44 protein-coding genes and 5 tRNA genes (1 of these 49 running past the window's edge) are annotated in these 57,671 nt (G+C 54.8%); 16 read left to right on the forward strand and 33 right to left on the reverse strand.

Annotated elements, in window-relative coordinates:
• Positions 1-129 precede the first annotated feature (129 nt).
• From G497_RS0113185 to rpmE, 21 genes are all read right to left on the reverse strand, one after another.
• Positions 130-1,131: a metal ABC transporter solute-binding protein, Zn/Mn family gene (locus G497_RS0113185; RefSeq protein WP_027188497.1), complete on the reverse strand. Its 1,002-nt coding sequence runs from the start codon at positions 1,129-1,131 to the stop codon at positions 130-132.
• 631 nt (positions 1,132-1,762) lie between these two features.
• Complete coding sequence (gene rpoC / locus G497_RS0113195) at positions 1,763-5,917, reverse strand: DNA-directed RNA polymerase subunit beta' (RefSeq protein ID WP_027188498.1); 4,155 nt, start codon at positions 5,915-5,917, stop codon at positions 1,763-1,765.
• Positions 5,918-6,083: 166 nt separating this feature from the next.
• Positions 6,084-10,253: a DNA-directed RNA polymerase subunit beta gene (gene rpoB, locus G497_RS18265; protein WP_051258128.1), complete on the reverse strand. Its 4,170-nt coding sequence runs from the start codon at positions 10,251-10,253 to the stop codon at positions 6,084-6,086.
• A gap of 659 nt (positions 10,254-10,912) precedes the next feature.
• Positions 10,913-11,290, reverse strand: coding sequence for a 50S ribosomal protein L7/L12 (gene rplL, locus G497_RS0113210; RefSeq protein ID WP_027188500.1), 378 nt, complete (start codon positions 11,288-11,290; stop codon positions 10,913-10,915).
• Positions 11,291-11,323: 33 nt separating this feature from the next.
• Positions 11,324-11,842: a 50S ribosomal protein L10 gene (gene rplJ, locus G497_RS0113215; RefSeq protein ID WP_027188501.1), complete on the reverse strand. Its 519-nt coding sequence runs from the start codon at positions 11,840-11,842 to the stop codon at positions 11,324-11,326.
• 197 nt (positions 11,843-12,039) lie between these two features.
• Positions 12,040-12,747, reverse strand: a complete 708-nt coding sequence (rplA, locus tag G497_RS0113220; RefSeq protein ID WP_027188502.1) for a 50S ribosomal protein L1 — start codon at positions 12,745-12,747, stop codon at positions 12,040-12,042.
• Positions 12,748-12,825: 78 nt separating this feature from the next.
• Positions 12,826-13,248: a 50S ribosomal protein L11 gene (rplK, locus tag G497_RS0113225; protein WP_027188503.1), complete on the reverse strand. Its 423-nt coding sequence runs from the start codon at positions 13,246-13,248 to the stop codon at positions 12,826-12,828.
• A gap of 61 nt (positions 13,249-13,309) precedes the next feature.
• Positions 13,310-13,864: a transcription termination/antitermination protein NusG gene (gene nusG, locus G497_RS0113230; RefSeq protein ID WP_027188504.1), complete on the reverse strand. Its 555-nt coding sequence runs from the start codon at positions 13,862-13,864 to the stop codon at positions 13,310-13,312.
• 1 nt (position 13,865) lies between these two features.
• The gene (gene secE / locus G497_RS0113235; protein WP_027188505.1) at positions 13,866-14,156 is read right to left on the reverse strand and encodes a preprotein translocase subunit SecE; all 291 of its coding nucleotides are present in this window, start codon (positions 14,154-14,156) and stop codon (positions 13,866-13,868) included.
• Between the two features lie 186 nt (positions 14,157-14,342).
• A tRNA-Trp gene (locus tag G497_RS0113240) sits at positions 14,343-14,419 on the reverse strand.
• Between the two features lie 13 nt (positions 14,420-14,432).
• Positions 14,433-14,582: a 50S ribosomal protein L33 gene (gene rpmG, locus G497_RS0113245; RefSeq protein WP_027188506.1), complete on the reverse strand. Its 150-nt coding sequence runs from the start codon at positions 14,580-14,582 to the stop codon at positions 14,433-14,435.
• 3 nt (positions 14,583-14,585) lie between these two features.
• Positions 14,586-15,782, reverse strand: a complete 1,197-nt coding sequence (gene tuf / locus G497_RS0113250) for an elongation factor Tu (protein WP_027188507.1) — start codon at positions 15,780-15,782, stop codon at positions 14,586-14,588.
• Between the two features lie 52 nt (positions 15,783-15,834).
• Positions 15,835-15,910, reverse strand: a tRNA-Thr gene (locus G497_RS0113255).
• A 43-nt stretch (positions 15,911-15,953) separates the two neighbouring features.
• A tRNA-Gly gene (locus G497_RS0113260) sits at positions 15,954-16,029 on the reverse strand.
• A 63-nt stretch (positions 16,030-16,092) separates the two neighbouring features.
• Positions 16,093-16,178 (reverse strand) — tRNA-Tyr (locus G497_RS0113265).
• A 3-nt stretch (positions 16,179-16,181) separates the two neighbouring features.
• A tRNA-Thr gene (locus G497_RS0113270) sits at positions 16,182-16,257 on the reverse strand.
• 282 nt (positions 16,258-16,539) lie between these two features.
• On the reverse strand, positions 16,540-17,466 hold the full coding sequence (gene lpxC / locus G497_RS18270; protein WP_051258129.1) for a UDP-3-O-acyl-N-acetylglucosamine deacetylase: 927 nt from the start codon (positions 17,464-17,466) through the stop codon (positions 16,540-16,542).
• Between the two features lie 218 nt (positions 17,467-17,684).
• Positions 17,685-18,596, reverse strand: a complete 912-nt coding sequence (gene prmC, locus G497_RS0113280; RefSeq protein WP_027188508.1) for a peptide chain release factor N(5)-glutamine methyltransferase — start codon at positions 18,594-18,596, stop codon at positions 17,685-17,687.
• 289 nt (positions 18,597-18,885) lie between these two features.
• Entirely contained in the window at positions 18,886-19,956 is a 1,071-nt protein-coding gene (gene prfA, locus G497_RS0113285) for a peptide chain release factor 1 (protein WP_027188509.1), read from the reverse strand.
• Positions 19,956-20,984, reverse strand: a complete 1,029-nt coding sequence (locus G497_RS0113290) for a DUF1385 domain-containing protein (protein ID WP_439328863.1) — start codon at positions 20,982-20,984, stop codon at positions 19,956-19,958. Before G497_RS0113290 ends, prfA begins: the two co-directional genes overlap by 1 nt.
• A 7-nt stretch (positions 20,985-20,991) precedes the next feature.
• A complete protein-coding gene (gene rpmE, locus G497_RS0113295) occupies positions 20,992-21,198 on the reverse strand; it encodes a 50S ribosomal protein L31 (protein WP_027188511.1) in 207 nt (68 codons plus the stop codon).
• Positions 21,199-21,370: 172 nt separating this feature from the next.
• Between rpmE and G497_RS0113300 the strand changes: the two genes are divergently transcribed.
• Complete coding sequence (locus G497_RS0113300; protein ID WP_027188512.1) at positions 21,371-22,123, forward strand: TlyA family RNA methyltransferase; 753 nt, start codon at positions 21,371-21,373, stop codon at positions 22,121-22,123.
• 31 nt (positions 22,124-22,154) lie between these two features.
• Here the strand turns inward: G497_RS0113300 and G497_RS0113305 are convergent, their stop codons facing one another.
• Positions 22,155-22,649 (reverse strand): pyridoxamine 5'-phosphate oxidase family protein, encoded by a 495-nt coding sequence (locus tag G497_RS0113305; protein ID WP_027188513.1) that lies wholly within the window; start codon positions 22,647-22,649, stop codon positions 22,155-22,157.
• A 1-nt stretch (position 22,650) separates the two neighbouring features.
• Positions 22,651-23,688 (reverse strand): D-alanyl-D-alanine carboxypeptidase family protein, encoded by a 1,038-nt coding sequence (locus G497_RS18275; protein WP_051258130.1) that lies wholly within the window; start codon positions 23,686-23,688, stop codon positions 22,651-22,653.
• A gap of 416 nt (positions 23,689-24,104) precedes the next feature.
• Between G497_RS18275 and metA the strand changes: the two genes are divergently transcribed.
• The 5 genes from metA (at position 24,105) to G497_RS18285 (ending at position 30,230) form a co-directional block, all read left to right on the forward strand.
• Positions 24,105-25,058 carry a homoserine O-acetyltransferase MetA gene (gene metA / locus G497_RS18280; protein WP_051258131.1) on the forward strand — a complete coding sequence of 318 codons (954 nt, stop codon included), beginning with the start codon at positions 24,105-24,107 and terminating at the stop codon, positions 25,056-25,058.
• Positions 25,059-25,068: 10 nt separating this feature from the next.
• A complete protein-coding gene (locus G497_RS0113325) occupies positions 25,069-26,373 on the forward strand; it encodes an O-acetylhomoserine aminocarboxypropyltransferase/cysteine synthase family protein (RefSeq protein ID WP_027188514.1) in 1,305 nt (434 codons plus the stop codon).
• 141 nt (positions 26,374-26,514) lie between these two features.
• A complete protein-coding gene (locus tag G497_RS0113330; protein WP_027188515.1) occupies positions 26,515-27,213 on the forward strand; it encodes a hypothetical protein in 699 nt (232 codons plus the stop codon).
• 74 nt (positions 27,214-27,287) lie between these two features.
• On the forward strand, positions 27,288-28,442 hold the full coding sequence (locus G497_RS0113335; RefSeq protein ID WP_027188516.1) for an FIST N-terminal domain-containing protein: 1,155 nt from the start codon (positions 27,288-27,290) through the stop codon (positions 28,440-28,442).
• Between the two features lie 42 nt (positions 28,443-28,484).
• Positions 28,485-30,230: an ATP-binding protein gene (locus G497_RS18285; protein ID WP_156908124.1), complete on the forward strand. Its 1,746-nt coding sequence runs from the start codon at positions 28,485-28,487 to the stop codon at positions 30,228-30,230.
• 1,126 nt (positions 30,231-31,356) lie between these two features.
• On the opposite strand, the gene alaS is transcribed toward G497_RS18285, so the two are convergent.
• A complete protein-coding gene (gene alaS / locus G497_RS0113355; protein ID WP_027188518.1) occupies positions 31,357-34,005 on the reverse strand; it encodes an alanine--tRNA ligase in 2,649 nt (882 codons plus the stop codon).
• 24 nt (positions 34,006-34,029) lie between these two features.
• Complete coding sequence (gene recA / locus G497_RS0113360; protein ID WP_027188519.1) at positions 34,030-35,115, reverse strand: recombinase RecA; 1,086 nt, start codon at positions 35,113-35,115, stop codon at positions 34,030-34,032.
• Between the two features lie 124 nt (positions 35,116-35,239).
• Here recA and G497_RS0113365 point away from each other — a divergent pair, with 124 nt between their 5' ends.
• The 3 genes from G497_RS0113365 (at position 35,240) to G497_RS0113375 (ending at position 38,879) form a co-directional block, all read left to right on the forward strand.
• Positions 35,240-36,343 (forward strand): adenine nucleotide alpha hydrolase family protein, encoded by a 1,104-nt coding sequence (locus G497_RS0113365; protein ID WP_034637990.1) that lies wholly within the window; start codon positions 35,240-35,242, stop codon positions 36,341-36,343.
• Positions 36,344-36,942: 599 nt separating this feature from the next.
• Positions 36,943-37,875, forward strand: coding sequence for an SDR family oxidoreductase (locus G497_RS0113370; RefSeq protein WP_027188521.1), 933 nt, complete (start codon positions 36,943-36,945; stop codon positions 37,873-37,875).
• 164 nt (positions 37,876-38,039) lie between these two features.
• The gene (locus G497_RS0113375) at positions 38,040-38,879 is read left to right on the forward strand and encodes a DUF169 domain-containing protein (RefSeq protein ID WP_027188522.1); all 840 of its coding nucleotides are present in this window, start codon (positions 38,040-38,042) and stop codon (positions 38,877-38,879) included.
• Positions 38,880-39,085: 206 nt separating this feature from the next.
• On the opposite strand, the gene G497_RS18290 is transcribed toward G497_RS0113375, so the two are convergent.
• The 7 genes from G497_RS18290 to G497_RS18295 all read right to left on the reverse strand — a co-directional run bounded on the left by G497_RS18290 (position 39,086) and on the right by G497_RS18295 (position 48,124).
• Complete coding sequence (locus G497_RS18290) at positions 39,086-40,234, reverse strand: CehA/McbA family metallohydrolase (RefSeq protein WP_051258133.1); 1,149 nt, start codon at positions 40,232-40,234, stop codon at positions 39,086-39,088.
• A gap of 107 nt (positions 40,235-40,341) precedes the next feature.
• A complete protein-coding gene (locus G497_RS0113385) occupies positions 40,342-41,130 on the reverse strand; it encodes an NADH-quinone oxidoreductase subunit B family protein (protein ID WP_027188523.1) in 789 nt (262 codons plus the stop codon).
• Positions 41,131-41,334: 204 nt separating this feature from the next.
• Complete coding sequence (locus G497_RS0113390; protein ID WP_027188524.1) at positions 41,335-42,855, reverse strand: hydrogenase large subunit; 1,521 nt, start codon at positions 42,853-42,855, stop codon at positions 41,335-41,337.
• A 9-nt stretch (positions 42,856-42,864) separates the two neighbouring features.
• Positions 42,865-44,358 (reverse strand): proton-conducting transporter transmembrane domain-containing protein, encoded by a 1,494-nt coding sequence (locus G497_RS0113395; protein ID WP_027188525.1) that lies wholly within the window; start codon positions 44,356-44,358, stop codon positions 42,865-42,867.
• 2 nt (positions 44,359-44,360) lie between these two features.
• Positions 44,361-45,092, reverse strand: coding sequence for an NADH-quinone oxidoreductase subunit K (locus tag G497_RS0113400; RefSeq protein ID WP_051258134.1), 732 nt, complete (start codon positions 45,090-45,092; stop codon positions 44,361-44,363).
• Between the two features lie 9 nt (positions 45,093-45,101).
• On the reverse strand, positions 45,102-46,001 hold the full coding sequence (locus tag G497_RS0113405; RefSeq protein ID WP_034637993.1) for a respiratory chain complex I subunit 1 family protein: 900 nt from the start codon (positions 45,999-46,001) through the stop codon (positions 45,102-45,104).
• A gap of 2 nt (positions 46,002-46,003) precedes the next feature.
• Positions 46,004-48,124 carry a proton-conducting transporter transmembrane domain-containing protein gene (locus G497_RS18295; RefSeq protein ID WP_051258135.1) on the reverse strand — a complete coding sequence of 707 codons (2,121 nt, stop codon included), beginning with the start codon at positions 48,122-48,124 and terminating at the stop codon, positions 46,004-46,006.
• A gap of 250 nt (positions 48,125-48,374) precedes the next feature.
• Between G497_RS18295 and G497_RS0113415 the strand changes: the two genes are divergently transcribed.
• A complete protein-coding gene (locus G497_RS0113415) occupies positions 48,375-48,698 on the forward strand; it encodes a DUF190 domain-containing protein (RefSeq protein ID WP_027188528.1) in 324 nt (107 codons plus the stop codon).
• A gap of 109 nt (positions 48,699-48,807) precedes the next feature.
• Complete coding sequence (locus G497_RS0113420; RefSeq protein ID WP_245576395.1) at positions 48,808-49,425, forward strand: methylated-DNA--[protein]-cysteine S-methyltransferase; 618 nt, start codon at positions 48,808-48,810, stop codon at positions 49,423-49,425.
• A gap of 18 nt (positions 49,426-49,443) precedes the next feature.
• Here G497_RS0113420 and G497_RS18300 read toward each other — a convergent pair whose 3' ends face one another.
• Positions 49,444-50,046 (reverse strand): prephenate dehydratase domain-containing protein, encoded by a 603-nt coding sequence (locus G497_RS18300; RefSeq protein WP_169727009.1) that lies wholly within the window; start codon positions 50,044-50,046, stop codon positions 49,444-49,446.
• A 250-nt stretch (positions 50,047-50,296) separates the two neighbouring features.
• Between G497_RS18300 and aroA the strand changes: the two genes are divergently transcribed.
• From aroA to G497_RS18315, 5 genes are all read left to right on the forward strand, one after another.
• The gene (gene aroA / locus G497_RS0113430) at positions 50,297-51,592 is read left to right on the forward strand and encodes a 3-phosphoshikimate 1-carboxyvinyltransferase (protein ID WP_027188530.1); all 1,296 of its coding nucleotides are present in this window, start codon (positions 50,297-50,299) and stop codon (positions 51,590-51,592) included.
• On the forward strand, positions 51,589-52,113 hold the full coding sequence (locus tag G497_RS18305; RefSeq protein ID WP_051258137.1) for a shikimate kinase: 525 nt from the start codon (positions 51,589-51,591) through the stop codon (positions 52,111-52,113). Before aroA ends, G497_RS18305 begins: the two co-directional genes overlap by 4 nt.
• Positions 52,103-53,233 (forward strand): chorismate synthase, encoded by a 1,131-nt coding sequence (aroC, locus tag G497_RS18310; protein WP_051258138.1) that lies wholly within the window; start codon positions 52,103-52,105, stop codon positions 53,231-53,233. The genes G497_RS18305 and aroC overlap by 11 nt, the downstream gene beginning before the upstream one ends.
• Positions 53,234-53,460: 227 nt before the next feature.
• Positions 53,461-54,852, forward strand: a complete 1,392-nt coding sequence (locus tag G497_RS0113445; RefSeq protein ID WP_027188531.1) for a type I 3-dehydroquinate dehydratase — start codon at positions 53,461-53,463, stop codon at positions 54,850-54,852.
• Between the two features lie 312 nt (positions 54,853-55,164).
• On the forward strand, positions 55,165-57,671 hold the 5' portion of the coding sequence (locus G497_RS18315) for an HD domain-containing phosphohydrolase (RefSeq protein WP_169727010.1). It continues 271 nt past the right edge of the window; only the first 2,507 of its 2,778 coding nucleotides appear in the window; the start codon lies at positions 55,165-55,167; its stop codon lies off the right edge, out of view.

The raw sequence follows: 57,671 nt of genomic DNA on the forward strand, positions 1-57,671 counted from the left end.
CACTCGGGCTTCGTGGAGATGAACAGCCAGCAAAGCTGCCTGTTCCCTCCGCCCTCGCTCCACGGCTCGCTACGCTCGCGACTGCCGTCGGCTTTAGGGAAGCTGCAAACGGAATAAATCAGCGTTTCCTTATGGGCGAACATGGGGGAAAGAGGCCGCCAGTTCCTTGCTGAAGGACTGAAGCAGGGCCAGCCAGTCTTCTTGCAAGGGGTCCACCGTTACAATTCGCGCCCCAATGCTATCTGCCACCATAGCGGCAGCACTTTTGGGGAACTGCGGTTCAATAAAGACAGTGTTCAGGCCGTGGTGCAGGGCTGTATCAATTACCTTCTTCATGGCTTTGGGGCTTGGTTCTTTGCCGTCAATTTCAATGCTCAGTTCGGTGGTGCCGAATTCTTCAGCGAAATAATGCCAGGCCGGGTGAAAAGTCAGAAACAGGCGTTGCTTGGCCGGGAATGGCGCAAACTGAGCGTGGATGCTTTTTTGCAGGGTTTGTATGTCGTTACGCAGGGCAGTCGCTGCTTCGGTAACGGCGTTGGCCTTTTCAGGTAACAGGGCCACAACTTCTTTTTCCATGACGTCCAGCATGCGCAACATAAGGGCTGGGCTCAGCCAAATGTGGGGGTCTTTGCCTGTGTGCCCATGACCGTGGGCATCTGTAGCGTGGGCTTCGGCGTGGTCGTCGTGGTCATCGTCTTTATGTCCGGGCTCAGCATGTTTTTCCTCACCTTTGTGGGCAGGCTCGGCATGTTTTTCGTCTTCATGGTGGTCAGCATCTTCTTCTAATGCGGCATGTAAGGGCACAATACGCAGTTGCTTTGCCGCACCTTGAATGCGCGGGAGCCAGGCCGCTTCAAACGGGGCCCCAATGGTAAAGTATACCTGTGCCCCTGCCACGGCGCGCATTTGGGCCGGGGAGGGTTCAAAGGTGTGTGGGTCGCTGCCGCTGGAGGCCAGTACTGTTACTTCCAACGCAGTGCCAGCCAGGCGTTGCAGGAAATATTTTTGCGGGGCCAAGCTGACCACTACCTTTACGGGTGCTGCTGCGTGGGCAAGTGATGCGGTGACGAGGAATAACAGAATAGCGACAATATTGAGGCAGGTGATGCGGGAGGATGGACGCATATGCATGGAATTTCCTTGAGGATACCCAAGAGGGCGATATGGTTACAGGAGGCCTTTACACCGAAACCGGGAAAGGCCGTTTGGCCTTATCCATTGTAGACAATGTGCGGGTGGGGTCAAGGGGGAAAACAGGAGGTAACCTGTTTTGGCGGCTAAGTTACCGGCTTTTTGCCGTAAGCTTGTGTTTTGTTCCGCTGGTTACTGGTACGTATTGAGATAAAAAGATGATGAGGCCAGAGAATGTACTTGGCTTGTTTGAGTAACCCTAAAACTGGCATTAGAAAAAGTTGAGTTTTTTCGTTTGGCAAGGCGTGCTGCCAATTTGAAAGGGGGGCTGGACTCTTTGGTCCTGCCCCCCTGACAAATTGACGAACAACGCCGCCAAACGGAATAATCCACTTTTTCTTAACAATGCACTACTGAAATCGCCTTTGGAAAATGCTCAGTTTTGCATTTGGCAAGGCACGAGCTTTTTGGGAAGCAGGAGTACATTTATTTGTCCAGCCCTTACCCAAAGCCTTTGCTCTATCTGCCTTCCCTGCTGACGGCAGTCGCGAGCGTTAGCGAGCCATGGAGCGAGGGCGGAGGGTACAGACAGCTTGCTGCCTGTACATCTCCACGAAGCCCAAGCGGTAGTTTAGAAGTCCACAAGAAGGGGACTCGCTTCCAGCTCTTCCAGGAACTTGTCCGGACGTTCTTTCTGCTCTGGCACCACGATTTCTGCATGCACATATTCGCGGTAGCCAGTGCCAGCAGGAATGAGGCGGCCTACAATAACGTTTTCCTTCAAGCCGCGCAGGGTGTCGCTTTTCCCTTTCAGGGCCGCTTCTGTCAGTACCTTTGTGGTTTCCTGGAAGGAAGCCGCAGAGATGAAGGAAGAGGTGGTAAGGGAGGCCTGGGTAATACCCAGTACCAGCGGTTCTGCGTTGGCAGGGGTAAGCCCTTCAGCCACAGTGCGCAGGTTTTCAGTGCGGAACTCGGCTTTATCTACCTGTTCGCCCACCAGGAAGGTGGTTTGGCCTGGGTCAAGCACTTGCACCTTGCGCAGCATTTGCCGCACAATGACTTCAATGTGCTTGTCATCTATGGCCACGCCCTGGAAGCGGTACACGTCCTGAATTTCTTCTACAAGATATGCGGCAAGGAATTTTTCACCCTTGGTACGCAGAATGTCGTGCAGTTCAGGGCTGCCTTCGGTGAGCATTTCGCCAGATTCCACAAAGTCGCCATCGCTTACAATAATGTGGCGGCCTTTGGGTACCAGGTATTCTTTGGCTTCCCCGGCTTCAGGCGTCACAATAATCTTGCGCTTGCCTTTGGCTTCCCCGGCAAAGGCCACGGTTCCGTCAATTTCGGAAACAATAGCCATGTCTTTGGGTTTACGCACTTCAAAGAGTTCAGCAACGCGTGGCAAACCACCCACGATGTCTTTTGTTTTGGAAGATTCGCGAGGTTTACGGGCAATAATGTCGCCTGCCTCAATTTCCATGCCGTTTTTCACCATGAGCAGGGCGCCCACGGGCAAGGTGTAGGTGGCAGCCAGGGCAGAACCCGGACGGCTTTTCACTTCGCCATATTCGTCGCAAATGGAAACCGAAGGCCGCAGGTTGGTAGAGCGGTATTCGATAATTGTTTGCGAAGACATGTGGGTGGCTTCGTCCACTTTTTCCTGGTAGGTGCGGCCTTCCAGAATGTCGGTAAACTTTACCACACCGTTTACTTCGGAAACGAATGGTTCGTTGAAGGGGTCCCATTCAGCAATAAGGTCGCCCTTTTGCACATCCTGGTTTTCCTTCACCACCAGCTTGGAGCCGTTGGGCAGAATGTACTTTTCCCGTTCACGGCCTTGCTCGTCCACAATGCTTACCTGGCCGCTCTTGGAAAGAACCATGAACTGGCCTTCGCGGTTTTGTACGGCCTTTACGCGGGAAAGAATGATGCGGCCCGCGTGTTGGGCGGCAATATTGGAACGTTCAATTTCGCGCGATGCCGTACCACCGATGTGGAAGGTACGCATGGTAAGCTGCGTGCCCGGTTCCCCAATGGATTGGGCAGCAATAATCCCAACAGCTTCGCCAATGTTCACCAGGTGCCCGCGGGCCAAATCGCGCCCGTAGCACTGGGAACACACGCCGCGTTCTGCCTGGCAGGTAAGCGCGGAACGGATGGTGAGGGAGTTTATGCCTGCATCGTCCAGGGCCAGGGCCACTTCTTCGGAAATAAGCGTGTTTGCTGGGAACAGCAGTTCACGTGTTTCCGGGCTGTAGATGGGGTACAGGGTAACGCGGCCAAGGGCGCGTTCTGCAAGGCGCATTTTAATTTCGCCGCCCTTTACCAGGTGGCTCAGTTCAATGCCGTCCACTGTGCCGCAGTCTTTTGTGCTTACAATAACGTCTTGTACCACGTCTACCAAACGGCGGGTAAGGTAACCGGAGTTGGCTGTTTTCAGCGCGGTATCGGCCAGACCTTTCCGTGCCCCGTGGGTGGAGTTAAAGTACTGGGAAACGTCCAGCCCTTCCCGGAAGCAGGAAGTGATGGGGGTTTCAATGATTTCCCCGGAAGGTTTGGCCATCAGACCGCGCATCCCAGCAAGCTGGCGCATCTGGTCCTGGTTACCTCGGGCACCGGAGGTGGACATCATGAATATTGGGTTAAAGGAGGCGTTGGTTTTGGTCTCGCCCGTCTTTTTGTTCACTATTTCTTCGGTGGAAATAGATCTGACCATTTCTGTGGAAACGTCCTGGGTGGCTTTTGTCCACACGTCCACCACCTTGTTGTACTTTTCAGTACGGGTGATGATACCGTCGTGGTACTGGCGCTGAATGTTGTCCACTTCATCCTTGGCAGCCTCAATAATACCTTTTTTGGCATCAGGAATTTGCAAGTCTTTCACGCCAATGGTAATGCCAGCGCGCGTTGCGTATTCGTACCCCAGGTCTTTGAGCCTGTCGCACAGAATTACGGTGGCCTTGCTGCCAGCGTCGCGGTAAGCAGAACCCACCAGGCGGGCAATGTTCTTTTTGGTCAGCACGCAGTTGACGTTCTCAAAGGGAATACCTTTGGGCAGAATGTCGCGCACAAGAATACGGCCAGTGGTGGTTTGAATGAGTTCACCATCAATACGTACCTTGATGCGGGCGTGCAGGCCAAGCTGGCCACCATCGTACGCGGCGATAACTTCCCATGGGGCGCAGAAGATTTTATCTTCACCATCTTCAAAGTCGCGTTCCACTGTCATGTAATACAGGCCAAGCACAATGTCCTGGCTAGGTACAATAACGGGGCCGCCGTTGGCAGGGGAAAGAATGTTGTTGGTGCTCATCATGAGTACCCGGCATTCCACCTGTGCTTCAATGGAAAGGGGCAGGTGCACGGCCATCTGGTCACCGTCAAAGTCGGCGTTATAGGCAGAACACACCAGGGGGTGCAACTGAATGGCCTTGCCTTCCACCAGCAGTGGTTCAAAGGCCTGAATGCCTAAGCGGTGCAGCGTAGGGGCGCGGTTCAGCATAATGGGGTATTCGCGCACCACTTCTTCAAGAATGTCCCACACTACCAGTTCTTCGCGTTCCACCATTTTCTTGGCACTTTTAATGGTAGAGGCAAGACCCCTGGATTCCAGCTTGGAATAAATAAAGGGCTTGAACAGTTCCAGGGCCATCTTTTTGGGCAGGCCGCACTGGTGGAGCTTCAGTTTTGGACCTACAACGATAACGGAACGACCAGAGTAGTCTACGCGCTTACCCAGAAGGTTTTGGCGGAAGCGACCCTGCTTGCCCTTGATCATGTCGGAAAGGGACTTCAGGGGGCGGCCGTTGGTGCCAGTAATGGCACGGCCACGGCGGCCGTTGTCGAACAGTGCGTCCACTGCTTCTTGCAGCATGCGCTTTTCGTTGCGGATAATAATGTCAGGAGCGCCCAGTTCCATCAGCCTTTTCAAACGGTTGTTCCGGTTGATCACGCGGCGGTACAGGTCGTTAAGGTCGGAAGTGGCAAAACGCCCGCCATCCAGCGGCACAAGGGGGCGCAGTTCTGGTGGAATAACTGGAATAACTTCCATAATCATCCACTCTGGCTTGTTGCCAGACTCCAGGAACGCTTCCACAATTTTGAGGCGCTTGGTGAGCTTTTTCTTTTTGGTCTGGGAACGGGTGGCCTGCGATTCTTCGCGCAATTCCACTTTCAGTTCTTCCAGTTTCACTTCTTCCAGCAGGCTGCGCACAGCTTCCGCACCCATGCCCACGGTAAAGGCATCTTCACCGTAGTGTTCCAGCACCTGGTAGTGCTGGTCTTCAGAAATAACCTGAAGGCGGGTCAGGTTGGTGCTACCTGGGTCAAGCACAATGTACGAATCGAAGTACAGTACTTTTTCCAGGTCTGCCATGGTAATATCAAGCAATGTGCCAATTTTGGAAGGCAGGGTCTTCAAGAACCAAATGTGTGCCACAGGGGCAGCCAGTTCAATGTGGCCCATGCGTTCACGGCGTACTTTGGAGGCAATAACTTCCACGCCGCATTTTTCGCACACAATGCCACGGTGCTTCATGCGCTTATATTTGCCGCAGTTACACTCATAGTCTTTTACCGGGCCGAAAATTTTGGCGCAGAAAAGGCCGTCACGTTCTGGCTTGAATGTGCGGTAGTTAATGGTTTCCGGCTTTTTAACCTCACCATAAGACCATTCGCGGATACGTTCCGGCGCGGCAATGGAAACCTGAATAGATTGCAGGTTCTTAATATTGGATACGGTGGCGGAAGAACCTCTGACGGCGAAGAGTTCGTCTAGAGACATAGGTATACCTGCCAGTGTTTCGTAAGGGAGAAAGTGCGGCCTTGCCTGAAAACGGGGTGGCAAAGCCGCTGTTTCTCTCCTGTGCTGTTATTTTAAAAGGATATGGGCGTTACCCAGTCCTTGAGAATGCATACACAGCCTAAGCTGCGCGGCCAAAACACAATGGTTATTCTTCAGAATTATTGAAAAATTCCATTGGTTCAGGTTGGGCCCCTTCTGGCAACTGGGCCATATAACCCGAGCGTTTGGGGCGTCTTTTGCCTTCTTCCTGAATCAGGTTCACATCCAAGCCAAGGCTCATGAGTTCTTTCACCAAAACGTTGAACGACTCAGGCAGCCCAGCTTCCAGGAAGTTGTCCCCTTTGACTATTTTTTCGTACATTTTTACGCGGCCCACCACGTCGTCGCTTTTGACGGTGAGGAATTCCTGTAAAAGGTACGCGGCGCCATAGGCTTCCAGTGCCCACACTTCCATTTCCCCAAGACGCTGGCCACCAAACTGGGCCTTACCACCAAGGGGTTGCTGGGTTACCAGGGAGTATGGTCCAGTGGAACGGGCGTGGATTTTTTCATCAACCAAGTGGTGGAGTTTCAGTACGTACATAACCCCAGTTGTTACCCGGTTTTTGAAGGATTCCCCTGTCCGGCCATCAAAAAGAATGGTTTTGCCGTCATCGGGCAAACCAGCTTTGGTAAGCCATGCCCAGATTTCTTCTTCCGTGGTGCCGTCAAACACCGGAGTTTTGGTGACAATACCATCACGCATGGCCTTTACAGAAGCAATGAACTCTTCATCAGAAAGGGAGTCCACCAGGTCGGCGGTTTTTTGCGTGGAGAACACGTCCTTCACCCGGGCGCGAAGTTCGCTGATTTCTGTATTCTTGGAAGCCATTTCAGCCAGTTGCCCGCCAAGTTCTTTGGCTGCCCAGCCCAGGTGGGTTTCCATGATCTGCCCGATGTTCATACGCGAAGGCACACCAAGGGGGTTCAGCACAACGTCTACCGGGCGGCCATCTGCAAAGAAGGGCATATCTTCTTCCGGCAGGATGCAGGAAACAACACCTTTGTTCCCGTGGCGCCCTGCCATTTTATCGCCCACGCTCAGCTTACGCTTCACAGCCACATACACTTTGGCCATTTTGATAACGCCGGGGGGCAAATCGTCCCCTTCTGTTACCTTGCCGCGCTTGGATTCATAAATGTTCTTGATGTATTCAAGCTGGCGCTCGTAGGTTTCCAGTTCTTCAGCAATGGCGTCGTTGGTTTCCTTGCACTTGAACAGCCCGGCAAATTTTTTCACGGGCATGTCTGCCAGCATTTCCGGGGTAGGCACGCTGCCAGCTTCTGCCAGCACTTCACCTTTTTTCTGTCCTGTCAGGTTCTGGGCAAGCTGTTTGCCCGCACCAAGTTGCACAAAGCGGTTGCGCACGCTCTCGCCCAGGGCTTTAATGTGGTCGTGTTCCTTGGTGTCCAGGCGGCTCAGGGCCAAATCTTCAATGTCACGGGTTCTGTCATCTTTTTCACCGGAGCGGCGGTTGAACAGCTTCACCTCAATAACGGTGCCTTCAATTCCTGGGGGAACTTTCAGGGAGGTGTTTTTCACGTCGCGTGCCTTGTCGCCAAATATGGCGCGCAGCAGCTTTTCTTCCGGGGTAAGCTGAGATTCACCCTTGGGGGTAATTTTACCCACCAGAATGTCGTCTGGCTTCACGTTGGCACCAATGCGAATAATGCCGCTGTTGTCCAGGTTGCGCAGCATGTCTTCACCCACGTTGGGAATATCGCGGGTAATTTCTTCTGGGCCAAGCTTGGTGTCGCGGGCAACCACTTCAAATTCTTCAATGTGTACAGAAGTAAATACGTCTTCTTTTACACAACGCTCAGAAATAAGAATGGAGTCTTCGAAGTTGAAGCCACACCAGGGCATGAAGGCTACGGTAAGGTTTTTACCAAGTGCCAGTTCCCCGCCATCAATACCGGGGCCGTCTGCCAGCACCTGGCCCTTGGTGACCTTTTGGCCAGGGTAGCAGGAAGGCTTCTGCCCAAAGCAGGAGTTCTGGTTAGACTTGTGGTATTTGAGCAGGTTGTAAGAACGTACCCCGCCGGATTCCGGGTAAATGGGGTCTGTGTAGCTTACAATAATGCGTTCTGCATCGGCGTAGTTTACCACGCCTGTGGCTTCGGCCAGAATACATGCGCCGGAGTCCTGGGCCACGTCGCGTTCCATACCGGTGCCCACCAGGGGCTTGTCGCTGCGCAGCAGCGGCACGGCCTGGCGTTGCATGTTGGAACCCATGAGCGCGCGGTTGGCGTCATCGTGCTCCAGAAAGGGAATAAGCGCCGCGGAAATGGACACCATCTGGCTGGGGGAAATGTCGATGAGGGTAACATCACCTTTGGGGGTCATTTGTACGTCGCCGTGAATACGGGCTGTAACAAACTCATCCAGCAGGTTATTCTCTTCATCCATTACCGCGTTGGCCTGGGCAATTATTTCGTTATGCTCGCGGGAGGCATCCAGGTAGACAATTTCATCGGTGATATTGGCATTTTTCACCACCCGGTAGGGGGTTTCAATAAAGCCAAAGTCGTTTACCCGGGCAAAGGTGGTAAGGGAAACGATAAGACCGATGTTTGGACCTTCCGGTGTTTCAATGGGGCAAATACGACCATAGTGGGAAGTGTGCACGTCGCGCACTTCAAAGCCTGCCCGTTCACGGGTAAGACCACCAGGCCCAAGGGCGGAAAGACGACGCTTGTGCGTCACTTCCGAAAGGGAGTTGGTCTGGTCCATGAACTGGGAAAGCTGGGAAGTACCAAAGAATTCTTTGAGCACAGCCGTTACCGGCTTGGGGTTAATGAGGTCGTGGGGCATAAGGGTGCCCACTTCCTGCAAGCTCATACGTTCCTTGATGGCACGTTCCATGCGTACAAGGCCGATGCGGTACTGGTTTTCCACCAGCTCGCCCACGGGGCGCACGCGGCGGTTGCCCAGGTGGTCAATGTCGTCTGCCGGGCCGTGGGTGTCTTTCAGGTGGGTCAGAATTTGAATGGCTTTGATGATGTCTGCATCGGTGAGCACACGCAAATCACAGCTCGGGTCAATATCCAGGCGCTGGTTCAGTTTGTAGCGACCCACAGGGGAAAGGTCGTAATATTCCGGTGAACGGAACAGGTTGTCAAAAAAGCTGGCAGCGATTTCTGGCGTGGGAGGAGAGCTGGGGCGCAGGCGGCGGTAAATTTCCACCTGGGCAGCTTCCATGTCCGGGGTTTTGTCCAGTACCAGGGTGTCGCGAACGGAAGAGGAGGTGTCTGTGCCTTTGGTGTGCAGCACGGCAATGCGGGCAATGCCGTTTTCACGCAAAATTTCCACAAGCCCTTCGGTGATTTCGTCTGTAGCCTCGGCAAGAATTTCACCAGTGCTTTCATTCAAAATATCTTCAGCCAGGAACAGGCCGATGATGGACTCAGGGGCAACGCTAACGGCTTTAATGCCTTCGTCGCAAATCTGTTTCCAGGCGCGTTTGGTAATAATTTTGCCAGCTTTGGTAATGGATTTGCCCGCAGCATCTACAATGTCTTCATAGGCATTGTCTTTGCGGTACAGGGCAGGGTCCACTTCCCAGTTCACCTTGTCGTCTTCTGCAAGAAGGTAGTATTCCTTTTTGTAGAAGGTGTTGAGAATGTCCACCACAGACATGCCCATGGCTTTAAACAGCACAGTGGCAGGCATTTTACGGCGGCGGTCAATGCGCACGTAAAGAATGTCGCGGTGGTCAAAATCAAAGTCAAGCCAGCTACCACGCATGGGAATAACACGGCAGGAATACAGCACTTTGCGGCTGGAGTGCGATTTGCCGGAATCATGCTCAAAGATGATGCCGGGGGAGCGCTGGAGCTGGTTAACAATAACCCGCTCTGTGCCGTTAATGATAAACGTGCCTTTTTCCGTCATCAGGGGCAGGGTACCAAAGTAAATGTCCTGCTCTTTAATGTCGCGGATGGTACGGTTTTCCGTTTCTTCATCCACATCATACACCACAAGGCGTACTTTGATGCGGATGGGGGCTTCGTATGTCAGCCCTTTGCTGATGCATTCTGCCTGATCATATTTGGGTTCGCCAATCTCATAGCTGACAAATTCCAGACTAGCTGTGCGGTTGAAGTCTTCAATAGGAAAGACAGAGCGAAATACGGCTTCCAGGCCTTCTTCAGAGGTACGTAAAGAAGGTTCAAGTTGCAGAAATTTCTTATACGAATCCACCTGCAGGTTGAGCAGGTGAGGAGTAGGGAGGGCAACTTTGATTTTGCCGAATTGTTTTGTCAGCTGGGCCATGATTTCACCTCAGGGTCAGTAACAACAGTTTCTGAACGCGGACATCGGGAATATATCGTTATCCGTTTCGCCGGGAATGCTGCGGAAAAGGGGGGCGGGCATAGCTCCGCGCACTAAAAACGCCAAAAGGCTAAGCTAGGAACGGTTTTTTGGTTCCTGCCCAGCGAGTCTAGTGGGGTGTTATGCGAGGGGTACAAGCAAAGTACGGCCCAATTTTGCTCAGCGGTTTTCTGCATTGTGGACACAAAGTGAGCCAATATAGTTGAAGGCTCCCAAAAAGGCAAGTGGAAAAATAGAAAATATGCCTATATACTTCATCGGATTGCAGGCAAAGCATAGCAGTGCACTGAGGAAGCCCAACGGCACAAAGGCAATAAGCAGGAGTGCAACAGTCGCCTTTATTCCCAAAATCAACCCTTACTGTTTCCATTGTATACTAATGCAATATGGCAAGCAAGTAAGAGTGTGCCCCAAGAGTCAATTTACCTGGCGCGCAAAGAGGGCACAAAGAAACAAATGCTGTGGTGGCATACTGTTAAGGAACAATGCCACTCATTTACCCCGGCGGAATTACTGCAAGGAAAATGAAGCAGGCCCTGTGCGAACACAGGACCTGCAAATTCACAGAAGATGATCTGCGAAAGAAGCAAATAACAACGTTACTTTACTTCTACTTCAGCGCCAGCTTCAAGCAGTTGCTTCTTGGCATCTTCTGCTTTGTCTTTTGCTATAGCTTCCAGCAGGGTAGAAGGAGCGCCGTCTACTTTGTCTTTTGCTTCTTTCAGGCCAAGGCCTGTAAGAGCGCGCACAACTTTAATAACGCCAATTTTGTTAGCGCCAGCGGCCTTCAGGATAACGTCGAACTCGGTCTTTTCTTCTTCAGGAGCAGCAGCAGCAGCAGGCATTGCCATCATTGCAGCAGCAGGAGCAGCAGCAGATACGCCGAATTTGTCTTCCAGTTCTTTGATGAGCTCAGAGAGTTCAAGAACGGTCATGCCAGCGATAAATTCAATAACTTGTTCTTTGGTAACAGACATGGATATACTCCTTGTAGGTTCTTTGGCCCGCGGTTAAGCGGCTTTTTTGGTTTCAATAGCTTTAAGGGCATACAACACACCACGAATGGTGTTTGCAAGTACAGAAACAAGCCCGGTGGGCACGGCGTTCATGGTGCCGAGCAACTGGCCAAGCAGTGCTTCCCTGCTTGGCAGCTTGGCAAGTGCGTCAAGCTGTGCAGTGTCTAGTACTTTACCCTCAAGGCTCGCGCGGCGCAAAACAAGTGTTTTGCTGGTCTTGGCAAAGTCAACCATTGCTTTTGCAACGGCTACGGGATCATCCGAACCAAGGGCGATGGCGCAGTTTTCGCGGAATGTGTCTTTAATGACCGCATGGGGACCGTCTTCAAGGGCGATCCTTGCCAGGGTATTCTTCACAATAAGCAACGTTGCGTTGCTTTCGCGAAGTTTAACCCGCAGGCGTGTCATTTCTTCCACCGGCATACCCTTAAAGTCGGCGATTACCGCAATGTTTGCATCTTGGGTTGCGGCCTTGATGCTGGCAATAATAGCGGCTTTCTGATCTTTTTTCACGCGACTCTCCTTAAGTTATGTTGAGCCTGGTGGAAATGGAGCCAAAGAAAGTCTCGGCAGGTCTTCTCATTGGGCCTCTCAAATAGCCCTTTGTGCCTGCTGTCTGTGACTCGAATTTCCAGTGCCTCTAGCCATGGCGGCAATGCCGCCTATTGAAGGAAGAAAACCCGCAGAACCTAAGCCCTGCGGGTGTTCAATTAGCCTTCAATAAATTTGCGAATAATTTGTGGGTCTACCTTAAAGCCGGGGCCCATGGTGGTGGAAACAGACATGGCGCGCATGTAGGTGCCTTTGGCAGCAGAAGGGCGCAGTCGGTTTACTTCACCAAGAACAGTTTTGAGGTTGTCCATAATTTTTTCAGCACCAAAGGACACTTTACCCAGGGGGGAGTGCAGCACACCGGCTTTGTCCACCTTGAATTCAACGCGGCCCGCTTTTACTTCTTGTACAGCTTTGGCTACGTCAAAGGTTACAGTGCCAGTTTTGGCGTTGGGCATAAGCCCACGGGGGCCAAGCACCCGGCCTACCTGACCGACAAGGGCCATGCAGTCTGGGGTGGCTATGGCGCTGTCAAAGTTCAGGTTGCCAGCTTTGATTTCAGCTACCAGGTCTTCAGCACCAACAATGTCGGCACCGGCAGCCTTGGCTTCAGCCTGCTTTTCACCTTTACAGAAAACAGCAACGCGCACTGTTTTCCCCAGGCCATGTGGCAGGGAAATAGCACCGCGAACCATTTGGTCTGAATACTTTGGGTCTACACCAAGGCACAGAGCCAAATCTACTGTTTCATCAAATTTTGCGAAAGAAGCAGCAAGTGATTTTGCAACAGCTTCTTCAACTGCGAATTTTTCTTGTAAATCCAGGCCGTCAATTGCGGCGCGGAATTTCTTCCCACGTTTCGACATGCTGTACCTTATCCTCGTTTGAATCTCCTGCCGACTTAATACGCACTATGGCACCGCGGCAGTACAGTTGATTAAACGCTACTTAACGTCAATGCCCATGCTGCGTGCTGTGCCCATAATGGAACGCACCGCTGCTTCAAGATCTTTAGCGGTAAGATCGGGCAGTTTCAGTGCAGCAATTTCTTCCACTTGCTTCATGCTAATGGAGGCAACTTTGTTTCTGTTGGGCTCGCCAGAACCTTTTGCTACGTTGGCAGCTTTGGCAAGCAGAACGGAAGCAGGAGGGGTTTTGGTAATGAAAGAAAAGGTGCGGTCGTGGTAAACCGTAATAACTACGGGAATAACCGTGCCTTTTTGGTCTGCCGTTTTGGCGTTGAAAGCCTTGCAAAATTCCATGATGTTCAGGCCGTGCTGACCGAGCGCAGGCCCAACAGGTGGGGAAGGGTTAGCTACGCCACCGGGAATTTGCAGTTTAATTTTCGCCACTTCTTTTTTGGCCATGATAGTTTCCTTTTAACCTTGGGGCACCCATGCTTACAGGGTAAGCTGCCCCCACATATGGTTAGCCCTTGGTTACCTGCACAAAGTCAAGTTCAACAGGGGTTTGTCTGCCAAATATCGAAACAGAAACGCGAAGTTTGCCTTTATCGTAGTTTACTTCTTCCACAACGCCGTTAAACCCGCCGAAGGGACCATCTACAACGCGCACTTCGTCGTCACGTTCAAAGTTGAATTTAGGCCTTGGTTGTTCCTGACGTGATTCCATAAGGCTCAATATGCGGTCGGCTTCGCTGTCGCGCATGGGTGTTGGGCGGTTTTTGCCGCCAACAAAACCAGTAACCTTTGGAATGGACTGCACAAGGTGCCAGGAAAAGTCGGTCATGATCATACGAATCATGACATAACCGGGGTAAAACTTACGGGTGAAGGTTTTCTTCTCCCCGCGTACGAGCTCAATAACCTTTTCAGTTGGTGTAATAACCAGTTCTATCAGCCCCTGGTCTTGCGCTGTGCGTTGCATTTCCTTAATGGTAAGCTCCACACGCTTTTCAAAGCCAGAGTAGGTATGAACAATGTACCAACGGGCTTTTTGAGAACCTTCAAGCTCCTGAGTCATCTTACACCCCTATGGATAAAATGGCCTCGACTATCCATGCGAGGAGAATATCGACGAATCCGAGGAAGAGTGACATGACAACCACCAAGCCGGCCACTGCATAACTTGTTACTTTCACTTCTTTCCAGGTGGGCCAAGAAACCTTGGCAAGTTCCGCCTGGGAAGCTTGAAAGTAATTTGCCATGCGCTGGAAAAAACCAGGTGTGGTTTCCAGTTCAGACATCTTTTGCTTGGGCTGGCTTTTTACACCAGCAGCCTGCGCCTGGTTCTGCGATTTCTGCTTGATGCCCATATTGCACCTGTGTAGCGATTGCACGGGTTAAAGGCGATGCAACTTTTGTATGCCCGTTCAGCTTTTCTAACAAAATACATAATGACAGAGAGAAAAGATGAGGGGGAAGAAAGAGCAATACGCCGGACCACTATCAATAAGACTGTTCTGCGGTAAGTTGAACCTACCGCAGAACAGATATTAACGTGGCAGGGCAGGAGGGATTCGAACCCACAACATGCGGTTTTGGAGACCGCCGCTCTAGCCGTTGGAGCTACTGCCCTAGAGGGGAAGAGTTTACTTCGTTTCGCGGTGAACTGTCATTTTTCTGTCCCAAGGGCAGAACTTTTTCAGTTCAAGACGAGAAGTGGTATTCTTCTTGTTCTTGCTGGTGGCGTAATTGCGCCGTTTGCACTCAGTGCAGGCGAGCAGAATGTTAACCCGCATACGTTACTCCAGTATTTCGGAGACAACGCCCGCGCCAACAGTACGGCCACCTTCGCGAATAGCGAAGCGCAGGCCCTGTTCCATAGCGATGGGGTTAATCAGATCTACAAGGAAGGTAGCGTTATCGCCGGGCATAACCATTTCAACGCCTTCAGCAAGGCCAATGATGCCGGTGATGTCTGTGGTACGGAAGTAAAACTGGGGACGGTAACCCGTAAAGAACGGGGTGTGACGGCCGCCTTCTTCTTTAGAAAGAACGTATACTTCCGCTTTGAACTTTTTGTGGGGGGTGATGGACTTGGGAGCGGCAAGAACCTGACCGCGCTCAACGTCGTCGCGCTTCACGCCGCGCAGCAGGGCACCAATGTTGTCGCCAGCCTGACCTTGGTCAAGAAGCTTGCGGAACATTTCAACACCTGTGCAGATGGTCTTCACGGTGTCTTTGATACCAACGATTTCTACTTCTTCGCCCACTTTTACAATACCGCGCTCAACACGACCGGTTACCACGGTACCGCGGCCGGAAATGGAGAACACGTCTTCGATGGGCATCAGGAAGGGCTTGTCAATGACGCGCTCAGGCTGGGGAATGTAGTTGTCACAAGCCTTGAGCAGTTCAATAATAGGCTTTGCTGCTGGGTCGTCTGCGCTGGTAGCTTCAAGAGCTTTCAGTGCGGAACCGCGAATAACAGGAATGTCGTCGCCGGGGAAGCCGTAGCTGGAAAGAAGTTCGCGAACTTCCAGTTCTACCAGCTCAAGCAGTTCTTCGTCGTCAACCATGTCGCACTTGTTGAGGAACACAACAAGGCTAGGCACACCTACCTGACGAGCAAGCAGAATGTGTTCGCGGGTTTGTGGCATGGGGCCGTCGGTTGCTGCTACAACAAGAATGCCGCCGTCCATTTGGGCTGCGCCGGTGATCATGTTTTTAATGTAGTCAGCGTGGCCGGGGCAGTCAACGTGTGCATAGTGACGCACGTCTGTTTGATATTCCACGTGGGATGTGGAAATGGTGATGCCACGCTCTTTTTCTTCGGGGGCTTTGTCAATTTCATCATAAGAGATGAATTTGCCGCCACCAAAAGCAATGCCAGCCACTTTGGTAATGGCTGCGGTGAGGGTGGTTTTACCGTGGTCGATGTGACCAATGGTGCCGATGTTTACGTGCGGCTTGGAGCGATCAAATTTTTCCTTACCCATGGTGTTCTCCCTAACTTGCTGATTCTCACGCAGTTGGTGAATTGTGAAAAAATGGAGCCCACGAGCAGGATTGAACTGCTGACCTCGTCCTTACCAAGGACGCACTCTACCTACTGAGCTACGTGGGCATTTCCGTTTTAGCGAGCTGTGGGGAGGGACCGGGTGCTTTTGTGGAGCGGGAAACGAGACTCGAACTCGCAACCCTCAGCTTGGAAGGCTGATGCTCTAGCCATTGAGCTATTCCCGCGCACTCGCCGTAGTTCCCCGGCAGGTAACCTGCCTCCTACAGCCTTAGACGCATTCAAATTTATGGTGGTGGAGGGTGGATTTGAACCACCGAAGTCGTACGACGACAGATTTACAGTCTGTTCCCTTTGGCCACTCGGGAACTCCACCACATGGAGCTGGCGATGGGACTTGAACCCGCAACCTGCTGATTACAAATCAGCTGCTCTACCAATTGAGCTACACCAGCGTCGAAAAAGCTAATACTTCTGTTATGAAGAAAAGGCAAGAACAATTTTGAGTAAATTGCAATTTGGTGCTTTTCCCTCATGCGAGAAGGCACATTAGTCGTGTTCTTTCTTGAAGTCAAGCGAAATACGCAAGGATGTGGAAAAAATGAGGTTCGCTCCGGCTACAAGCCAAGACGCCTTGCTGGCACTAAGAGAAACACCCCGCCTGGCACTGCCGGGCGGGGTGTTTTTGAGCTCTCAATAAGGATTATTTGGGAAGCATTGATTAACGCAGCGCTTCCTTAGGCACTGGCCGCTGCGGTGTGCAGTGCGCGGGGCTGGCGCTTGTGTTCAACTATGCGGTGCAGGGGCTTGTGGTGTAGCGTTACTTCTTCCAGCAGGGTGCCCTTGCCTGCAACTAGTTCCCGAAGCAGTTGGTTGTTCAGGGCATGGCCGGAGCAACGTACCGTGAACTTGCCTTGCAAGGGAAGTGGGAGCATAGCCATGTCGCCAATGAAGTCCAGTAACTTGTGCCGGACAAATTCATCCTGGCTGCGCAACCCGTCCTGGTTCATCACGCCAGTGTCGTCCAACACAACGGCATTTTCAAGGCTGCCCCCAAGGGCCAGTTTGTGGGCACGCATGGCTTCCACATCTTTCAGAAAGCCAAATGTTCTGGCATAGGCCACCGTGGCAAAGCTTTCCGGTGTCACTTCCAGCTTCAAGCGCTGGGTGCCAATAGTTTTGTGGGGAAAATGTATAGTGTAGTCCACCATGAAGCCTTCATAAGGTTCTGCCATAATGAAGGCGTCGCCCTTGCTGGTGGAATGAGCAGCTTTTACGCGCAGCACACGGCGCGGCTTGTGCAGTTGTTCGATGCCAGCGTCCTTTATAAGGAGAGCAAACTGCCTGGCGCTGCCGTCCAGAATGGGAACTTCGCCGCCCTGGATGTCTATATGTACGTTGTCTATTTCCAGTCCGCGCAGGGCAGCAAGCAGGTGTTCCACTGTAGAAACAGCACAATGCTCATTGCCAAGGGTTGTGGCAAGGCCTGTGGCAATAACCACCTCAGGTGTGGGGGAAATGGTACATACCCCTTGTTTGCCTGAAACATGGAAGAGGATGCCTGTGTCCGCAGCGGCCGGGCGCATACGTAGAGTAACGGTTTTGCCGCTGTGCAAGCCAATTCCTGTGCAATCAATGGAATGACGAATGGTGGTTTGAAGCATGGTTCCTCGCAATGTTAACAGTCAACCTGCTCCAATATATGCAAATAATGCACCAAAATGACTATTGTTGTATCTACTTAATTTTAAATATGATTTCTTTTTCAGAGGGGGTTTGTACTTGTGTCTTTTTGGCGACTGTTGTTTTGAAGACACACCTGCCATACAGGCTCTAATGAAGAAACAGGTGCGTGTTGCAGGGGGGCGTCCATGGCTGGGCCTTACTTGGCTGTGCGCACAGCCATGGCAATTCTGTCCAATCCTGCTAAATCGGCAATTATTCGTGCTTCCTGCCATTTTGCGTGTTGGAGCATTGCCAGCACTGCACTGCCTTGTGTGTGGCCCATTTCCATAAGTAGCAGGCCGTCTGGGCGTAAGGCTGTGGCGGCTTGCCGCACCAGGGCCTCCAGGTCTTCCAGCCCGGTGGCGGGTGCAACTGCATTATCGGAACGCCGGGGCACCAGCGCAGTAGCGGGTTCAAAGTGGCGCACCTCGTGGCAGAGTCCCTCATATTCTTTCTGGCTTATATAGGGAGGGTTGGCCACAAACAGGTGCATGCTTTGCGGCAGCATAACGGGCATGGTAAAGTCGGCCTGGGCAAACAGGAGTGAGGAAACATGGTGGCGGGCGGCGTTGGTTTTGGCTACTTGCAAGGCAGCACGGCTTGTATCTACAGCAATGCCGCGCATGAAGGGCAGTTCCAGGGCCAGGGTAATGGCAATGCAGCCAGAGCCAGTGCCGCAATCAATAAAATAGCCAGCTTCCGTGTTTCGGGCAGGGGGGGCGGTAAAAAAAGACACAGCCGTTTCCACCAGCAATTCTGTTTCCGGCCTGGGCACCAGGGTACTGGCAGTCACACCAAAGGCCCGCCCATAGAACTCTTTTTCCCCAATGAGGTACGCAACTGGTTCCCCTGTGCTGCGCCGCAGTATCAGGGCCTCCGCCCTGGCATACAGTTCTGCATCAAGGGGCATATTGGGGGTGAGCAGGCATGTTTTGAGGAAGTCGTTGCGGTCCATGCCAAGGGTATGGGCCAGCAGTACCTCTGCTGAAAGGCGCGGGCTGTCTACCCCGTGCTGGTGCAGCAGGGCTGTGAATTGCCTCAGGCTGTTGTGTAAAAGTGGGTTTGGCATGGCTTACTTGTGTAAAATGGGGGGACGCTGTCCCCCAGCCCCCTGCAAGGGACGTGACGCCCCTTGACCCCCATTTTCGTTCCTTTTCCCGTAATGCGGGAAAAGGAACGAAGTTGCGGGTTCCAAGGGCATCATGCCCTTGGCGGAGGGGTTTGGGGAGGCAGGGCCTCCCCAAAATGGCAATAGGCGTTGTTGTATGCAGGCGTGGGTTGAGGGTGCGAAAAAGGGGAACCGAAGCTCCCCTGCCATTATATATAATGATGGTATGAAAAAGATGCACTGCCGGGTGCTACTCGCCAGACTGTTGCTTGAGGGCTTCGGTTTGCGCGGCCGTGGTGAGGGCATTGATGAAGTCCTGGATGTCGCCTTCCATCACGGAATCAAGTTTGTACAGCGTCAGGTTGACGCGGTGGTCGGTGACGCGGCCCTGGGGAAAGTTGTAGGTGCGGATGCGTTCCGAGCGGTCACCGGAGCCTACCTGGGCGCGGCGGGTTTCAGCATGTTCGGCATTCAACCGTTCCTGCTCTGCCTGTACAATGCGTGAAGAAAGAATTTTCAGGGCCTTGGCCTTGTTTTTGTGCTGCGACTTTTCGTCCTGGCAGGCCACCACAAGGCCTGTGGGAATGTGGGTAACGCGCACGGCAGAGTCTGTGGTGTTCACGCTTTGCCCGCCAGGGCCGGAGGAACGATACACGTCATAGCGCAGGTCTTCCGGGCGGATGTTGGCGTCTGCTTCTTCCGCTTCGGGCATAATGGCCACGGTGGCGGCAGAAGTATGGATGCGTCCCTGCGATTCCGTAGCAGGAACGCGCTGCACCCGGTGGGTGCCAGCTTCATACTTAAGGTAGCTGTACGCTTTCTGCCCGGCAAGCAGGGCGATAATTTCTTTGTAGCCGCCGGAGTCGGAATCAGAAGCGCTCATCACTTCCACTTTCCATCCGCGTGATTCTGCATAGCGTGTATACATGCGGAACAAATCGCTGGCAAACAGGGCGGCTTCTTCCCCGCCTGTGCCAGCGCGGATTTCCAAAATAATGTTCTTGTCGTCCAGGGGGTCTTTGGGCAGCAGCAGCACAGTAAGTTCATGCTCAAAGCGCTCGGCCTCTGCTTCCAGTTCCTTGATTTCTTCCTGGGCCATGGCGCGAATTTCCGGGTCGCCATCAGCAAGCAGTTCTTTGTTGCCTGCAAGCCCGGTCTGTACTTCCTTGTACTGCTTGAAGACATCCACAACTTCTTTCAGGTCTGCGTGGGCTTTGGCCAGTTTACGGTATTTTTCCTGGTCGGCCAGCACATCGGGGGAAGAAAGCTGTACTTCAAGGTCCGCATAGCGGTGTTCAAGGTTTTCCAGTTTGGCGAACATTAGTTTTGCTCCAGACGCGTATAGGCAGTGGTGGAAATAGTGGATGTGGTATCGCCATGCAGGGCTTCTTTCAGCGCAGCAAGGGCCACTTCAAGTTGTTGTTTGTCAGGTTCGCGCGTGGTGAGCTTTTGCAGCAGCATTCCAGGCCCGCGTAACAGGGTACCCAGCAAAGGGGTGTGAATGCGGGCGGCGTAGCGGATGGCTTCATAGGCCACGGCGCTGATGGGGGCCATAAGCAGCAGCTTGAACACCAGCACCACACTGTGTTTTACTATGGGGGAGGCTGGTGTCCACACGGCCAGCATAGCCGGCACGGTAATGGTATGCAGCACAATGGAAATGCACAGTACAAACAGCAAAAATGCGGTGCCACACCGTGGGTGCAGCCTGCTGTAGCGGGCGGCTGTTTCCGGGGTAACGGGGTTTTCGCCCTGTTCATAGGCACTAATGGCTTTATGTTCTGCCCCGTGGTAGGCAAACACACGGCGAATTTCCGGCAGGCGGGAAATAGCCAGTATGTACCCAAGAAAGATGACCATTTTGATCAGGCCATCCCACAGGTGGAAAGAAAACCCTTCCACCGCACCAGCAAGGGAAAAATACCCAAGGCCCAGGGTAAGCAGGTGCGGAACCACCACAAACAGCAAAAGGGCAAGCCCCAAAGCCACGGCCATGGTAAGTACCATTTGCCATGGTTTAATGGGTTCGCCCTCTGCCTCCGCCGCAAGGCTTGCGGAAAGGTTCAGCGCACGAATACCGTTGACCATGGTTTCCAGCAGAACCGGAAACCCGCGCAGCCATGGTTTTTTTGCCCATGGCGCATTTAAGAGCACCCGCCAGGGAAGCACGGTGGTCACCACTTCTTCATCAGGCTTACGCACAGCAATGGCAAGTTGTTTGCCATTGCGCATCATAACGCCTTCCATAACAGCCTGCCCACCCACCGCCAGGCTTTCCTGCTTTTCAGCTGCGGCAAGGGCGCTTTGCAGCGCAATACAATATTGGGGCAGTGTGTTGAGAAGAAGCACAGTAACCTTACTTCTCCAGCTTGGCGTATTTTTTACGGAAGCGGTCAATACGGCCAGCGGTGTCAATAAGGCGCTGCTTGCCTGTGTAGAAGGGGTGGCAGTTGGAGCAAATTTCCATGTGCAGGTCTTCTTTAACGGAAGTTGCTTCAATGCTGAAGCCACACGCACAGCTGATTTTGGAATTGAACGTTTTGGGATGGATATTCTCTTTCATGCTGAACCTCGTAAAAGTTATGATAAGTTTCCCCTCGGGAAAACCGGTGGGTGTGGTTGCAAACGGCTATTCCTACCCGCAATGTGGGCCTTTGACAAGCAAAAAATGGCGGGGACGAAAAATTCATGCAGGCTCTTTCTTTTCATACCCAACACTTATATACTAATGCCATATGAAAAAAAAACAACCAGCTTCCGTCCTTGTTGCGGCCAGGGGCTTTGCCCCTTCTGAAGACGCAGCCCGGCGGCTTATTATGACCGGTCAGGTGTTTATGCAGGTGGGGCAGGGCAGTGTGCGGGTGGAAAAGCCCGGCCAACTGCTACCTCCGGAAACGATTCTCTTTCTGCATGGGGAAGAGCGCTTTGTCAGCCGTGGTGCCTACAAGCTGCTTACTGTCATAGAGCATTTTTCCCTGAATGTGCAGGGGCTTGTGTGCTTGGATGCAGGTGCTTCCACAGGGGGCTTTACCGACTGCCTGCTGCAACACGGTGCCAGTAAAGTATATGCCGTGGATGTGGGGAAAAATCAGTTACATGAAAAATTGCGAGGGGAAAGCCGTGTTGTTTCCCTGGAAGGGGTAAACCTGCGCACTGCCCACCAGGACCTTCTGCCGGAACAGGTAGACCTTATTGTGGCTGATGTTTCCTTTATTTCCCTGACCCAGGTGCTTCCCGCCTGTTTGCGCTGGCTCAAACCTGGGGGGCAGGTGGCTGCCCTTATTAAGCCCCAATTTGAAGTGGAGTCCCATGAAACTGTGCGCGGCGTGGTGCGTGAAGCAGCCCTGCGGCAAAAAGCCGTAGAAAAGGTCACCACCTTTGCGAAGGAAACACTGGGCCTGGACTTACATGGGGTGGTGCCCGCTGCGGTAAAGGGCCCTAAAGGAAATCAGGAATATTTAGCGTTATGGACGCTTATCGGTAAGTAGCTGTTTTGGTCTAAATTCCTTGGCCCCGGAGTTATTCTTTTATAGCGGCAGCAGCAGCCCCAGGATTTTGTTTACCGGAAATGGTATGGGGGGTAAGGCGCAGCACGGCAGTGCTTTTCAGGGCCTCATCGCTAAAGGGCTGGTCTCCGGCTTTGGCTTGGGTGAGAATTGCCTGCATGCCGGCTCGCGCTTCTTGCAGGGTTGTTACCTCTTCAAGGGTGCCTTCCATAAAAACGCTGGCATAGTGGGTGGTAATTTCGGTGGCACCGTGGCCTGGGTCGTACACGTCTGCCTTGCCCACCAGCACAGCACTTACCGGCAGCTTACCTCCGGCATCCTGTAGCATACGAATTTTGCGGCCCGCACGGGCGCTGTGCATGTACAGGCATTGGTTGTGCCAACCAAAGTTCATGGGAACAAGGTAGGGTGCTTCGTGCCCTGGCAGGCCCAGCACAACATAATTGCTTTGGGTCATAATGGCATCCAAGACTTTTGGGTCTTGTATTGCTCTGTCTTTACGGCGCACGCTACCTCTCCTTTTTGGGGTATCTGCCTGATCGTTCATCGGAATAATTGCGCCGCTTGGGTGCCGGGGCTGGTGCCGCTTCCTGTGGGGAGGTAAAGCCGGAATCCATAAGGGCCGATATTTCCCGTGCGCGGGTGCTGCTGCTTGGGCTTCCCAGAAGCACCACAACCACACGTTTGGTGCCCCGCTTGGCAGTGGCAATAATGTTGAAGCCCGAAGCGTCTACATAGCCGGTTTTCAGGCCGTCTGCCCCGAAATATTTGTCCAGCAGGGGGTTGGCATTACGCTTTGTGTACCCCCGGTATTCCATGGTGCTGTGCCTGTGGTAGCGCTCCAGGTTTTGCGGGTAGGCGCGCAAATAGCTTCTGGCCAGGCTCAGCATGTCGGCGGGGGTGGTCACCTGCCCTTGGGCAGGCAGCCCACTGGCGTTTTTGAACAAACTGCTGCGCATGCCCAGTTCCCTTGCCTTGCGGTTCAGCATCATGGCAAAGTTGGATTCTGTTCCCCCAAAAAACTCGGCAACCGCTACGCTTGCATCGTTGCCAGAAGCAATGGCCATGCCGCGGAACAGGGTGTCCAGGCTTACTCTGTCGCCTGCACGCAACCCCATGCGGGAAGGCTGGGCGTTGGCAGCATTGGCGCTAACCGTAACAATGGTTTCAGGGCCAAGCTTGCGGGCCCGCATAAGGTCGTGTGCCACATACATGGAAAGTATTTTTGTGAGGGAAGCAGGTGGAATGCTGACGTTTTCCCCTTGGGAAAACAGCACCTTGCCGGCATTCATGTCAAAAACGATAGCACCACGGTAGGGCTGGTTTGTGGCAGCCCTTTTTTGGCGGCTTTTTCTTTTGGACCCTTTGGTTTTCGTTCTTTTCTTGGAAATTTTTTTGGTGTTGTCTACAGCTGCCAGGAGTTGGGTGTCTTCATGGGCAGCAGCGGCTGCTTGTGGGCTTAAGGCCACCGGGGCAGCCAGAAAAAGGCAGAAGCATAGGCAGGCGGAAAGGGCAAAGCGTGAGGCGCGGGTAAGATTATTCAGCACGAACAGGCTCCGGAAGCAGGGTGAGAGCGCCGGGGGTAGCCCGAAACGCTTGAAAAATGCACCCTGGTGAGCATAGAGCAGGGTGCTTGTGCCAAATGTTTTCCTTTAATGCGCCAATCTGTCCAGAAGGTCAACCCAAACATGGCAAAAACCGTATACTTGGCGCTGCATAGCTTACTGCGACTGCTTTTTGTTGCTTGCCTGTTGTTGCGCAAACACAGCATTTACCAGGTTGCATGCAGCGTACCGCGCCATGTGCTATAGTGTCTTTTTTTAGTACACATTGTGGGCTTTCCTGCTTGCTTTGGGGAAAGCTCTTGGGGTAAGGTGGCCGTTGCTTAATTACTGGATGTGATTCAGGAAAGCGTTCATGGTGCGGGTGTTACATGCCATGTGCCGTATCTACAGGAGTATCTATGCCCATAAACATTCCCATTGATTTACCGGCATTTCGGGCTCTTTCCGATGAGAATATATTTGTCATGGCAGAAGATCGGGCGCAAAGCCAAGATGTACGCCCGCTGCAAATAGCCATTGTTAATTTGATGCCAACAAAAATTGCTACAGAAATTCAGCTGCTGCGTTTGCTCAGCAATTCTCCCATTCAGGTAGACATTACCTTGATCCGGGCGGAGAACCATATTTCGCGCAACACTTCCACTGCTCACCTGGAGCGTTTTTATACAGGCCACTCCAAGCTCAATAACCGTAAGTTTGACGGCATGATTATTACCGGGGCGCCTGTGGAACAACTGCCCTTTGAGGAAGTGGATTACTGGGACGAGCTGTGTGCCATTATGGAATACAGCAAGGAACATGTGTTTTCCACCCTGCACATTTGCTGGGGCGCGCAAGCCGGGCTTTTTTACCATTACGGTGTGCCCAAACAGCCCCTGCCTGAAAAAATGTTTGGGGTGTTTCCCCACCGCCTTGCCAGCCATACGGTGCCCTTGTTCCGTGGGTTTGATGACGAGTTTTTTATGCCTCATTCCCGCCACACGGAAGTACGCTATGAAGACCTGCAAGGCATACCTGGCCTGCGGGTGCTGGCCTGTTCGCAGGAAGCCGGGGTGTGCATTGTGGGGGCAGAAGAAAGCCGCCAGTTTTTTGTAACCGGGCACTTTGAATACGACGCCAACACCCTGGCCCTGGAATATCAGCGTGATGTGGGCAAAGGTTTGCCCATTGGTGTGCCAGCCAACTATTATCCTGATGACAACCCAACCCTGCCCCCCCTTGTGCGGTGGCGTTCCCATGCCAGCCTGTTTTTTTCCAACTGGCTGAATTACTATGTCTATCAGGCTACTCCCTTTGAACTGGACAATATCGGAGCGTGCTCATTGCCTGAGCATAAAAAAAGCGCTCAATAAGGATTCACCCATGAAAGTGAAACACTTTGAAACGTTGGCTATTCATGCTTCAAACAACAAGGCAGACCCCACCGGAGCCCATGCTGTGCCTGTGCACCGTACTTCTGCCTATCTGTTTAAAAACTCGGCCCATGCCGCAGACCTGTTTGCCTTGAAGGTACCGGGTAACATCTACACCCGCCTTGGCAACCCCACCCAGGATTCACTGGAAGCACGTCTGGCCCTGCTGGAAAATGGGGGCAAGCCTGGTGCTTCTGCCCTGGCCCTGGCTTCCGGCACTTCCGCTATTTTTTACGCCATCATCAACCTTGCCGGGCAGGGGGATGAAATTGTGGCTGCCAACAACCTGTATGGCGGCACCTATACCATGTTCGATACCATTCTGCCCCAGTTTGGCATAACCACTCGCTTCGTTCACCCCGGCAAGCTGGATGCATTTGCTGCCGCCATAACGCCCCGCACCCGCGCCGTGTATGTGGAAACCGTGGGCAACCCTTCCCTGGATATGGTGGATTTGGAAGCACTGGCAACCCTGGCCCACAGCCACGGCCTGCCCCTGGTGGTGGATTCCACCTTTACCACCCCCTACCTGTGCCGTCCTTTTGAGCATGGGGCAGACATTGTGGTGCATTCCCTTACCAAATGGATTGGCGGGCATGGCACCGGCCTTGGGGGCGTTGTGGTGGATTCCGGCAAATTCGATTGGACCAACCCGCGCTTTACCCTGTATAATGAGCCCGATAACGGCTACCACGGGCTGCGCTGGGGGCACGACCTTGGCGGCTTGCCACCGTTTATTACCCGTATGCGTACTGTTCCCCTGCGCAACCTTGGGGCCTGCATTGCGCCAGATAATTCCTGGCTGTTCCTGCAGGGGCTTGAAACCTTGAGCCTGCGCATGGAACGCCACAGCAGCAACGCCCTGGCTGTAGCCACGTTTTTGGCAAAACACCCCAAAGTGGCCTGGGTGCGTTACCCCGGGCTGGAAAGTGACCCTGCCTACCCCTTGGCCTGCAAATATTTGCCACGCGGGGCCGGGGGCATGGTGGTGTTTGGCATTAAGGGCACAGACGCAGGGGGCGGCAAAGCTGCCGGGCAGCGGTTTATTGATGCATTGGAGCTTTTTTCCCAGGTGGCAAACGTGGGCGACGCCAAAAGCCTGGCCCTGCACCCGGCAAGTACAACCCATTCCCAGCTTTCCAATAAAGACCAGGAAGAGGCCGGACTGAAGCCGGAGCTGGTGCGCCTTTCCATTGGTATTGAACATGTGGACGATATTCTGGAAGACCTGGAGCAGAGCCTGAAAAAAGCTTAGCCAAGTGTGTTATGCATGTGGGCAGAAAGGTGCTTCCTTTCTGCCCACTTTTTTTGTTTGCATGGCTGAGGGAAGTGGGCGTAAAGTTGGTCAGCGTGTGTTCAATGCAGGAATACACAACTAAATTGCCACGAGGTACCTATGCCGCTCATATTGTTTGCTTTCATGTGGGCAATGCTCTTTTTTCCCATAAATGCCTTTGCAGACGACTTTACCCCGGAACGCTTTGATTGTAGCAACAGTCAGCGGTATTATGTGGTGCAGGTGCCCTCACACGATTTTTCACAAGGGCCTGAACTGGCGCAGACGTATACGGATGCCAACCGCATTGACCTTGCACACCTCTGGCAACAGGGCATGTCAATTTGGAATTATGGGGGGCAGCGTTTTTGTAACCTAGGCTTGTTGCCCGTAGGAAAATCGGTTACCGTGCTGGGTGATGATTTTGGGGCCAGGAATCCTCTTTTTATCTATTTTTCTTTCCGTAAGTTACATGTTTTTGACGCCAATGAAGACGGCATTTTGGAAATTGCCCTTATCGAATATGTTGATGGGGGGTTTTACCAAGTAACAGTGCTTGGTGGCTGCCCAGAGAGTTATTATATACCTGTGGCGCAGTTTGTTGCACGAAGGGTGCAGCAGAATGGCATCTGGATTCAGCCAGAAAATTTTGTTTTTGGCGATTATCATGCCTGGCCGGAATTTGTAGTGGAAGCCCCTGCCAAGCTCACGGGAAATTTGTATAGCAAACAGAAAAATTGGGCTGTGCGGCAATGGCGTTTTACTACCAAGGCTGGCAAGTATACGGAAACAGTTATAAAACGCTTGCCCGATGCATAATGCATGGCCAGGGCGTAGCTTAGGCAGTTTTTGGTAAACAGGTACAATGGCTGTTAATAAAGGGAAGTGAACTCATGATACAGATGTATACCGCACGTACAGCAGAAGCTGATGAACTGGAATATGCACTGCAAGAAATTCAAGAGCAGATTGACTTTACGGCCTTGAAACAAAATTCCTGTGGGATTATGCTGTGCCATATGGATTATATTGAAAGTGGTCTGGTAAAGGCCCTATGCGAAGCGTTGCCGTTTCCTACCATTGGCATGACTTCCATGGCCAGTGCGGACCAACGTGGACATAGCCTTTTTGAACTTACCCTGACAGTGCTTACCAGTGATGAAGTGACGTTTGCAGTGGGCATGACAGACAATATTACCCGTGCCAACCACAAGCAGGAAATAGAGGGCTTGTATGCCGCACTGCGCACCCGCGTGCCCAGTGACCCGGCCATGATTATTACCCTTGCGCCCCACGTGCACGACGTGGCCGGGTATGAGGTGGTGGCGGTTATGGACGCGGCCTGCAATGGAATTCCCATTTGGGGGTCCATTACCTGCGGTGTTGATTTTGCCTATGAGGCAGTGCAAACCGTGTGCAATGGAAAGCACTTGCAACGGGGGCTGGCCATGATGCTTGTGCATGGCCCGGTGGAGCCCAGATTTATTGTATCTTCTTTGCCAGAACGTAACATTACCAACAACCGCGCCATTATTACGAAAAGTAAGGGCTCTATTTTGTATGAAATTAATGACATGCCCGTGCTGGACTACCTGGCTACCGTTGGGTTGGTTATTAATAAAGAAAATATTACCACAACTCCATTAATGGTGTATTATGATGCCGCCAAAGCCCCTGTGGCCCTTAGTTTTTATACGTTATTTGATGATGGTTCCGTGTTAACCGGGGGTGAACTGCCTGAGGGAACTTCCTTTGCTGTGGGTAACATTGATGCAGAAGGTATTGTGGAGTCTGCCCAATGGGCCATTAAACAGATACTGGCCTGCCCGAGCAGGCAGGCAACACTGTTGTTTCCATGTGTAACAAGATATATTATGCTGGCTCCAGAACAAGACCGCGAACTTGCCCTGATTGAAGAAAGTCTTGGCAAAAAAGGCTCGCCTTTTATGATGGGGTATTCCGGCGGTGAAATTTGCCCCATGCCCGGGCCAGACGGAACCTTGCGCAACCGTTTCCACAACTACACCTTTTGTGCGTGCATTTTGTAGGCAAGGCCCTTTGGTTTTGCTATTTTTTTGAGGGAAGTAATTGTGAATAATCCTGAATCAGAGATGGATGCCCTTGCCACACTGGCGCAGCTTGAACGGGAAAACCGTAAGTTGCGGCGTGAAATTGGGCACCTCAAAACCACCATTACCCAAGAAAAACTTGCTTCCCTCACCATGCTGAACCAGCAAAAGGCCAGTACGTTTATTCAGCGGGAACGGGAACGTTATTTGGCGTTGTTACTTGCTAACTCTCCCAGCATTATTTTGTTTCTTGGGCAAACAGGGCGCATAGAGTTTTGTACGGAATACTTTGTTTTCAAAGTGGGTTTTTCCAACACTTCCGAGGTGTTGGGGCTTCCCTTGGAAGAACTTGTAGCCCCCTTTCTTACCCTTGCCGAGCATGAGCAGCTCATGGGGCATATCCGTTCTGTGCTGGTGGACAACTCCCCCATTGCTGTGGATGTGCCCTTTAATTTTGATAATGACGGCAGCGGTGAAGAATATACAGGGGTACTGGTGCCCATGAATGATCAGGAACAGCACACCAAAGGGGTGTTGTTGCTCTTGCAAGACGTGACCGACCTGAAACGTTCACGCGAAGAGGCCCTGGAGGCCAGCAAAGCCAAAAGTGCGTTCCTTTCCAACATGAGCCATGAAATTCGTACGCCCATGAATGCCATTATTGGCATGACAACTATAGGCATGCGTGAACAAAGTATTGAACGCAAAGACAATGCATTTAAAGCAATTGACAGTGCTTCCAAACACCTATTGGGTGTTATTAATGACATTTTGGATATATCCAAAATAGAATCAGGCAAAATGGAAATTTCTCCCATTGCCTTTCAGTTTACCAAGATGCTGGACACGGTTGCCAATGTGGTGTTGCAGGCCATTCAAAGCAAGCGCCAGCACTTTGCCCTTGAAGTTGACCCGGCCATTCCCAAGGTGGTGAAAGGCGACGACCAGCGCCTGGCCCAGGTCATTACTAATATTCTCTCCAATGCTTCCAAATTTACCCCGGAACAGGGTCACATTATCCTTTCTGTCAAGCTTTTGCACAACGCACACAATGCTTGCACCGTGCTTGTGGCTGTGAAGGATTCAGGCATTGGCCTTTCACCGGAAGAGCAGGCAAAGCTGTTTACCATTTTCCAGCAGGCAGAAGCAGGCACGGCCCGTAAATATGGTGGCAGCGGCCTGGGCTTGGCCCTTTCTAAGCACATTGTGGAGCTTATGGGGGGTACTATTGGGGTGGAATCGAAAAAAGGGAAGGGTTCCCGCTTTTTCTTTTCCGTACAGCTTGGCATTCCTGACCAGCAGGAAATTGCGCTGCAAGAGAGCATGGCAATTTTGTGTGAAGGGAATAGGGATTGCAACAAGCCAGAGAATGATTACTCCGGGCATGTTATATTGCTGGTAGATGACATTGATATCAATTTGGAAATTGTGGCTACACTGCTGGAACCCACCAACGTGGGTATTGATATGGCCAAAAGCGGTAAAGAAGCGTTTGAGGCTTTTGTGGCCAACCCGGCGCGGTATTCCTTGATTCTTATGGATTTGCAAATGCCGGAACTTGATGGCCTGCAAGCCACGGAAATGATACGAGGGCTTGCCGTGCCAGAAGCTGCCAGCATACCCATTATTGCCATGACAGCCAACGTGTTTAAAGAAGATGTGGAAAAATGCATGAAAGTTGGCATGAATGGGCATTTGGGGAAACCCATTGTAATGGAAGAGGTGGAGAAGGTGCTGGCGCAGTATTTGAAGGGGAAGAAGGGGTAGTAGGTTTTTTTAGAAGAATATGGAGATGTGAGAATGGGGGGCGCACTGTGGTGCGCCCCCCGTTTTTGTTTTAGGGGGAAAGGGAGTGTGTGAGTATGTGCGGCGTGCCGCTGCGCCAGTCTGTTATTTCTTGTTTTGTTTGCCGCTCCGCTTGGGGTGGAAACACGAAGTTTTTTCGTTTGGCAAGGCTTAAGCCCCCAGCACCGTCATCCCCGCGCAGGCGGGGATCCAGTATTTTTAGTGGGTTAGGTGTTTTTTTGCGGCGCAAGCGTCACACCATTCCTCTATTCTTGTTTTGTTTGCCGCTCCGCTTGGGGTGGAAACACGAAGTTTTTTCGTTTGGCAAGGCTTAAGCCCCCAGCACCGTCATCCCCGCGCAGGCGGGGATCCAGTATTTTTAGTGGGTTAGGTGTTTTTTTTGCGGCGCAAGCGCCACACCATTCCTCTTTTCTCTTCATTCATCCGCTCCGCTTGGGTTAGGGGGCCCTCGCCCGCCCCCTAACAACCCTAGGCGCACGGGGTTGCACCCCGTGACCCCGCTAGGACTGCTGTCCTGCGCTCAGTAGATTTGTTCCGCTCACTCGAAGACTCGTACGCTGCACAAATATATTCGCGCGGGAAGGGCACCGTGCAGGGTGAGGGTAAGGTGGGGGTTGTGGGCTGGGGAATATCAACTGCCATGCTACCGGAAGGTAATTGGCACTCTGGCGGGGAGTGGATAAGAAACCACCGCACTCCGCATGAGTAGGGCGGGCGCAGCAAAGCGCGCGTGGGCTGGGGGTAGCGCGAAGAATTACCTGTAAGGTGCGGCGAAGCGCCGCGATTTCTAGTGGGTAGAAACAATGCAATTTTACAGTGAGTATGCTTAGGCAAGATATCGCTTACACTTCGCAGTACAATGGAAGATAGTTTGTAATGGTAAAGCCCTTTGCTCTGGCAACAGGGCAAAGGGCTTTTATAAAAAAACCAGGTTTCACGGTAACGGCACAGGGTGCCACTCCCTCAATTCAGAACAAAATTTTCGGGAAAAGGGGATGGGGGTGTGGGGGAAGGGGAAAAAGCCTCTTTTGTAAAAGAGGTTTTTCCCCTTCCCCCACATAATCCATTCCCCTATCTCCCAAAGGGCTTACGCCCCCAGCAGTTCTTTCATTTTGGCGAACATGGCATCAATGCCAGCGGGGTTATTGCCCCCGGCCTGTGCCATGTCTGGTCTGCCGCCGCCAGAGCCGCCCACCAGGGCTGCTGCGTCCTTAATAAGGGCAGGGGCGGTGAAGCGGGCATGCAGGTCTTTGCTTACCCCCACCAGCACGTGCACCTTGCCGTCTTCTTCGGCTGTCAGGCAGAACACGCCGCTGCTCATTTTAGAGCGCACGTCGTCGGCCAAGTCCCGCAGGGCTTTCACGTTGGGGGCCTGGGTTTGGGCGCACAACAGGGCCACGCCGTTCACCTGCTCCACGCTGTCCATAAGGTTTTTACCCTGGCCGGAGGCAGCCTGGGCCGCGGCTTTTTCGGCCTGCTTGCGCAAGTCGCGCATGTCTGCCTGTAGGGCTTCCACTCGTTTTGCTGTTTCGCCGGGGCGGCATTTCAGGGCTTTTTGGGTGTCGTGCAGTTCCTGGCGCAACCCGTTCAGGTAGCGCAGGGCATTTTCCCCGGTGGCGGCTTCAATGCGGCGCACCCCGGCAGCAACGCCTGCTTCGGAAAGAATAACGAACAGCCCGGCTTGCCCGGTGCGGCGCAGGTGGGTGCCACCGCACAGTTCTGTGCTGGTGCCTTCCACGGTGACTACGCGCACGGTGTCGCCGTATTTTTCACCAAACAGGGCTGTGGCCCCGGCGGCAACGGCGTCATCGTAGCTTTGCTGCACAGCACAAAGGGGCAAATCTGCCAGAATGGCAGCGTTTACCTGTGCTTCCACCTGGGCAATTTCTTCGTCCGTCACGCCACTGATGTGGTTGAAGTCGAAGCGCAGGCGTTCCGGCGTTACCAGGGAACCTGCCTGCCGGGCATGGGAACCCAGCACGTTTTGCAGAGCGGCGTGCAAAAGGTGGGTACAGGTGTGGTTGCGCTCGCACGCCACACGGGCGGCGGCATCCACCGCAAGGGCTACTTCCGCATCCAGCAGCATTTGCCCATGGGTTATGGTTACATGTTGTACCACAAGGTCTGGGGAGGGGCGCATGGTGTCTGTTACCTTGGCAGTGCCAAGGGAAGACGTTATGGTGCCCACGTCACCAGCTTGCCCGCCGGAAGCGCCGTAAAACGGCGTTTGCCCGGCCACAAGCCAGCCGCTTTGCCCTTCCGCCAGGGCTTCCACAGCGTCGCCTTCCTGCGAGAGCAAGGCCACCACGCGGGAATTGGTGGTAAGGGCGTCATAGCCCACAAAGGCGCAGCGTAACCCTTCTTCCAGCAACGCGGTGAAGCGGCTGGTGAGGTCAGCCTCGCCAGAGCCTTTCCAGGCTGCCTTGGCGCGGGTTTTTTGTTCCTTCATGTGCTGGGTAAACCCGGCTTCGTCCACGGTGAACCCGCGCTTTTCACACACGTCGTTGACAATATCCAGGGGGAAGCCGAAGGTGTCGTACAGGCGAAAAGCCAGCTCACCCGGAATGGTGGCGCTGCCTTTGGCGGTGAGGTCTGCCATGGCTTCTTCCAGCAGGGCAAGGCCGTTATCCAGGGTTCCGGCAAAGCGTTCTTCTTCTTCCAGCACAACGCGCTGCATAAATTCGTGGCTGTGCAGCAGTTCCGGGTAGGTGGGGCCCATAAGCTCCACCACTTTGTCTGCCGTGCTGTGCAGGAAGGTTTTGGGCATGCCAATGAGGCGGCCAAAACGGTAGGCCCGGCGAATGAGGCGGCGCAGCACATAGCCCCGCCCTTCATTGGAAGGCATAATGCCGTCTGCCACCATAAAAGCCACGGAACGGCTGTGGTCGGCTATTACGCGCAGGGCCGTGTCCACGTCGTTGGTGTCTGGGGCGCTGCGGCTGTACGTGACGCCAGCAAGGGCGCAGGCATGGCCAATAATGTCTTTGAATAGGTCAATGTCGAAGTTGGAATACACGCCCTGGCACACAGCGGTAATGCGTTCCAGCCCCATGCCCGTGTCTATGCTGGGGCGTGGCAGGGCTTCGCGGGTGCCATTTGGCAGTTGGTTAAACTGCATGAACACCAGGTTCCATATTTCCAGAAAGCGGTCGCAGTCGCAAATGCCAATGCCGCACTGCGGGCCGCACCCAAGCTGTTCGCCCTGGTCAATATAAATTTCTGAGCAGGGGCCGCAAGGGCCTGTGTCGCCCATGCTCCAGAAGTTGTCTTTTTCCCCCATGCGAATAACGCGCTCCGCGGGGAACTGGGCAATTTCCTGCCACAGCGCGGCGGCTTCATCGTCGTCGCGAAACACGGTAACATACAGCTTTTCTTTGGGAAGTTTCAATTCTTCCGTAATAAAACGCCAGGCCAGGGTAATGGCTTCACGCTTAAAGTAGTCGCCAAAGGAAAAGTTCCCCAGCATTTCAAAAAACGTGTGGTGGCGGGCTGTTCTGCCCACATTTTCCAGGTCGTTGTGCTTGCCACCCACGCGCAAACACTTCTGGGAAGTGGTGGCGCGTGTGTAGTTGCGTTTTTCAAGCCCCTGGAACAGGGTTTTAAACTGCACCATGCCTGCGTTGGTAAACAGCAGGCTGGGGTCGTCTTTGGGAATAAGGGAAGAGGAACGAACAGCCTCATGTCCGTTTTGCTGGAAAAATTCCAGAAAGCGGCGGCGAATTTCTTGAGTAGTCATTAAAAGGGGCTCCTTGGGAACGTGTTATTCTTCGCTGGCGTTTTCGTCGTCGTCGTCGTCATTTTCCGGCACAGCCAGCAAGGCTTGCGGGTTCATGCCAAGGTGTTCAATAAGTTTCTGCTCAATTTCCATGCGCATGGCATCGTTTTCTTCCAGCAGGGCGCGGGCGTTTTCCTTGCCCTGGCCCAGGCGTTCCTTGCCGTAGGAAAACCACGCACCGCTCTTGTCCACAATGCCCGCTTCCACACCAAGGTCAATAATTTCACTGGTGCGGGAAATTCCGGTGCCGTACAAAATATCAAACACAGCTAGGCGGAAAGGCGGAGCCACCTTGTTTTTTACTACTTTTACGCGGGTACGGTTGCCGTAGGCTTCTTCTTTGTCTTTCAGGCTTTGAATGCGGCGAATGTCCATGCGGATGGTGGCATAAAACTTCAGCGCGTGCCCGCCGGTGGTGGTTTCCGGGTTGCTGTACGGGCCAGACATGCCGCCAATTTTCATACGGATTTGGTTAATGAAAATAACGGCGGTGCGTGATTTGTGGATAGAGCCGGTCAGCTTACGCAGGGCATGGGACATAAGGCGTGCCTGCCCGCCCACCTGGGTTTCCCCCATGTTGCCTTCCAGTTCCGTTTGCGGAATAAGGGCGGCAACGGAGTCGATAACAACCAGGTCTACCGCGCTGGAGCGCACCAAAAGGTCGGCAATTTCCAGGGCCTGCTCGCCGTAGTCGGGCTGGGAAATAAGCAGGTCGTCCACGTTCACGCCAAGGCGCTTTGCGTAGTTCACGTCCAGGGCGTGTTCTGCGTCAATAAAGGCGCAAGTGCCGCCCAGTTTTTGGGCTTCAGCAATAATATGCAGGGTCAGGGTGGTTTTCCCGGAAGATTCCGGGCCGTATATTTCGCACACCCGCCCTCTGGGTATGCCACCAACGCCAAGGGCAAGGTCCAGGCCAATGGAGCCAGTGGGAATAACAGGAATTGCTACGCAGCTTTTATCGCATAGGCGCATAATGGCGCCTTGCCCATGCTTGCGTTCAATGGTGGAAAGCGCGGTGTTCAGCGCTTCCATGCGGATTTCTTCAGCGGTAAGGGCGGTTTTTTTTGCCATGAGATACTCCATAGGGAAATGTGATAGGAAAAAATAGCAGAATCACCCTTGGAAGTCACGATTTTTCCCGGCCTTACGCTGCCGGGTGCTTGCATTTTTCCCCAGCCCGCCTTAAGTGGAAGGCATGAAGAATATTGAATCGTACCACGTGGTCGCCCTTTTTTCCGGCGGCCTGGATAGTATAGTGGCAGCAAAGTTGATGCAGGAGCAAGGCCACAGTGTATTGTGCCTGCATTTTTGCACTCCGTTTTTTGGTAAACCTGAAAAAATTGACCATTGGCAAAAAATATACGGCCTTACCATTCGCGCTGTGGATGTGGGGGACGAGTTTGTGAACATGCTGGTGCGCCGCCCTGTGCACGGCTTTGGCAGTGTGCTTAACCCCTGCGTGGACTGCAAGGTGCTTATGATGCGCCACGCCCGGCGCATTATGGATGAAGTGGGGGCCTGCTGCATTGTTTCCGGTGAGGTCATTGGGCAGCGGCCCATGTCGCAGCGGCGCGAAACCCTGAACATTATTGCCCGTGATGGCGGGGTGGAAGACCGGCTGCTGCGGCCCTTGTGCGCCAAGCACCTTGCCCCCACCTTGGCGGAACGCGAAGGTTTGGTGGACAGGGAGCGCATGCTGGACTTGTTCGGGCGGGGCCGCAAAGGGCAAATGGCCCTGGCAGAACATTTCAAGCTCAAGGAAATTCCTACCCCCGCAGGGGGGTGCCGCCTGGCAGAGCAGGAAAATGCCCGCAGTTACTGGCCCCTCTTGCACCACATTCCCCACCCCACAGCCAAGGACTTTCACCTTACGGCAAAAGGTCGCCAGTTATGGAGCGCAGGGGAGCACCCCTTGTGGTTGACCATTGGGCGCAAAATGCAGGACAATGACGATATTCTGGCCCTTGCCGGGGCAGATGACCTGCTGTTCAAAACCGCCAACTTTCCCGGCCCGGTGGGCCTTGGCAGGGTGGCAGGGCAGGAATGGACAGAAGAGGCCATTGCTTCCGCTGCTGCGGTGGTGGCAAGCTATGCCAACAAGGCAGTGGAGCACCACAAAACAACAGGGGAAGCCGTTGCCGTGCGTGTGCATGCGGGCAGCCTGGACGCCCCAGGCCGCATGGTGGAAGTGGCACCCCAGCGCGTTTCCCCCTATGGCTGGGGGGAAAAGAACTGGGAAAGTACCAAGGCCAGTATTAAGGAAGAGGCCAAGGCTTTGCGGGAAGGTGAGAGTGCATAGGGAAGTAGCTCCTTTTGCTGCTGGGGTGGGTACATTGCTAAGGCTTTTGTGTTTGGTTTTGGGCGTGGCACGTTGGTAAAACTAGCCTTTTTCGCGCATGCGTCGTTGGCGGCGTATTTTACGGCGGGGCAGACCGTGAGGTCAGCCCCTTGAAAAATTCGCCGCCGCCTTGCCTGCACAAAAAATTCTATCTTTTCACCAACGCCCCGCCCAAGCACAGCCCCCTTGCTCACGCCATGGACGTGCAAAGCCACGCCCTGTCGCTCGCAATGGCTACGCTTTTTGCTCTTGCTGTGTTTTGCAAACAAAACCATTTACCAAAAGTTGTTTCTTTCGCTGTACTCATGAGCTACCCTAAAGCCGACGGCAGTCGCGAGCGTAGCGAGCCGTGGAGTGAGGGCGGAGGGCGAAAGCGGCTAGGCCGCTGAAGCATCTCCACGAAGCCCGAACGGAGAAAGGGAGACGGCAGTCGCGAGCGTAGCGAGCTGTGGAGTGAGGGCGGAGGGCGAAAGCGGCTAGGCCGCTGAAGCATCTTCACGAAGCCCGAACGGAGAAAAGACCGGGCAAATGCCACATAACTGAAGCAAGGAGCTACCACAGTGTTTGATAAAAAGCAGGCTGTTACTGGTGCATTCGGGTTTACAGGTGGTTATATTGCCCGGCAATTGCTGGAAAAAGGGCAAAAGGTGGTTACCCTTACCAACTCCCCCCAGCGCAACAGCCCGTTGCAGGGCAGGGTGGAGGTGCGGCCCCTGAGTTTTGACGATGTGCCCCGGCTGGCGGAAAGCCTGCGCGGGGTTGAGGTGTTGTATAATACGTATTGGGTGCGCTTTAACCACGGGGAAAGCACTTTTGCCAATGCCGTGCGCCAGTCCCTTGCCTTGTTTGAAGCGGCAAAGCTAGCCGGGGTAGAGCGGGTGGTGCACATTAGCATTGCCAATGCCAGCACCGACTCCCCTTTTGAATACTACAGCGCCAAGGCCAGTGTGGATTACGCCCTCAAGGCTTCCGGCCTGTGCCATGCCATTGTGCGCCCTGCCGCCCTGTTTGGGGCCGGGGGCATATTGCTGAACAACATTGCCTGGGCTTTGCGCCGCCTGCCCGTGTTTGCCATGTTTGGCACCGGGAAGTACCACATGCAGCCTGTGTTTGTGGAAGACCTTGCCAACCTTATGCTGGCCCAGGGTTCTTTGCGAGAAGATACCGATGTGCTGGCCCTTGGGCCGGAAGATTTTATGTACAAAGACCTGGTGGCAACCATTGGCAAGGCCATTGGCTGCAACCGCCGGGTAATGCACCTGCCCCCCCAGCTTGGGTACCTAGGGGCCAAAGCCATTGGCTTTTTGATGCGCGACGTGTTCGCCACCCAGGAAGAAATTGGCGGGCTCATGGCAGACCTCTTGCACGTGCCCGGCGCTGCCCCCACCTGCCCCACACGCTTTACGGACTGGCTTGCCAAAAATGCCGACTCCCTTGGCCGCAGCTACGGCAATGAGCTGGGGCGGCGGCGCGATAAGACCAAAAGGTATTAAGAAGGAGATTTTTGGGGGAACCAACAGGGCTTGAAGCCCTGATGGTTCCCCCAAGCCCCCTCCTTTACCCCATTTCTCTGCTCGGTCTTTGGCACCTGCTTCAAAAAGTGAGTAACGGCGTCAAGCAAAAAGCGCAGCACTTCATCTATATGGAGGTAGTCACAATGGAAGCGACACTGCAAGGAACACAGGCATTGTTACAGCACCTTGGCCTTGGGGAAGAACCCTTTGGCGTGCATTACACCAACACCAAACCGGAAAAAGCCTTTTGCCCCAAGCCCGGTGTGCCCATTTCCCGCGCGTTGGAAGAAGAGGGCAAGGTGAACATGCAGGAAGTGTTTGGCTGCTTTTCCTGCATTATTGGCAACATTTGGCTGGCTCGGAAAAAGCACTGCGCTGCCTTTATTTCAGAGGAAGAATACGGCTGCCCCGGCGGTATATTTTACAGTGCCATGCAAAAGCCCAACGTGGCGTTCATTGAATATTACGTTACCACGGGCATTCCCGGCACCCCGATTCATGGGGAGCGCTACCTGCCCTCGCCGGAGGCCATGCGCCAATTCCTGGCACAGGTGAACCCGCCCAAGGCCCCGGCAAAATACTGTGTGTTCAAGCCTCTTTCCCAGTTTACGGAAGCTGAACAACCGGATTTTGTCATTTTCTTTGCCCGGCCAGAAGTGCTCACAGGCCTGTTCACCCTCACCAGCTTTAGCACGGGTAATGTAGATTGCGTGGCTAGCCCCTTTGGGGCAGGCTGCACCAACATTGTGGGCTGGCCCCTGCATTACCGGGAACAAGGCGTGGAAAAAGCCGTGCTTGGCGGCTTTGACCCTTCCGCCCGCAAGTTCCTGAAAACCGACGAACTCACCTTTACTGTACCCCTTGGCCTGTACCGCAAAATGCTGGCTGCATTGCCGGAATCCATGTTCAACCAACAAGGCTCTTGGCCTGAGGTGCGCAAGAAGGTGGCGCGCAGTGGTGCCGCTTGGGGTGAGACAGAATAGGCGGAAACGTAAATGCGGGCTTCAAGGGCATAATGTCCTTGAAGCCCGCGTCTGTATTGGTAGGATTTTCTTTTACGCTGAATGAATGTCTAGGAAATGCTTAGTTTTTCGTTTGGCAAGGCACGAGCTTTTTTTGAGGCGGGTGCTGGGCTCTTTGGCCCTGCCCCGCCGCAAAAAAAGCGAGTAAGGCCGCCAAACGGAATAACTTAGCGTTTCCCTACTTCCACCCATATGGGGTTGGTCACAGCATAGCGCCCCTTTGCGTCCTGCACCACCACGTTATACCACGTGTCTTTTGCCGGAGTTACTTCCAGGGCATAGGCCACGGGTTCTTTGGTGCCATTCAGTTCCTGGGTAGCTACTTCCTTGCCTTCTGAGAACACGGTGACTTTTTTCAGGCCGTTCACGGCTTGCAGTTCCATGGTCAGGGGCAGGGCTTTGCCTGCGGCAACATGCTGGGTGCTGCCAAACATGCTTGTGGTTGCCGGGGTAATAATGGGCCCCATGGTGACATAGCTATGGCCTTCCTTCATGGCCTGCATGAATGCCTTGGCGTTCACCGGGCCTTCCACATGGGCATACAGGCGAATAATGCCGGGGTACAGGCCGGAAGTTACGTCATGCTGGTCGGAACCGGAGCTCAGGTACACCTTTTTGCCCTTGTTCCAGTATTCCATGGCCGCGTCCAGGGCGCGCTTGTCCATGTTTTTGGGGTCTTCCAGCTTAATGGTGGACTGCAATTCCAGAAAGTCGAAGTCTTCGCTGCCAGCGTCAAACCCGCCCTTTACTCCGCTGCGGTTGTTCAGGAAGCCGTAGTCGGTGAAGGGGTGGTGCATCACCACCAGGGCGTTCTGGTCGTGCCCGGCCTTAATGATTTCTGCCGGGGTAAGGTTGGGGGAAATGGGCTTTTGGGAATAGTCCACACCCAGAATGCCCCAGTGGCCCCAACCGGGGGAAACTTCCAGGTTGGAAAGGAAGGGCAGGCCGCCTTCTTTGGCAAAGCCCTGCATGGCGGCGTTGTTGGCAACCGAGTCGTGGTCGGAAATGGCGTGCAGGTTCAGGCCAGCGGCCAGTTGCGCCTTATACAGTTCCTTCACAGGGGAAGCGCCGTCGCCAATGTCGGAATGCTGGTGAATGTCGGCATTGTACCAGTTACGGCTGGCAGGGTTTATGAGGGTGGGAATAACCACGTTTTCCGTTAAGGTTTCACGCGGCTTGAGGCGCTTGGTAACCACCACAGGCAGGCTGGTAAAGTCGTGCCCGCGGGTTACGGTAAAGGTCACATCTGTTTCCGGCGCGGCAACATCAAAGGCCACGGTGCTGGTTTTTGGGTCTAAAAGAGAGCGGCCAAACATTGCCTTTAGGGGGAATGTTTGGCTGGATAGTATGGCTGTTTTGTGTAGATGAAGTGTTACGGTAAATGGGTTTTGCCCCTTCCCCTACAAAACTACCTCCCCCTCTCTTACGGCACCTGTTTCCCCAAAAAGCGCAGCATGCCGTCCAGAATGGTATAGGGGTGGGGGGGGCAGCCGGGAATGAACAGGTTCACGGTAAGGTGGGCGGGTGCGCCTTCACCTTCCGCTTCCAGCCCGCTGAACAACCCGCCGGAAATGGCGCAGGCCCCCACGGCCATGACCAGTTTGGGCGGGGTTACGGCGGTGTAGCATTTTTGGGTGGCAAGCTGCATGTTGCGGGGCAGGGGGCCGGTAATGAGCAGGCCGTCGGCATGGCGGGGGGAGGCCACGTAGTCTATGCCGAAGCGCGGCAGGTCGAACACAATGGTGCCCAGCACGTTGCAGTCGGCTTCGCAGGCGTTGCAGCCCGCGGCGGAAACTTCGCGCAGGCGGCAGGAGCGGCGCAAGCTTGGCAGCATGGGGTGGTCAAAGGGCTGCACCTGGCTGGGCACCGGGGCATCCGCTGGTTCAGGGCTGGGGAACACCCAAAGCCCTTGCCGGGTGGAAGAAGCCAAACGGTATTCTTTGGTAAAGGTCAAGGCGCTTTGGGGGCAGGCCTTAGCGCACTTGCCACAAAAGGTGCAGCGGCCCATGTCCAGCCCAAGGGTGCCTTCTTGCAGGGCAAGGGCCTGGGTGGGGCACACTTCCATGCAGGCGGTGCAGCCTGCATTGGCAGTGCATGTGTGGGCGTTTATGTGGGGCCTGCCCATGAAGCGCTCCGAAAGTACAGGATGGGCACTTGGGTAGGGTACAGTACGGTATTGTTGGCGCAGTCGTTCAGCAATGGTTTGGAGCATGGCGAATTTTCCTATGGGTGCCGCGAGAGTTGTGTTCTCGAAATAGTAATAGGGATACCCTAGTTGAAGGGTATTGAGGAAACGCGCAGTTTTTTCGTTTGGCAAGGCGTGAGCTTTTTTGGGAAGGGCGGGTGGGTTCTTTGGCCCTGCCCCCTTCGTAAAAAAGCGAAACAACGTAGCGAAACGTAAAAAATGCGCGTTTCCCTAAAGGTCGTGCCCGCAGTAAGACAAATTAAAACTCTTGTTACACAGGGGGAAGTCGGATATCTGCTGCCCGCGCAGGGCCATGGCAAGGCCTATCCAGTTATGGAAGGAAGGGTCCATTACCTTGTACCGGGCAAAGTTCCCCTGCGCACCTGTCATGGCAACGTGGCACACCTCGCCGCGCCAGCCTTCCACCAGGGCCACGGCAAGGGTGTGGGGGGCCAGGGGGGGCGTGTTACTGCACCCTGGCGTGGGGTGGGAATACACTTCCCCTTCTGGCAGACTTTGCAGCATGCGGGTAATAAACGCCACAGACTCCTGAATTTCTTTGTGGCGCATGGTGGCTCTGGCAAAAACGTCACCTGCTTGCAGGGTGTGGGTGTGCAGGTCGTGCCCGCGCATGCCCGGCAAGGGGTGGGTGGAGCGTGCGTCGCACGGTAAGCCGCTGGCCCTGGCAGCAGGCCCCACAAGGCCCAGGTCGCGGGCTGCTTTTTCCGGCACAGTGCCAATACCCATCATGCGGCTGAGCACTGAACCTGTGCGCCACATAAGGTTGGCAGCACCTTCCACATCTTTGGCAGCCAGGTGCAGGCGCTCCACCATGGTGCGGCACAGGGCGGCGTCTGCTGCCACTGCCGTGCCGCCGGGGCAGACAAGGTTGCGCCCAAAGCGGTTGCCGCAGAGCAGCGCCGTAATGTTCAAAAAGTCGCCGCGCAGCCTGCCGCAGAAGGCAGATGTGGGCAGGTAGCCAATGTCCCCGGCCAGTGCGCCCAGGTCGCCTGTGTGGTTGGCAAGGCGTTCCAGTTCCAGGGCCACAGCCCGCAAGGCCTGCCCGCGCGGGGCCACAGGCAGGTGGGCCAGGGCTTCAATAATGGTACTATAAGCCCAGCTATGGCCAATGGTGGTGTCGCCTGCCAGTGTTTCCATAAAGGGCAGGGTGCGCTTGGTTGGGCCGCCTTGCAGGGCCTTTTCAATGCCCCGGTGGTGGTAGCCCAGGGAAATTTCCAGGTGCATTACCACTTCACCCTGGCACTGAAAGCGAAAATGCCCGCATTCAATAATGCCCGCATGAATGGGGCCAACAGCCACCTCATGCACGTCCTCGCCCGTAACGGTGAAAAAGTCGGCTATGCCAATGGCGGGGCCGTGGGGCGTGGCCGGAAAGCGCACGGGCTTGAGCCACGGGTGCCCTGTGGGTTCAATACCTGTTTCTTCATAGAGTTCACGCTCAAACAGGTGCAGGGCTGGCATGGCGGGGGTAAATGCCGGGTATGCTTGCGGGGCCGGGGTGGCTGCCACGGCAAGGGAATTTTCTGCATCACGGGCCAGCACGGCATAGAGCATGCGCGAGGTGCGGTTGTTCTGGGAATCATTTTCCTGCGGGCCAGCAAAGAACGCACACACACGGGCCCTGTTGTGCAATTCATCCGTAAGCCATTGGGAAAACTCGCCTATGCCAAGGCTAGGAATGGAGTGCACGGGAACGCTGGTGCCGTTCATAAGGGTGATGTGGTTTGCCATATATGTTCCCTAAAAAGGCCAAAAGGAAAATGAAGGAGCCTGCCCTGCCACCGTAGCGGCTGCGCCATGGAGAAACTTACTTATCCATGGCGGCTGGTACAGGCCCAGCATAAGGCACCCGGCCAGCAGCATAGCGGAAGGGGCTACGCTCCACAGGCCTTCTTGCTGTGGGGGCACGCCTTCCTTGGTGGCACCAAAGGCCATGTGCAGGCAGGCCGTTGCCATGCCCGCAAAAATAAGGCCAAGGCACACAAGGTAAATAACAGGCACATACCACGCCGCGCTGCCAAACATGGCCCGCAGAATAGTGAATTCGCTGGTGAACAGCCCGAACGGCGGAGCCCCTGTAAGGGCAAGGAACCCGGCAAGCCACAGCGGCCCGGTGCGGGGCAGGGTGCGGAGCACGCCGGAAACCTGCCTGATAACCTGGGTGTGGTAGGTGGCCAGCACGTTGCCTGCCAGCAAAAACATGGCGGCTTTGGTAAGGGAATGGCAGAGCAGGTGCAGCATGCTCCCGAATGTGGCCATGCCCCCAATGCCCACGCCAAGAGCGAGAATGCCCATGTGTTCCACACTGGAATAGGCCAGCATGCGCTTGAAATCGGTTTGGCCCAGAATGAATAGGGCCGCTACCACCATGGAAAACAAACCAAATAGGACAAACAGTTCTCGGCTGAAGTCCCCAAACCCGGCGGCAACGCTGAGTTGATGAATGCGCAAGATTCCCAGAAAGGCGCAGTTAAGCAGGGCGCCGGAAAGCAAGGCAGAAACCAGGGAAGGGGCTTCGCTATGGGCGTCGGGCAGCCAGGTGTGCATGGGGGCCAGTCCCATTTTGGTGCCATACCCCACAAACATAAAAATTAAGGCTGCCTTGAACCACTGGGCGTTTACTTTGCCAGCGCTTGCCAGCATGGCGGGCATGGTCATGGGAATGTCTGCATGGGCGGTGGTTTGCCATGCCACATTAAGCAGAAAGTTCCCTAGCAAGGCCAAAGCAATGCCCACGGAACAAATAATAAGATATTTCCAGGTGGCTTCCAGGGAGCGCTGGTGGCGGTGAAAGTAAATGAGCGGGGCGCTGGCAAGGGTGGTGGCTTCCACTGCGGCCCACATCAGGCCCAAATGCTGGGAAACGGCCACCAGGGTGGCAGCGCCAAGGAACAGGAGCAGGCAGGCGGTGAAAATGGCTTCCGGCACGTTGGCAAAATGCAGCCGGGCCCGGAATGCCGCGTGGTCGTGTTCCCCTTCCCGGTGAAAGTACCCCACAGCATAGCAGGAAGCTGCCAGAAACAGCCCGGCAGTGGCGGAAAGCACCAGCAGGCCGGGGGCGTCCAGGGCCAGCACACCCCACAGGGGCGGCGGCGGGGTGAGCCAGCACAGGGCCACCAGAATAAACTGGGCCAGGGCCGTGCCCACCAAAAGCACGCGGCGCAGTTTGTGGCCATGAATAAAAAATGCGGCTCCGCCAGCAAGAAAGGGCAAGGCAACAAGGGCGGCAAGCATGGCTATTCCCTTAATGCGGCTATTTTGTCCACATCGGTGGTGTCAAACGCCTGGTTCAGGTGGTAAATGGCAAGAATCATAATGAAAATGCCCACAAAAATATCCAGCAGAATGGTGAGCTCCAGCCACATGGCCCCATCATGCGCCAAAGGAACGCCCAGCAGGTAAATGCCGTTTTCCATAACAAGGTAGCCCAATACCTGGGCAAGGGCCTTGCGCCGGGTGACCAGCAGGAGCAGCCCTGCCAGAATGGTGGCAAAGGCCGGGGCAAAAAAAGCCAGAAACAGAGGGTTGGCAGGGGGGGGCAGGTGGTTTGCCAGCCACAGGGAAAAGGCAAACCCCACCACCCCGGCCAGCACGCAGCGGTTGTGCCCCATGTAGGGGGGCAGGGGCGGCGTGGGGGGCAGGGTGTTGTATACCCGCTGGAACATCATGGGCAGGGCCACAGCCTTGATGCCTAAAAATATCACGGCCAGGGTAATGCCGGACCACGTAAGGGGGCTGCCCAGCAAAAGGGGCATAAGCCCCAAGGCAATGCCCTGCACCGCCAGCAGGCGAATGGCGGTGGGTAGGCGCTCTGAAGCCAGCATGACAACGTTGGTGATGAGCACAAGGCCAAGGGCAGCCACCAACCATGGGGAAGACGGAATGAGAACTGGGGGCGGCGGCGCGTCAAAAAGATATTGGGTAACAGCGGTTAGGGCGGACGTGGTAGTTGCATCGAGTATGGGCATGGGGCACCGTTACCTTACGCTGAGCAGGCAGGCCAGGGCGGCGAACGCCCCTGCCAGGGTAATTATTTGGGGCACGCGCATAAGGCGCAGGCGGGCCATGACCGATTCCACAACACCAATAGCCACCACCACCGCCAGCACCCCGGCCAGGGAGGCCGCTAGGGAAGCGTACTGGTTTTCCAGGCTGGGCAGCAGCACCCCGCTGATGAGGGCGGCAAAAAACCACAGTTTCAGGGCCGCGCCGTATTCAATAAAGGCCAGTTCCACTCCGCCGTGGTCCAGCACCATCACTTCATGAATCATGGTGAGTTCCAGGTGGGTGTTGGGGTCGTCTGCGGGAATGCGGCAGTTTTCCACCAGGGTGACAAAAAAGAAGGCCACGCTGAGCAGAATAAGCACGGGCCAGTCGTTGCCCCAATTGGCCCCGTAGGCCGGGGAAAGCATGAAGGAAAGGGAATAGGTTCCGGCAATAAGGCCAAGGGGCATAAGCCCCAGCAAGAACACAGGTTCCGCAAGGGCGGCAAAGGCCACTTCCCGGCTGGCCCCCATGCCTTCAAAGGCAGAACCTGTATCCAGCGCGGCGGCAACGGTGGCAAAGCGGCCCATGGCCAGCAAATAGGCGGCCAGCAAAAAGTCGCCAGTAAAGGCAAACAGGGCTTTGTTGCCTGCAAAGGGCAGCAGGCACAGGGCCGTTGCCGTGGCGGCAAGCCCCACCACAGGCCCGGCGCGAAACACCCAGGAACTGGCAGTGGGGTACACCGCGCCTTTCTGCAGCAGCTTGGCAATGTCGTAATACAGTTGCAGGTAGGGCTTTCCCATGCGGCCGCCAAACCGGGCTTTTACCCGGTTAATGATGCCCGCCAAAAGCGGGGCCAGAACTAGCGCAAGAACAAGATGGAAGGCTGCCATAATTACCTCATTTTCCAGGCAAGCAGCACCACAAGGGTGATGAGAATATACAGCACATACACGTTAAGCCGCCCGTGCTGCATGTGCTTGGCCCACAAGGCAGCGCGCAGGCACAGGCGGGCAAGGCGGGCATACAGCCCGGTTTCCACCCAGTCTGGGGTGGTGGTGCTGGCCGTGGCCGCGCTGGGGAAGTAGTCGGTTATGGTGGGGGTGGTGTTTTGCTGGCGCAAAAAACTGCGCATAAACACTGCCATAGGCTGGGAAAACGAGGCGGCGGTGTATTGCATGCGCGGTGTGGGGGCGCTATAGCCGCAGTCCCAGGTGGGGGCTATGGTCACTTCCCGCTTGCGCAGCAACCAGCGGCGCAGCAAGAGCAGCCCTGCCACCAGGGCGGCAAACAGCGCAAAGCCCGTGTTAATGTGCAGGAGCAGGCCAGGCATGTCATGGGAGGATATGGGGGCGAGTTTGAATTGAGATACGTAGCTTAACGACTTACGATAGCTGTCATCAATGACACTCCACAGGCCCAATTGCCAAAATATATTGCTAATAACATTTAATGCCATAGGCACAGCAAGCCCACTGCCCACACACAGCCCCCCCAGCACCCACAGGGTGGCCCGTTGCAGGGCGGGCGGGTCTTGCCCCAACTGAGTGGCCGGGGTGCGTGGGTTGCCGGAAAACACCAGGGAATAGACGCGGGTAAAGCTGACCACCGCCAGCCCGCCTGCCATGGCCAGCACAAAAAGCCCGCCCCAGTAATACATGCCGGACTGGGCATCAAAAGAACCGCCAAGGGCTAGAGCCACATACAGCACAAATTCACCGGCAAATCCGTTCAGCGGCGGCAGGGCGCAAATGGCAACTGCCCCCAGGGCAAAAAAGGCGCTCACCACGGGCATGCGTTTGCCAAGGCCCCCCAGCAGGGTAATGGTGTCTGTGCCTGTGGCGCGCTCCACTGCATCGGCTGCCAGAAACAACAGGGTTTTATACAGGCTATGGTTGAACAGGTGCAGGAGAGCGGCGATATAGCACAACAGCGCGAGGTTTGGCTGCGAACTGTAGAGCTTGGCCCCAAAGCCCAGGGCAAGGCACACAATGCCCATGTTTTCAATGCTGGAATAGGCCAGCACGCGCTTAATGGAAGGCTGGGCCAGGGAAAAGAGAATGCCCAGCACAATGGAAATGGCCCCTGCCCCTATCAAGAGTTCAGCAAACAGGAAGTTGGTGTATTGAAAAAGTGCCAAGGTGCGTATGAGGCCATAAATACCGCTGGTGCTCAGTGCCCCGGCCATGAAGCCCGCAATGTGCCCCGGAGCAGCCGGGTAGGCCCGTGGCAGCCACACATGCATGGGCATAAGCCCTGCCTTGGCCCCAAACCCCACAAAGGCCAGCAGGGCCAGCAGAAGTTCGTTGGGGAGAGGGGGAGAAAGCAGTGTTTTGGTTGCGGCTATTGGGGCAATGAACGAAAACATACCGAAAAGATTATTAAAATCCGCAAAGGCAAGGCTACCCCCACTGTACGCAGAAAGCAGGCCGAAAAAGGCCAGCAAACACAAGGCCCCAAGGTGGGCAGCAATCAGGTAGTACCACGCGCCCTTGCGCACAGCGCCTTGTTCATGGTGCAGGGAAAGCAGAAAAAACGGAGCCAGGGACATTATTTCCCAGCCCATAAGGAAGAGGAAAGCATCTGCTGCGGTGAACACCACCACCAGCCCGGCAGTGAGCATGCTGTAAAAAAACCAGTGCAGGCCAAGGTGGTGGGGGGAATCGTTCTGGTTCAGGGTGCTTGCGCCATACACGGCGCATACGGCGGAAACAATGAAGGTGGGGAGTAAAAAAAAGGCCCCTAAACCATCCAGATGGAAGGTAAAGGAACCAAGGGGCAGGGAAAAAGCAGTCAGGGTTACTTTGTCAGCCAGTGGGCCAAGCCAGAAGCCGTGGTGTTCTATGCTGGGGGTATTGATGGCTAACAGCGTTTGCCCCGCGCCCGCAAGGCCAGCGGCAGCGGCAGCAAGGGCTGTGGCAGCGCCCACTTTGCCAGCTACTGGCCCACGGCCTGCCAGCAAGGCCAACAGGCCCCCGGCAAAAAGTATTCCCAGGGCAACAAATATGAAATACATCCCAAACCTCCCCTATGCCAAGGCGCGTTTTTGCGAGAGAATTCTTCACGGCGGGTTGGGGGCACGCAAACGCATGCAGGCTTTCTGCAAACAAGCTTAGGGCACTATAGCTTTGCCTGTGCAGGAAGCCCTTTATTCCTTTGGTAAGCCGTGTTAGGGTAACAGTGTTTCCCTTTTTTGCTCAATTTGCGAGCATACCGGGTTCTTTTTGCCTCGTCAACGCTATGGCAGGCTTTTACAGGAGGGGATTATGCACGGATTTCAGATTTCGTTTTACACCCAGCAGGGGCGCAGGCACAAGCACATGAGCATTGCGGAATGGCTCATGCAGGAAGCCAAATCGCTGGGAATTGCCGGGGCAACGGTTACAGCCGCTCAAGGTGGCTACGGGCGCGATGGCTTATACTGTTCCAGCCATTTTTTTGAGTTGGGGGACCAGCCCGTGGAGGTAAGCCTGGCGGTGAATGCCACCCAGGCAGACCAGCTTTTTGCCAGAGTAATAGAAGAAAAAGTACCGCTTTTTTATATAAAAACGCCCATTGAATTTGGTATTATCGGGGAAGAGCAGGAATAAAAGCGCCTGATGCGGGGGACGCGCAGGTGCAGCCTAGCGTCAGAGTTGTATGCAACTACATTGATGTTCCTTTTGCCCTTTTGCCTGCACCACACAAAGCGAGCAACGAATGATTATTGAACATTGTTTTTATTCCCATATTTCCACTCCGTTGGGCATGGCCCTGGGGGCCACAGCGTGTGTTCCTGCCCATACCATACTCCAAGCCGCGCATGAAAAAGGCGCAAGTGAAGCCCCCCCATGCGATACGCATACAGTGCCTATAGCTGATAACGCCCCGGTTGAGGCGGTGGTGGGCTTCTGGTTTATGGGGCAGCGCCATTTCCCGAAAATGGGGGAAGGGTGGGTGGAAGATGCCAGCCGCCCCATGCTGCTGGCGGTGCAAGCCTGGGTGGCGGCCTATTTGACCGGGGTACGGGAAGCTCCGTACTTTGCCCTTGCGCCGCAGGGCACGGCGTTTCAGCAAGCGGTGTGGCGCATGCTGCTGGCTATTCCTTACGGAACGCTCACCACATACGGTGCCATGGGGCAGCAACTGAGTGCCACTATGGGCGGGAAAAGAATGTCTGCCAGGGCCGTGGGCAGTGCCGTGGGGCGTAACCCCATAACCCTGCTTATTCCCTGCCACCGGGTGGTGGGGGCCGGGGGCAAGCTTACCGGGTTTGCCAGTGGGCTGGAGAATAAAAAAGCCTTACTGGCGCTTGAACACGCGAGCTTTTTACAATAAATTTATTGATTTCTACTACTACTCTTTAGGCTTGGCGTGCACTACAAAAAAGCGGGTGACGTTACGTTCCGTGTCCTGAATATTCTGGCGTAAAATGGTCAGGCCATAGCGGGGGGCACCGTGGGCACCGCCAATAGCGGCGGTGGTGGGGTCTTGGGCGGCAAGGCGCATGGCTTCGGCATTGCTGGTCACGGCGCACTGTTCAATGCCGGGCATATTGTTTTTCAGCCATTTGTGGCACTGCATCAGGGAAACTTCATGGGAGTAGATGCGCTTGATTTCTGCCATGGAGCTGGCGCGGGAAAGCAGGCACTGCTCAATGGCCAGGGCAATGGAATCCACAATGGTCAGTACGTGGCGGGCCATGGCCCCGGACGTTTCCCGAATTTGGCCTGCCAGGGAATTTTCATAGGGCACCACGCCAAAACCGTCACGGGCGGCGGAATCAATAACCGCGCCGATGGATTCTGTGGGTATGCCGTGCATGCGTTCCCCAAAATAGTTTATGGCTGCCTGTTCTGAATAGGTGCCAGCAGGGCCGAGGTAATAGACATTGGGGTAGTCGCTGGCGGGGGAGCCTTCCGGGGTGGGGGCTGGGGCAGGGCATGGGTGTTGGTGCACAAAAACTCCGGGAAAAAACACTGGGCAGGGTAACGGGGGACAAAACAAAAAGGGCACAGGACGCATTGCACACTGCAAATATCAGCCTTTTGGCATCATGCAGCGAAGCGCAGTGCAAGTCAAGGCTGGGGTGGGCGCTTTTCTGCTCGACCATGGGGCATTTATTTGGCATTGTTGTTGCGGACGTGTTGCAGAATATGCCGCAGGCCATTCCCTCGCTCTTTCGACCTTTAACGTGCAGGAAAATACCATGCGTTACCTTGTCATCCCATCCTCCCTTCAGGGCAGCGGCACGGTGCCCAGTTCCAAATCGCACACTATGCGTGCGGTATTGTTTGCCTCGTTTGCCAAAGGCCAAAGTATTATTCATAATGTATTGCCTTCGCCAGATGCCGTGGCCATGGTGGCGGCCTGCCGGGCCTTGGGGGCTGAAATAGTTGAGCAAGGCTCCACTTTGACCATTCAGGGTGTGGGTGGGTGCCCGCGCCCGCCGCAGAATGTGATTGATGTGGGCAACTCCGGGCAGGTGCTGCGCTTTGTGGCAGCCCTGGCAGCGCTTATGCCTTATTATACCGTGCTTACGGGCGATAAATCTATTTGCACCATTCGGCCCATGCAGCCCCTGCTGGAAGGGCTGACCCAGGCCGGGGCTTTTGCGGTTTCCACTAAAGACGACGGCAAAGCCCCCATTGTGGTGCGCGGCCTTGCCCGCGCCGCTGCCCTGGAAATTGACGGTAGCGACTCCCAGCCTGTTTCGGCCCTGCTCATGCTGGCCGCCTTCCTGGAAGGTACCACCACCATTACCGTGCGCAACCCCGGTGAAAAACCGTGGATTGGCCTTACCCTACACTGGCTGGATATGTTTGGCGTGCGCTATACCAATGACAATTTCTGCCAATATACCGTTACCGGGCCCACGGCCTTTAATGGCTTTACCTACACCGTTCCGGCAGACTGGAGTTCCGCAGCCTTCCCCATTGCGGCGGCGCTGGTTACGCGCAGTGAAATGACGCTGGAAAATGTGGATTTTGCCGACCCCCAGGGGGACAAGGGCGTGGTGGAAGCGCTGGAAAAAATGGGCGCTCAGTTCACGCGGGAAGAAGGGGCCAAGCGCCTGCGGGTGCATGGCGGGGTAGCCCTGCACGGGGCAGAGCTGGACGTGAACACCATTATTGACGCGGTGCCTGTGCTGGCGGCCGTGGCCTGTTACGCTTCCAGCCCCACAACCATTACCGGGGCTGCCATTGCCCGGCAAAAAGAAAGCGACCGTTTGCACGCCATTGCCACAGAGCTTGGCAAAATGGGCGCACGTATTGAAGAACGCCCCGACGGCCTGGTTATTCACCCTGCCCCCCTGCACGGGGCGCACACCACCAGCTACCACGACCACCGCATTGCCATGGCCTGCGCTGTGGCAGGGCTTGGGGCATCTTCCCCCACCACGGTGCATGACGTGGCCTGCGTTGCCAAAAGCTTTCCGGGGTTTGCGGGCATTATGCAGGGGCTTGGAGCAAACGTGGCAGAAGTGACGGGGGAAGATGCGTGAGCATTGTCCTTATTGGCTTTAAATCCAGTGGGAAAAGCACCCTTGCCGCAGCTTATGCCCAGCGTGTGGGTAATCCCCTTTTAGATTGCGACCACCTGCTGGAGCAAGCGTGGCAGCAGGAAACAGGCGAGTTTGCCTCGTTCCGCGACATTTACCGTACCGTTGGGGAACAGGCGTTCCGCCAGCGCGAAGCGGCTGTGCTGCAATCGTTGGCAGGCAAGCAGGCAGCAGTTGTGGCCACAGGTGGCGGGGTGGTGCATTGCCCCCATGCCCCGGAACTGCTGCGGGCCATTGGTCTGGTGGTGTTTGTGGATACAGCCCCCCAAGTGGTGGAACGCCGCCTGGCTGGGGTAAATTCCCCCCTGTTTGCCGACGGGCGTTTTATGGATTTGTATGCCCAGCGCAGGCCGTTGTACCTGGCTGCGGCAGACGTTGTTTTTACCATCTCCTGTGAGGAAGGCCCGGCGCAGCTTGCGGCCCGCCTCCAAACCCAACTGGAAGCATTGCACCATGGCGCATAACCGATTTGGCACACTGTTTTGTTATACCACCTGGGGGGAATCGCACGGGCCAGCCGTGGGCGTTGTTGTGGACGGCTGCCCCGCAGGCTTGCCCCTGGACGATGCCCGCATAAATGCCGCCCTTGCGCGGCGCGCACCGGGCAAGTCGCCCTATACCACCCCGCGCAAGGAAGAAGATAGGGGCCGTATTCTTTCCGGCGTGTTTGAAGGGGTTACCACCGGGGCACCCATTAGCATTGTGGTGGAAAATGCCGACGCCGACTCCACCAAGTATCAAGCCGTAAAAGACCTTATGCGCCCAGGCCATGCCAACTTCACGTACCTGCACAAGTACGGTGTGTTTGACTACCGCGGCGGTGGGCGTGCTTCTGCCCGTGAAACCGTGGGCCGTGTAGCGGCCGGGGCTGTGGCAGATGCGTTGCTGGAACCTTTTGGCATTCGGGTGGCTGCCTACCTTGAAGAAGCCGGGGGCGTGGCAGGCCCCAAGGCCCCTAGTGTGGCCCACATTGTGGAGCATACAGCCCACAGCGGCATGTTTGCCATTGATAGAACTGCAGAAGAAGCCATGGGCCGTGCCATTTTAGACGCCAAAGACGCAGGCGATTCCGCAGGCGGGGTAGTGGCCTTTTTGGCAGAAGGCGTGCCCCCTGGTCTTGGCGAGCCCGTGTATGGCAAGCTGGACGCTCTGTTGGCCCTTGCCCTTATGGGAATACCCGCCGCAAAAGGGGTGGAAATGGGCCTTGGTTTTGCGGCGGCTGCCATGCGCGGCACAGCGCATAATGATGCTTTTATTACCGAAAACGGCAGCATTACCACTGCCACCAACCGCGCTGGCGGGGTGCTTGGGGGTATTAGCACAGGGGCACCGCTGTATGGGCGCGTTGCCTTTAAGCCCACAGCCAGTGTGGAAGCCCCGCTGCCTACAGTAGACGTGAATGGCACTGAGGCTACGTTCCAGTTGCCCGCAGGGTCACGCCACGACCCGTGCGTGGCAGTGCGGGCTGTGCCGGTGGTGGAAGCTATGTGCCGGGTGGTGCTGGCCGATGCGCTCTTGCTGCAACGGGCCAGGGCTATGAATGAGCAGGGCCTCTTTCCCCTTGGCAGCCCTTGGAAGCCTTAGAGAAACACTGATTTTTTGCTCTCAATTGTGTTTGGTTTTGGGCGTGGCACGTTGATACCACTCGGTATCACTGAGTAAATGGTATTTTGGGAATGCTCAGTTATTTCGTTTGGCAAGGCACGAGCTTTTTTTGAAACAGGAGTGGACTCTTCCGTCCTCGACTGTTTCAAAAAAAGTGAAGTAACGCCGCCAAACGAAATAAATCAGCGTTTCCTGAGGGGGAAGTAATGCTGGTAGGCGTCATTCAAGAAAAAACCATTGCGGCAGTGGCCCAGCGGCTGGCAGCGCTGCCCCCGGTGTTTGACATGGTGGAGCTGCGCCTGGACGCCCTGGAAGAATTTCGGGTGCAGGATGTGGCGAGCCTTGTTTTGCCCTGTCCTGCATTGTTTACGCTGCGCCCCAAGGGGCAGGGCGGGGCCTTTGCCGGGAGTGAAACGGAGCGTTTGGAAGGGTTGCTTGCCCTGGCAGGGCTTGCCCCGGCCTACATTGATGTGGAATACGACACCCCGCCGGAGTGGATAGCCCGCATTGCGGCAGCCAGCCCTGGCACGCAGCTTGTGCTTTCCTGCCACGACTTTTCCCGCACTCCGGAAAATTTGGCGGCTATGCTGGCCCCCATGCGGGCTGCGGCCCCTGGTGCGTGGTATAAAATAGCCACCATGGGGCACTCCACTCTGGACGCCTTGCGTATGCTGGTGTTTTGCAAGGAATGCCCGGACCCGCTTATTGGTATTGTCATGGGGGAAGACGGGGCCAGCACCCGCGTATTAGGGCCTGTGGTGGGGCCGGGGTTTTCCTATTGCCCGGTTACGGAAGCTTCTGCCCCAGGGCAGATAGATGCCACCACCCTGGCAGAAGTGTATAACTTTAAGTCGCTGAATAAAGAGACCAAAATATACGGCCTGCTGGGCGACCCGGTAAGCAAAAGTGTTGGGCACCTGTTCCACAACCGCCTGAACCGGGAAACCGGGGAAAATGCCGTGTATGTAAAGTGGCGGCTGGAACCGGGAGAGCTGCCGGAAGCCGTTGGCTTGCTGCGCCGCCTTGGGGTGGCTGGCCTGAGCGTTACCATGCCCCTGAAAGAGCACATGATGCCCCTGGTGGATAGCCACGATGCGGCTGTGCATGCCATTGGTGCCCTGAATACTGTTACAGTGGAAGGCGGGCTGTGGCATGGGCATAATACGGATGGCCCCGGTGCCTTGCGGGCGCTGCCCATGCCCCTTGCCGGAAAGCGCGTGGCGGTGCTGGGGGCAGGGGGCGCTGCCAAAGCTGTGATTTATGCTGCACAGCAAGCCGGGGCAGAAGTCCTGGTGCTGAACCGCAGTGTTGCCAAGGCCGCAGCCTTTGGGGTGCAGGCCTTGCCCCTGGAAGCCCTGGAAACCCTGGCAGAGCGGCAATGCCACGTTGTTATTAACGCGTTGCCCATACATGTGGCCTTGCCGCTTACGGCCCGTTCGTTTGTACCGGGTTCTGTGGCTATGGACATAACCTACATGGCTGGTTCTGTTTTCCTGGAAACCGCTAAACAGGCAGGCTGCCAGTGTGTGGAAGGCACAGGCATGTTCCAGGAACAAGCGTTGTTGCAGCGCCGCATTTGGGGCCTTGGTTGCGTATAGTGTTTTGAATAAACCTGTTTTTATTTGTTTTTGCTCAATACAATGGCAGTTCGTGCGTACAGCTCGGGCTGCCATTTTGTAAGCGTTTGTCGGGTTGGGGCTGCCTGCAATAATATGTCCTGTACTCTTTTGTGGAAAAGAAGTATCAAAAAAGAAGTAACATAGAGGACATCCAGAACTATATTCTTACGCATGAGAACAATCATGAGACACCGCCGCTTTTCCATATCCCTCCAGTTTGCGGTTCCTGCCACTATCACACTGTGTTTATTCATTGTTGCTTCCGGGCTTTTGTTTCAGGCCCATCGTGGCATGCGCTACAGCATACTTACTGCCACAGGTGTTTCTGTAGAGTATCTGGCAGACGCCCTGCGCCAGTCCTTTCATGCTACAGTGCAGCCATCCAACACGTCTTTGCGTGTGTTGCGTTATTCTGCCATAACCCGGGCAAAAACGCATGAAGAGCGTATGCTGTCGGTTCCGGCATTAGCGGAATTGCTTTTGGCTAACCCCATTAGTAATGCCGTGTATGTGGGCTACGCTACAGGGGAGCTTTTTTCGTTACGGCAGCTCCTTACATCGCATTTACACGAACCGGATGAGCCGGAAGGGGCTGCTTATGTATTGCGCTCCCTTGTGTTGGATGACTACGGAAATATTGAGGAAATACGCCTTTACCTGGATTCGGACCTGCAAGTGATGGTAGGCATGCCGTCCTCGCGTGCCTCCATAGACCCTTTGACCAGACCCTGGTTTCTGGCAGCTATGGAAGCCAATGGGGCGGTTATTACGACACCTCCCTATGTGTTTCATTATACGGGGGAAATTGGAGTAACCCTGGCAGAACGGGCTGGTGCTGGCGATGCTGTGGTGGCATTGGATATTACCACCAGGGACCTTACTACCCAGTTGAATAAATTGCAGGTAACACCTGGCACCCATATGGCCCTGGTGGACGAAGCAGGCCACCTTGTGGCCCAGGCCCATGACATAATCAAGGAGCCTTTGACGACTGAAGAGTTCCAACTGCGCACCATAAGTTCATCTAGCTTGCCCATGCTTACCCACCTGCTTGCCACAGAACTGCCAATGAACACCCTTATTCCCTTTGAGCAAGGCGGTGTTGAATGGTTTGGTTTTCTTTCCCCGCTTACAGACACAGCGGAAAGTGATTTAACATTGCTGGTGGCCATTCCGGGTAATGAACTGTTTGCCAAACTGTGGCAAACCCTGTGGGACCAAATGCTGTGGACAAGCGCTGCCGTGGTGTTGTGCCTGCTTATAAGCTGGAAGTTTGGGCGCGATATTGTGCGGCCCCTTCAGTTGCTTACCGGGCAGCTTTTGTCTTTGCGGCGGTTTGACTTTTCTGCCCCCATCGGTGTTTCCACTGTGCTGCGTGAAGTGCAGGAAATGGGACGCATGCTGCGGGCCATGACCCGCGCCATTCGTGGCTTTCTGGCTATTTCAGAAGCCTTGAATAAAGAACAAAGCCTGGAGCGCATGCTGGAAAATGTGCTGCAAGAGTCACTTAGTATTGTGCGGGGCAGGGGTGGCGCCATTTATTTGTATGATACAGGCCTAAATGCCCTGGACCTTGCCACAAGTGAAGGGGGCGAGTTTCAGGCGCAACTGCTTCTGCCCCCGGTTATGTTCAGTGATGCAGAACTGGCCAGGCACCTGCGCCAGGAACTGCACGGCACCTGCAACGTGACGTTGCTACGTAGCCGGGAAAATGAACTGGTGGGGGCGCTATGTGTTATTCGCACCCCTTCCCAGCATGAAGAAGAAAGCCAGGCATTTGCTACGTTTATGCAGCAAATTTCCAGTTCTGCCGCTGTGGCGGTGGAAACTCGCAAGCTTATGAATGCCCAAACAGCTATGCTGGAAGGGGTTATTCGCCTTGTGGCAGATGCCATTGACGCAAAGTCGCAGCACACCGGGGGCCATTGCCGCCGGGTGCCGCGCCTGGCCCAGTCGTTGCTCGATGTTGTTAAGCAAACACCCAATACCCCTTTTGCCCCCTTTACCATGAGCAGGGCACAAGATGCAGAATTCCAGGTGGGGGCGTGGCTGCATGACTGCGGGAAAATTACTACCCCGGAATATGTGGTGGATAAAGCCACTAAGCTGGAAATGATTCGTAACCGCATTCATGAAATACGGTTGCGGTTTGAAGTGCTGCACCGCGATGCCGAGATTCAGCGCCTTGAAGCCATGGTGGCGGGTATGCCGGAAGAAGAAGCTACCCTGGCCTGCCAGGCGTTGCAGGAAGAGTTGCAGGATGAATTTGCCTTTGTAGCCCAGTGCAACATTGGCGGCGAATTTATGCACCCGGAAGATGAAGAGCGCCTGCGCACCATTGCCCGCCGGGAATGGTTGCGCTTTTTCAACGACCGCCTTGGCCTTGGCCACGAAGAAAGTGACCGGGCGCGGCAAGACGGCAGGCACGGTGCTCTGCCTGTGAAGGAACGGCTACTGGCAGACAAACCTTCCCACCTGGTGCGCTGGCGTGAAGGGCTGGAGCCCCCGGTGCAGGCAGGTGACCCCCGCAATATTTGGGGGTTTGATATGGAACTGCCGGAATATATGTATAACTATGGGGAAATTTATACCCTGAGTGTGAAACGGGGTACCCTGACCGCCGAAGAACGCTTCAAAATTAATGAACATATGGTGCAAACCATTTGTTTGCTCTCCAGCTTGCCCCTGCCGCAAGACATGCAGCACGTGCCGGACATTGCCGGGAACCACCATGAAACCATGGACGGCAAAGGGTACCCGCGTAAGTTAACGGGCAAAGACATGAGCGTGCCTGAACG

The sequence above is a fragment of the Desulfovibrio cuneatus DSM 11391 genome (genome assembly GCF_000430005.1).
In the GTDB taxonomy this organism is placed as follows: domain Bacteria; phylum Desulfobacterota; class Desulfovibrionia; order Desulfovibrionales; family Desulfovibrionaceae; genus Frigididesulfovibrio; species Frigididesulfovibrio cuneatus.

What these genes read in the sequence shown, in the direction of transcription:
- rplA (WP_027188502.1), bottom strand. Translation starts at nt 12,747, where the DNA reads ATGTCGAAACGTGGGAAGAAATTCCGCGCCGCAATTGACGGCCTGGAT.
- lpxC (WP_051258129.1), bottom strand. Translation starts at nt 17,466, where the DNA reads ATGCTTCAAACCACCATTCGTCATTCCATTGATTGCACAGGAATTGGC.
- recA (WP_027188519.1), bottom strand. Translation starts at nt 35,115, where the DNA reads ATGGCAAAAAAAACCGCCCTTACCGCTGAAGAAATCCGCATGGAAGCG.
- nusG (WP_027188504.1), bottom strand. Translation starts at nt 13,864, where the DNA reads ATGACTCAGGAGCTTGAAGGTTCTCAAAAAGCCCGTTGGTACATTGTT.
- G497_RS0113325 (WP_027188514.1), top strand. Translation starts at nt 25,069, where the DNA reads ATGAAAGTGAAACACTTTGAAACGTTGGCTATTCATGCTTCAAACAAC.
- G497_RS0113415 (WP_027188528.1), top strand. Translation starts at nt 48,375, where the DNA reads ATGCACGGATTTCAGATTTCGTTTTACACCCAGCAGGGGCGCAGGCAC.
- G497_RS18290 (WP_051258133.1), bottom strand. Translation starts at nt 40,234, where the DNA reads ATGTTTGGCCGCTCTCTTTTAGACCCAAAAACCAGCACCGTGGCCTTT.
- G497_RS0113375 (WP_027188522.1), top strand. Translation starts at nt 38,040, where the DNA reads ATGGAAGCGACACTGCAAGGAACACAGGCATTGTTACAGCACCTTGGC.
- G497_RS0113185 (WP_027188497.1), bottom strand. Translation starts at nt 1,131, where the DNA reads ATGCATATGCGTCCATCCTCCCGCATCACCTGCCTCAATATTGTCGCT.
- G497_RS0113400 (WP_051258134.1), bottom strand. Translation starts at nt 45,092, where the DNA reads ATGCCCATACTCGATGCAACTACCACGTCCGCCCTAACCGCTGTTACC.
- rplL (WP_027188500.1), bottom strand. Translation starts at nt 11,290, where the DNA reads ATGTCTGTTACCAAAGAACAAGTTATTGAATTTATCGCTGGCATGACC.
- G497_RS0113385 (WP_027188523.1), bottom strand. Translation starts at nt 41,130, where the DNA reads ATGCTCCAAACCATTGCTGAACGACTGCGCCAACAATACCGTACTGTA.
- G497_RS0113445 (WP_027188531.1), top strand. Translation starts at nt 53,461, where the DNA reads ATGCTGGTAGGCGTCATTCAAGAAAAAACCATTGCGGCAGTGGCCCAG.
- rpmE (WP_027188511.1), bottom strand. Translation starts at nt 21,198, where the DNA reads ATGAAAGAGAATATCCATCCCAAAACGTTCAATTCCAAAATCAGCTGT.
- prmC (WP_027188508.1), bottom strand. Translation starts at nt 18,596, where the DNA reads ATGCCAAACCCACTTTTACACAACAGCCTGAGGCAATTCACAGCCCTG.
- prfA (WP_027188509.1), bottom strand. Translation starts at nt 19,956, where the DNA reads ATGTTCGCCAAACTGGAAAACCTTGAACACCGCTATGCGGACCTTGAA.
- aroC (WP_051258138.1), top strand. Translation starts at nt 52,103, where the DNA reads ATGGCGCATAACCGATTTGGCACACTGTTTTGTTATACCACCTGGGGG.
- rpoB (WP_051258128.1), bottom strand. Translation starts at nt 10,253, where the DNA reads ATGGCCCAGCTGACAAAACAATTCGGCAAAATCAAAGTTGCCCTCCCT.
- rpmG (WP_027188506.1), bottom strand. Translation starts at nt 14,582, where the DNA reads ATGCGGGTTAACATTCTGCTCGCCTGCACTGAGTGCAAACGGCGCAAT.
- G497_RS0113335 (WP_027188516.1), top strand. Translation starts at nt 27,288, where the DNA reads ATGATACAGATGTATACCGCACGTACAGCAGAAGCTGATGAACTGGAA.
- G497_RS0113365 (WP_034637990.1), top strand. Translation starts at nt 35,240, where the DNA reads ATGAAGAATATTGAATCGTACCACGTGGTCGCCCTTTTTTCCGGCGGC.
- G497_RS0113330 (WP_027188515.1), top strand. Translation starts at nt 26,515, where the DNA reads ATGCCGCTCATATTGTTTGCTTTCATGTGGGCAATGCTCTTTTTTCCC.
- G497_RS0113405 (WP_034637993.1), bottom strand. Translation starts at nt 46,001, where the DNA reads ATGGCAGCCTTCCATCTTGTTCTTGCGCTAGTTCTGGCCCCGCTTTTG.
- G497_RS18295 (WP_051258135.1), bottom strand. Translation starts at nt 48,124, where the DNA reads ATGTATTTCATATTTGTTGCCCTGGGAATACTTTTTGCCGGGGGCCTG.
- G497_RS0113395 (WP_027188525.1), bottom strand. Translation starts at nt 44,358, where the DNA reads ATGCTTGCCGCCCTTGTTGCCTTGCCCTTTCTTGCTGGCGGAGCCGCA.
- rpoC (WP_027188498.1), bottom strand. Translation starts at nt 5,917, where the DNA reads ATGTCTCTAGACGAACTCTTCGCCGTCAGAGGTTCTTCCGCCACCGTA.
- metA (WP_051258131.1), top strand. Translation starts at nt 24,105, where the DNA reads ATGCCCATAAACATTCCCATTGATTTACCGGCATTTCGGGCTCTTTCC.
- rplK (WP_027188503.1), bottom strand. Translation starts at nt 13,248, where the DNA reads ATGGCCAAAAAAGAAGTGGCGAAAATTAAACTGCAAATTCCCGGTGGC.
- secE (WP_027188505.1), bottom strand. Translation starts at nt 14,156, where the DNA reads ATGGGCATCAAGCAGAAATCGCAGAACCAGGCGCAGGCTGCTGGTGTA.
- alaS (WP_027188518.1), bottom strand. Translation starts at nt 34,005, where the DNA reads ATGACTACTCAAGAAATTCGCCGCCGCTTTCTGGAATTTTTCCAGCAA.
- G497_RS0113390 (WP_027188524.1), bottom strand. Translation starts at nt 42,855, where the DNA reads ATGGCAAACCACATCACCCTTATGAACGGCACCAGCGTTCCCGTGCAC.
- G497_RS0113300 (WP_027188512.1), top strand. Translation starts at nt 21,371, where the DNA reads ATGAAAAAAAAACAACCAGCTTCCGTCCTTGTTGCGGCCAGGGGCTTT.
- tuf (WP_027188507.1), bottom strand. Translation starts at nt 15,782, where the DNA reads ATGGGTAAGGAAAAATTTGATCGCTCCAAGCCGCACGTAAACATCGGC.
- G497_RS0113420 (WP_245576395.1), top strand. Translation starts at nt 48,808, where the DNA reads ATGATTATTGAACATTGTTTTTATTCCCATATTTCCACTCCGTTGGGC.
- aroA (WP_027188530.1), top strand. Translation starts at nt 50,297, where the DNA reads ATGCGTTACCTTGTCATCCCATCCTCCCTTCAGGGCAGCGGCACGGTG.